Raw genomic sequence first — 55,410 nt, 5'->3', positions numbered from 1 at the left:
TCCCGCTATTCCAGAAAAATATTACTGGGGGATATGTTTCTGGAATAGCGGGAAAATTTTCTGGAATAAAGGATAATGATTTCGGAATAGAGGCGTATCTGCCACACATCCAGGATACAGAGAACTAAAAACAATCCCTGTTGACTCGTGATAACGCCGATGTAACTCCCGCATTGTCAAAACATTACAGAGTTTACTATCTTTATAAGCCTTACCAGACTTAAACTTTTTGCCATTAATCATAGAAATAGGAGCTTTGAAACCTGCTTCAAAACCCTGAAGATTTCCCAAATCTGGAGGTGCTGGAATTGGAATCTTTCCTCCCAACTCTTTCGGGTTAGCTGTTACAGTTCCCAAAATCACCAATCTTTTATCCGCAGCAGGAGACTGTTTCAAATCCTCTAACATAATGTTACATAGGAGAAAATGTCCCAGATGATTTGTCGCCACACTCAATTCATACCCATCTGGACTACGCATCGGTTCTTTTAATAGAGGCAAATATACCGCAGCGTTGCAAACCAAAGCTTCTAGAGACCTACCGCTTTCTCTGAAAGTATTAACAAACCGTCGTACACTATCTAGACTAGCCAAATCTAGGTGCATCACAGTGTAGCTATCTTTTGCCATTCCTACTTCTTGGGCAACTTTTTCTGCTTTCGAGAGGTCTCGACAAGCCATCACTACATACCATTGACCTGTTTTTGCTAAAGCTTTGGCAGCGTGTAAACCCACCCCTGACGATGCACCTGTGATTATTACTGTTGATTTATGATTTTGTTCCATTCTCAATGAGATTTTGTAAAATTCAATTGACTAATCTCATGATTTTACAACAGTCTTGACCAAATCAAAAGTCTAGTGTGAATTACTATACCGTTTCACGGAAGTCAAAAGTCAAAAGTCAAAAGTCAAAAGCAGGATTTTATAGAGCTACAAGACTTTGACTATACAGTAATTTCAGGAAATTATTTCACATTTAAAGTTGGAAACTATTTGTGACATCTTTGAAATAGAATAAATTAGACATCTCCTCCAAAACAGGGAACAGGGAACAGGGAACAGGGAACAGGGAACAGGGAACAGGGAACAGGGAACAGGGAACAGGGAACAGGGAACAGGGAACAGGGAACAGGGAACAGGGAACAGGGAACAGGGAACCCACCCCTCGCCCCTCCCCCTCCCAGGAGGGGAGTAATTGATAATTTCTGGATAATAATTGATTTTATTTTTGATTTTTACCAGATGTCTATTTATTTTACAGAATTACCCAAATAAACCCAGTTGCTACTAGGAGAAATTGTGGTTTTAACGATAGATATTTAGGAAAAAATTGAGTTTCTAGGTTCCTGTAAGTAAGTCATATAAAATCAATTCTTAAAAAAATAAAAAGATGTAATTTTAAATACAAATTATCAAATCTAGACTCTGATTATAGCATTAATAGGAATAATTCTCTGATTGTAAACTTTAATCACAAGACTAAAGTGTTTTTACCCTACTGATGATAGTTTTAAGAATGTAAATTAACTGACATAGGATCAAGTTATGGCAATCTTTAAAGATGACCATGAGCACGGACACCAACATATCTACGGTGGTGTCGGACCAGACGCTAGTAAGTGGTTCGGCGAAGGTTTTGAGAGCCAGAAAATTAAGGAAGGAACCTATATCATAAAATTCGAGTGTCCTTTTGATGGTATTCCAGCACCAGTTTGTACTATTACTGGAAATGAGTGGAACGGAATGCTACGCAAAGAGCCATTTTTAGCCAGAGCAACGTATTTCCCTTGCCCCTACTAGCTTTGAAGGCATTTTCGCTATAAAAAATATCAAAGTACTGTTAGTAGAGAAGGGATCTGAATTCAGTGGTCGCTCTAGGTTTCTCCACCAATCTCTGAAATACGTTTGTCTTATACTGTATTATTGCGACATACGCATTAGTAGAAAAGGAATATGTTAACTAGGAGGTTTATAGAACCCTGATGGTATCTTGACCTTGATGACAATTTTGAGCCATGGAGTCTTCGTGGGATAGAGGCAAGAGGAGAAACTGGTATTAGACAGAAAAACGTTGCGTAAGTCCTGAGAATATTGTCAACTACGCAAATTATTCAGTATTCTAAATAAACTACTCTAACTAATAAAATAACAATGACCAAAAAAGAGGGTCAATAGCCTCCCCTTTCAAGGGGATGAAAAAAGTAAACTTCAGTATTTTCTTGCCTCCGACTGAGGCCAGAGGTACTGATAACTGATAACTGATATAGCACTACAAGAATTGGTTAGGACATTTTTCAATCCGAAAATCCTTTTACAGTTTGCTATTCCCTGTTCCCTGTTCCCTATTCCCTAGCGCGTAGCGCTATAACTGATAACTGAAATGACCACACCTTCCTCTGTTACCGTTACCGTTCCCGCAACTACTGCAAATATCGGCCCTGGTTTTGACTGCATCGGTGCTGCTCTCTCCTTATATAACCGCTTAAAATTTTCTATTGCGGATAGCGCAACAGAACTCAAAATTTCTGTCACTGGCAAAGAAGCTGCACGAGTAAGCACAGATAATACCAATCTCGCCTATCAAGCATTCGTCAAATTATATGAACATCTCGACCAAATACCGCCATCTGTAGAAATAGAAATCGACTTAGGCGTACCCTTAGCTAGAGGTTTAGGAAGTTCAGCTACTGCAATAGTCGGAGGTTTACTCGGAGCAAATCAACTGGCGGGACATCCTTTGAATCAAACAGAAATAATGAATTTAGCGATCGCTATTGAAGGACACCCAGATAATGTTGTACCTGCCTTACTCGGCGGCTGTTGTTTAACAGCTTCCACCCCTACTGGTTGGGAAATATGTGATATTCCTTGGCATTCTGATATTGTGCCAGTAGTTGCAATTCCAGATTTTGAACTTTCAACAGCAGAAGCGCGACGAGTTTTACCAACAGAGTACAGTCGCGCCGATGCAATATTCAATGCTGCCCATTTAGGCATTTTGTTAAGAGGTTTAGAAACTGGTAATGGAGATTGGTTAAAAGCTGGAATGCAAGATAAAATTCACCAACCCTACCGTAAGTCTCTAATCAAAGGATATGAAAAAGTCAGATTAGCTGCTTTAGATGCTGGTGCTGATGAAATGGTAATTAGTGGTGCCGGACCGACTTTATTAGCACTGACAAATTCACTCACAACATCAGCAGTAGTAACAGCAATGGCAGATACTTGGAAAAATCAAGGAGTAGTTACAGAAGTAAAAGCTTTAGATATTGATACTACAGGAGCAATTTGTAATTAGCTTGGTGATTTGATAGAAGGCGATCGCTACCTTGGTATAATTGGCAAACAAACACCAATGCTTGTCCAAATTTTCCATAAATTTAGCGATCGTCATAATTTTTTCCTTCTAGATTAAATATACATATAGCACTTTCGGTGCAGACTGGTATGCAAACGTGCAGGTAATATCATCTCCGGATAATTAGACTTGTCGCTTTATAACTTAAAAAATCCTCAAAAACTTTGTTCTGTCAGGATTGTAGCTATTGGCAGCTAAAAAGTTTTGGAATTATTGCTCTGTCTAGGTTGGAGCGATTTTTTCCATCTATTTAGCCACAACTCTATTAGTTATGAAAAAAAACTATCCTTTCAGTTGCTATCGCAAATCTTTTTTTTCTCTCTAAGACCTACAGACGTTCCATGCAACGTCCCTACTACTCCCTACTCCCTACTCACTTATTTATCAGTATTCAACCGGAGGTGATATCACCAAATAAATCATTTTTTGTACCTTTTTCCCAAAAAGCTCTTCCCTGTTCTACCAAGCGTGAAAAAAGAATGTTACGAATAATTAGAAGAGTTAAAATACTTGACATCAGATGTTACAAGTGACTAAAAAGACATCCTAAGAAATGAGACTTAATATATTAATTCTGTACGTCGCCCTAACGACGGAGACCCTAACTGAGTTCCGAGTTCTGACTCCTAAGTACTCACATAATTATTTGTAGCAAACATTTGTCATGCTTGGTATTCCCTGTTCCCTACTTCAGGCCAAAATTTATATCTTTTTCACCAGAGGTCTATTTATCAGTATTCAACCGGACATAATATAACAGGGAACAGAGAAAGACTGTTAAACTATCAGCTCTATTCAATGAGTCAATATTTATATACCCAATTTCAATGCTAAACAGCTTATGCTAAATGTTAATATTAAACATTATTTTTCCTCAGCAGTAATTATTTAACTTTCAAAGTGCGTAAACGATTGATCGCTGCTGCCAACTCAAAACGTCGGAAGATAGCTAAATCTGCTTGTGGAAAAGGAAGCAAAACATCCAAACCTTTAGATTCAATATCTACCATAATAGCATCAACAACTTCTGACAATGTTCGATCACTATCCATGTATTGTTTTTTAGCATAAACCATAGCTGCACCAATCGCCGTTAGTTGGTCTTTACTCACTAACTGTTCAACACTAGAGAGATCAACATCCTCGCTACCAAATACAACCTCATCAACGTCTCGTACTTTTAAACGCACATCTCGTCGTCCCCGACTGGGATCTAAACTTTCTGATAGTGGTATCCGCGCTCGAATTTCGCCAAACTCTTCACCACCTTCAGGAGTACGACCAGTAACATACTTTTCGGCGATCTCTTTAGCTTTTTCTGTAACTTCCCTTGCTTTAAAGTTTTCCATAGCAATGATTTTATCTGCCACTTCAAAATAATCACCACTACCACCCATAACCAAAATTGTTGATACTTGATAGTCATTATATAACTGTCTTACCTTATCAATAAAAGGAGAGATCGGTTCATTATCTTTCGCAATAAGTTCTTGCATCCGGCGATCGCGAATCATAAAATTAGTTGCTGCCGTATCCTCATCTACTAACAATATAGGCGAAGTTGTAGCAATTTCTTCAGGTGGATCTTTTTTAACACCTATCTCCAAAACTTCCATAATATTTGCAGCTTGAGAGGTACTACCACTAGCATTTTCAGTAGTAAATTCAGTAGTAGAACGACCTTGAGGCAATTGATTAATAAACGGCGAAATATCTACACCTGCAACACTACGACCATCCTCTGCCCTAATTTTCACCGCTGCTGGATCTGTCACCACAAATTCACGTCCATCACCAGGAATATGGTTATAAACCCCTAATTCAATCGCTTTAAGGAGAGTAGACTTACCATGATAACCGCCACCCACAATTAAAGTCACACCTTTAGAAATTCCCATGCCAGAAATTTTACCTTGATTCGGACATTCAAGCTCTACCTCCAAAGATGCAGGAGACTGAAATGGTACTACATTCTCAGATGACAAAGGACGACTGTCAACCCCGCTACGACGTGGTAAAATTGCACCATTAGCAACAAAAGCAACCAAATTTTTTTCCACCAACTGCTTCCGTAAAGAATCTGTATCTTCTACAGTTTCTACATGACGGCGACAAGCATCAGCATCTAATTGTTCATATTTGAGACTCCGATGAACAATATAAGGCATATCATCACACAACATTTCTGCGGCCTGTCTGCCTAGAATACGACGACCATTTGCCGGTAATCCAACTATTAACCGTACTTCAACACCTTTTTGAGGATTGTTTTTTAATTTTATCGGTTTTCCTCTTTGTAAAGCGGGGTTTGAGCCAGGAGAAACAACTTTAGGAGCTGGAGGATCTATATTAGCCAAATATACCGATGTTCGTTCCAGCACTTCCTGTCCCATTTTCGTAATTGCCACCATCCCACTTTTGCCAGTGCCACGGCGTCCACTGACCTCATAAGCCATTCTGTCAAATTTACGAGTCAGGAAATCTCGTAGGGCAACTTCTCGAATTGGACTTTTATAAAGTTCTGGAGGAAAAGCAGCAACTGTATAAGGCACCTGTACCCGAAGTTTACTAGGAGCGCCAAAGGGGTCTCCCTGAATATAATCAATGATTAGGGTAAAGTCAGGAAATTCGTAACTACCTTGAATGTCTCTGTAGGCTTTGTAGTTACAGTTGTCTAGGTCTAAAAGTTTCTGCCTCAGAGTTTGTTGATTAGTCATTTTTCAGGTATCAGGTGTCATTTCAGTTATCAGTTATCAGTTATCAGTTCCTCTGGCTGTGAGCTTCCGCATTCCGCAGGAAAGTCAAAGGCTTGAAATACTGAAGTTTATTTTGTTTATTCCCCTTCAAGGGACAGGAGACCTTATTTTTTGGTCACTATTAAGATTTTGTATTTGACGATTGATCTTTTATAGTCAGTGCCTGTAAGAATACAGAGTATTTTATAGATTAGAACATATATTTAATCAGTAACCAAAAACCTTACAGTAAAATTTGTAATTATGGTCTAATGATAACCATTATTTTCCAAAATGTATAAGTTAATCCAAACCTCTAATTATACTCTTGCTCAAGTATAATATCAAGCCTAAAAATCAGAAAAAAAAGATAAGAAATATTTTACTACTGAGTATAATAGGAAAATTTCGTTGGATTTAGTTATACTGAAAGTCAGATAAAAAATTGGGTATCAGACAAACAACCAGTCCAAATATCTAAATTAACAGCAAAAAAGATAGAGCAATTCATTGGTCAAGTTTTAGGCGATCGCTATCGTATCCAATCTGTACTTGGCGGTCAAACTGGTCGTAGAACTTTTCTTGCTAATGACTTACAAACAAATTTGTTGGTTGTTGTGAAGTTGTTGCTATTCAGTCCTGACTTCACTTGGGAACAACTGAAACTGTTTGAGCGGGAAGCTGAGGTGCTGAAATTTATCGAACATCCAGCTATTCCTCAATACCTGGATTACTTTGATGTAGAGATGGGGTTAGGAAAAGGTTTTGCCTTAGTTCAAACTTATATTGAGGCTAAATCTTTTATCTCGATTTTATTTGGAACAATTAGATTTCGTATTACTCAATCAAAGATTTCTCACTCTTTGGAAATATTCGGGTTGAGGTGGTGGCAATTAACTGCACCTCGACAAAAGATTACACAAATTGAAATTACCCCCTCATATATAATACAAAGAGAGCGAAGGAGGTACTCTTGCAGTACCTCCTAAAATTAACATTTGGGTAGGAACGAAGAAATTCACAGTAGGTGATAATTTAAGATGGAATAATAATTTCGACTTGACTCCCCCTGAGCGTGATTGCCTTGCTCAGGAGTTAAGCTCCTGGCTAAATTTACCGATTAGCAGGAATTTTTAATAAAAAATTTTGACTCGCCAAAAGGTTAAAATTCAGGAAGGAAAAATCACTAAGTCTTGGGAAAAGATGAAGAATGCTTAGAGGTTGTACTCCCATCACAATGAAATTAAGTTGGAAGTAGTCAAGTATCCTAACTAACAACTCCCTACTCCCTACTTCCTGTTAATTTCTAGAATACCTTTGTCACCATCAAGATTGGCCTCAACTCCCACAGGTAAAGCAGCATTAGGACCATCGTGGCCAAAAGGAAGTTCGGAAACAATGGGAATGTTTAGATCGGACAGGCGATCGCGCAATACGTCTTCAACAGTAAACTCTGTATTATTCATAAGGCCAGGGGAACATTGACTAAACCGCCCCAGAGCAATACCATTTACCTGCTGTAAAACCCCAGCCATCCGCCAGTGGGTCAACATTCGGTCAATACGGTAAGGAACTTCATTTGTATCTTCTAAGGCTAAAATTGTCCCAGTCAAATCTGGTTGATACTTAGTGCCTAATAAATGACCAGCTACAGTCAAATTTGCAGGCATTAAATATCCCTTTGCCTGGCCTCCACCCCAACCATTGCCCTTTAAAGGTTCTAGGGAACGACCCTCTACCAAGTCAAATAGTCGTTGAATTGACCACTCTGGTTCTGCAGCTAAAGTAGTTAATAATGGACCATGAACACAGGAAAAATTGCTAATTTTACTAAAAGTCCACAACAGGGCAGTAATATCAGAAAAACCAATCAACCATTTAGGAGCAGGCAATGAAAAATCATTGAGGTTTGGCCAGTTTTCGAGTAAGCGAGTCGTACCATAACCACCCCTAGAGCAGAGAAGACCACGATAATTTTCATTACTCATCGCTGCTATTAATTGAGTGAGGCGACTTTCGTCTGTACCTGCTAAATAACCCCATTTCTCATCATAACCAGGAGTTAATTCTACTTGGTAGTCATGCGATCGCCAAATTTCCACTCCCTTTTCAAAAGCATCTAATTCTCGCAGACAACCGCTTGGTGAAATAACTTGTAGTAAGTCACCAGGTTTTAACCAATTTTGATTTAGCATATTATTATTGTAGAAGGAAAAAGGAAGAAGTTTGATTATTTATCTTCCGTTATTTGAACTATAGCAACCGTCAGGTTGATTAGGATAATTAGTGGGAGCATCTTGCTCGCGTTATGAATCATATCATGTCCCCTAGTGTCGTTTTTGTAAAAGTTAGCGTGAATATCTACAGCATATTTAAGTTTTTTCAGGCTTTTAAGCCTTCTTCCCTCTTACTTCTTCCTTACCCTTACCAAAGTTATGTTATAATTTTATCCATTCTTTCAACAGTAATGGTATTGATTGAACTAGGGACAAATCATCTAATGATATCAGCTACGATCGCCTCCGCTCCAATGAAAAGAAAGCGGTCGTTTTGCTGGCGCACAACTCCGTTAACGCTGCGCGATATGTTTGCGGAGTATGACCTAGGAAAAAGCGGAGCTTCCCGTAGGGTGGGATGGCGATCTTCGGAGCGGGTCTGCAAGAACGGGTCTCCTCGCCATATCCAATCGACCAAGAGAGAGGATGTATTTCGGTTTCTTTCCCATCTCCCCATCTCCCCATCTCCCCATCTCCCCATCTCCCCATCTTCCCATCTCCCTCTATCATTACGGCGACACCACTACCTAACTTGATTCACAACTAAAATATTACGATTTCGGTCACCTACTCGTTTATACATAAACTTATCAACACTGTCTTTTGCTAAATATATTCCTAATCCACCTATAGGGCGTTTATCTAAGGTTTGTTGTAAAGTTTCTTCTGTTACCATTTCTGCTTGAGTAGGGTCATAAGGTATGGCTGTATCTTCAATATAAACAGTTAAATTGTGCTCATTTATTTCTGCTTGTACAGAAATATCTCCTGCTAAACCAGCTTTATCATAGCCATGAGTAATAATATTTGTTGCTATTTCATCTACTGCTAAACGTAATTTATATGATGCTTTTTTTTCTAAACCAGCTTCTTTTCCTGCCGACATAATATACTGACCAATTTTTCCTAAAGAGTCTAGGTTAGCTGACACTATTAAAGGTTTCATAATGCTCCTTTTTTTTTAGTTTTTTTTAGTAATAATTTTCATCTTTTGTGTGGCGGGTTTAATACCCCATCGTCACCCGCAGTCCTTAAAATTGTTTTGGGTTTGAATCCCACCATGCAATTCTCCCTTCTACCTCCCCCCTTTGAAAGGGGGGAAGGGGGGGATACCTTCTGCCTTATGCCTTCTTCAATAATTTCGACGCACCGCTAATATTGTAATATCATCAAATTGTGGCGCATCATCCATATAATTAAATAAATTATCTTTAATGCGTTCCATCAATTCTGAGGCAGAATTAGCAGATTTTTCTACTATTTCTTTTAGCTTATTATCTGTAAATAACTTTCCATCAGGAGATTTTGCCTCAGTTACTCCATCAGTATAACCTATTAATATATCTCCCCTTTCTAAATGAACCTGCTGAATTCCAAACTGCATATTTGGCATCATTCCTACCGCAGGACCAGTAGAATTTAATAGTTGTTTTATTATACCATCTTGATTAACAATAAATAGCGGTTCATGTCCTCCATTAATATAGCTGAGTATACCCGTTTTCGGATCTAGCACCCCAAAAAATAATGTGGCAAACATACTCATTTGCCAATGTTTTTCTGCAACATAGTTGTTTGTAAGACGAACAGCTTGAAGAGCATTCTGGTGAGCTAAGTTAGTTGCATTTGACTCACCTATCCAATCAGAATTTTTAGGTTTATGTGCTTGAAGTATAGGAGCTGCTGTTCCTCGGAATTGAATTTCCCCAGAAAAAATACGAATTAAGCTGCGGAATAGAGCCATAAATAATGCTGCCCCTACTCCTTTATCACAAACATCTGCAATTACTAATCCTATTTGATTGTTATCAAATGTGAAAGCATCGTAAAAGTCTCCTGCCACTTGCTTTGCTGGATGAAAACAAGCAACTATTTCCCAATCATCCAACTTAGGAAGATCGTAGGGAAGAAAGTCTATTTGAATCTGTCTACCCTTTTCCAATTCATTGTCTAGAGCTTTAGAATAAGTATCGAGTTGCCCATAAAGTCTGGCATTTTCTAATACTAATCCGATGTGTTCCGCTATAGCTTGCATTGACTCTGCCATTCTCAAAGTAAAATGATTTGTTTGAGAATGCAGCAAGGTAATGATACCAAGCAACTCTTTTTTTCCATTGATAATTGGAACACCCAATGCTGAACGAACTATATAAGGTTGATCGGGTAAAGTCAACCAGCGGTCGTCTTGTTCGGTATCTGTAATTAGTCCTAGCTCAAGGTTGCGACTTACCCAACCTGCTAACCCTTTATCTAAAACATTACCAATTAATTTAGCACGTTGTTCTGGAGTTACTTCCGCGCGAGTCAGAATAGCATCTATAATTTTTCCAGATGCGGGATCTAGTAAAAATAAACTTCCTTTCTCCGCATTACAGGATACATCAGCACAAACATCTAAAGTTTTTTGTAAAGCTCCTCTAATAATTCCTCCTGGTGAGCAATGACAACCTCTTGTGACTTCTATCAGTATTTTTTGAGCGAGTCGGAAAGCCACCATTTCATCTTGGAGTTTAGTCATCTCCTGACGTAGTGAGTCTATTTCTGCTCTCAAGTTTTCTTCTGTAGATACCATTGTTTCTAATACTCTTAGCCTTATTTTTAGGTAGTCCTGCATAGTAATTGTATACAGGAAAAAGGAATATATGGTATGGGAGCAAGATGCTCCCACTGCTATGCAGCGTCCCTTTGGCTCTGACTAAAATGGTGAAAAGTCAACTTAATCTCATAAATTCAAAGCCTCCATCCCCGTGTCTCCGTGTCTCCTGTGTCTCCGTGTCTCCGTGTCCCCGTGTCTATCGAGAATGAAACAGCCCTGGGGGGTAGGGGGGATGTCTTCAGCATAGCTGCCTTGTTCCATCTACGGGGGAACGGTTGTTCGCCCCCACTACTGACTATTTCTTCAATGCATAAATTTTATTTAAATATTCTCTATCTTAGCTGCATCATATTCATCCAGTAAATAAATACTTTGATCGAAACCTGTTTTCTTGATGGTATCCAGCACCATTTCTTGAACACCTACCATATAAATATCAACACCTGTGCCCATTTTTTGTTTAGAGAAAATCAATACCCGGAGACCCGCACTTGCCATATACTCTAGGTCATTCATCATCAAAACAAGTCTTTTCGGACTTTCGGCTGCTGCTTCCTCTACTTTTTCCTTAAAAGCTGGAGCAGTAGACCCATCTAGCTCTCCAGATAAAGTTATTTTAGCGATGCCGTTTGTTGTTTCTAGATTTGCTGTAAAAGCCATAATTTTCCCTTATTTATTAATTTCGTCGTAATTTATACTACTGAGCGATATTTTTGGTTTTTCTATCATATCATTAGCGAGGGAACAGGGAACAGGGAACAGGGAACAGGGAACAGGGAACAGGGAACAGGGAACAGGGAACAGGGAACAGGGAACAGGGAACAGGGAACAGGGAACAGGGAGAAATAAAAGGGAAGCAACTTTTGTAGTAAGACAATTAATAGAGTTTTAATCGTAAACTAAAAGCAATAGCTGATAGCTGACGGCTGTTTGCGCAGCATTCCGGAGGAAATGCTTACCTACTTTGAGGGAGAGAGGTTGTTAGATATTTACCGAATCATTAATAATTAATAATTAATAATTAAATAATTCTGGTTTAAAACCTCCCCTTGAAAGGGGGAAAAAAGAAATAATATTTCCTTATATTCAATTCCGTAATAGTTTTAACCAGAGGTAATTATCAATTATCCATTAATTAAAAAATATGGTTCTAACTTTCCTCTCTAAATCTTTAGAAAAAATTACTACTTAGAGCTTGCAAACTTCCTTATATTTTTTGACTAATTCAATGCCTGCTCTACTCATTTTTTCTCCTTCATCTTCTAATTTTTCTAGAGAAGTAAACCCAAAACGTTGAGCATCCCGTAAAGTTCTAGAAACTACCAAAAGACGACCGCAAAATACAAGTGCCCAACCAAATCCTTCATGGTTTATACTAATAACTACTTGCATGATTTGATTGGTTTCTAATTCAATGCAAGTTGCTATTGCATTATAGAATAACTTAATCCGAGCTAAAGTCATCGGATTAACTTCTTCTTCTGTGGAAATTTGGCGTTTTTCTTGCTTACTAACAATATAAGGCTTGATAATTAATTCAGGAGACCAAGACTTATAAACTCCATAAGAGTCTTGAGCTTGAACTGCTCTAATTAATTCCCTAATAAAAGGAGCGGAATAAATGTCGGTTGTTGTTGTTGTTGTTTCTGTTTGAACAGTCATAATTTTACACCTCTTCAAGTACAGCTTCTAAGTCAGATTCGGAAGTTTTTTGTAAAGCTTTTCTGAGCCAGGGGGGAGGGCTACCTTTTAATGTTTCTACTAATCTGTCCAGAAGATCGGTAATTTTGTCTTCTGGAGATTTTGATTTCATTGGGGTCACTTTTTTGTTGATTAAACGACCTGCTGCTGGACCACCAATTTCTAGTACATAAACTATTGTGCAGTCGAGCAAAGCTTCAACTTTGGCATGAAGTTTTTCTAGTTTATCTTGTTTGGGGGCATCTTGATTGAGATTACCACCAAAAACAAGTGGCTCTAGAGTTTCGTATCCTTTGTCATCAACTTCATATAAAGCCATTTGTTTGGCAGAGCCAAAGTGACCATCTATATGAATAAAATCACTGGTTGCAAATGCAACTTTCATTGTTGTTTTCCTCCTGGTTTTAATGTACCGAATAACTAATAGTTAAAAACCATTAGTTATTGATAACAAACTTGTCTTTTAATCGCAGACAAAAATAAACTCTAAAATGAGGGCGGATTCGATTTTGTAGCGGATTTGTATTTAGTTTAACTATTAATTAAACCCGCCTCTGATTACCAAATATTTGTTTATTTATATCTGACTATTTATTAGATCGCAGATTGTAGTTAACAGAAGTGTATCTAACACCTACAACCTACCACCTTCATCGTGACAATAATGAATAATCATTGGTGTGAATTTTTGATTCTTCTTGCTCTAAGAAAATATTACCAATGTCGAATAATAAATTCATTGTACCACGATAACCAACATTACAACGTTGACCATTGCCGAGGCGATCGTGAATTGGCATACCCATGCGATATAGAGCAAGACCTAATTTCTCAGATATTAGTTTACCATGAGAATTAGTAATCAATAAATCTGAACCTGTGGCTACTTCCTCCAAGTCTCCCAAGTCGCCAATAATTACATTTTCTGTAGGCAATTTTTCCAATAAAGGCGATCGCGTAGTTGTCACAGCAGCTTTAATATCTGCTCCCATTTCTCGTAAAAACCAACTGGTTGCCCAAAGTAAATCTGGTTCCAGGGCAATAGATACTTGCTTATGCCCAAAATAGAAGTGGGTATCCAACATCGCATCCTGTAACTGCCGACGTTGGCGTTGGTATTTTGCAGGCACTTCACAACCTTTATCTAAGTGGGGGTCAGTACGAGAAACAATTAGCTGAGACAATTTTAGCAAGAAACTATCCACCGCACCCAAACCAGTCAACCGAGGAAATACTTGATATTGAGTGCCAAATTTTTCCTGCAAAATATTAGCTGCATTCCGCAGACTTTCCCCAATAACCAGAGTAAAACTTGACTGACTCAGGTTACGAAGTTCTTCTATGGTCGTTCCACCAGAACTTGTCGCGCTATAACTATCATCAACCAAATGTCCATCCAGAGACTGAGATAAGTCAGGTACAACTATTGGTATTAAGCCAAAAGATTCCACAATATCTCGAACTTCCTGCACATCTCCAGGAGCAAGACAACTACCTGCTAAAATTGTTACGAAAGGCTTTTTAGTTTCAGTAGGAATAGATTCGCCATAATCATAAGCTACTATACGTTCGACAGTAGCAGCAAAACCATCCTGAGCGGAACCCTTATAATCTGGACTAGAAACATTTAATATTGGCAATTCATCTAACTCAGGATGCTCTTCCCTAAACTTCTTGAGAATACCCTGTACATCATCGCCCCTGGTTTCAGTTAAACCAGTACTCAACAAACCAATAACTTCTGGTTTTGACTTCTCAACTTGGGTGAGAATAGCTGTATCGATGTTATCCTCTCCTCCCAAAATAGTCGTCACCTCACTCATGGCAGTAGTAGAAAGAGGAATAGCTTCGTGGAAGTGATTCACCAACAATACCTTGGCAAAAGCAGTACAACCTTGAGTCCCATGAAACAGTGGCATCATACCTTTAATTCCTAAGTAAGCTAAGGAAGCACCTAGAGGTTGACTCAATTTCAGAGGATTTGTGGATAAGGACTTTTTGGGAAAACTAACTGTTGCAGGTGGAATATTCGTCAGACTTGGTAAAGTTTCTACTGCTAAAACATCTTCTATCTGACATTCTTCTAACCAAGGTACAGGTTGTCGCACTTGTTCCCAAACTGGACTATGGAGTGCTTCATCTAATTCCTTTGCCATTTCGATGGTGCCATGATATCCAGCGTAGGGATGATGGCGTTCTTGGTTAATGTGCAAAAACGGAATTCTAGCTTTGAGGGCGGTATATTGGTTACGACCACCTGCGATGAGCATATCAGCTTTTGTGTCAGCAATGACTTTCAGCAGAATTTCGGCATTGCCCTTTTCTAGCAAAATACCATCTTTGCCGAGCAATTGTTTGATTTTTGCTTTGTCTTCTTCGGTACTTTTCTTAGTGCTGGTAGCGACCACATCCATACCTAAATCTTGAGCCGCCGAAATAATAGACCAGCTTTTCACCCCACCTGTGTAGAGTACAACTCTTTTACCTTTGAGACGTTGGCGATAAGGTTCTAATATTTCTTGGAGAATAGCTGTTTCTTCGGCAATGAGTTTTTCTGTACGCTCTTGCAGGTCAGCATCTCCAATTTTGGCAGCAATATTTCTGAGGCAGTTGTTAATATCGGCAACACCATAAAAAGATTCTTCAATATAAGGAATGCCGTATTTCTCCTCCATTTTCCGTGCCATATTGATCATAGCTTTGGAGCAGATCATCACGTTGAGTTTGGCACGGTGGGCGTAACAAATTTCTTTGTAGGTAGCATCTCCTGTAATTTTTGACAATACCCTAATGCCAAGTTTTTCAAACAGGGGTAACATTGCCCACATTTCACCCGCAATATTATATTCGCCGATGAGGTTAATATCGTAGGGTGTGGTAAATTCTGGTTCGGAAGTACCAACTACATGGTCTAATAATGCTTCCGCACTAACCCGGTTACCTAAATTTTTACTACCAATGAAACCAGGAGAGTTCACAGGAATGACCGGAAGTTCTAATTTTTTGGTGGCGACTTTACAAACCGTTTCTAGGTCATCTCCTATTAAAGAAGTAACGCAAGTAGCGTAGACAAATACCGCTGGAGGTTGATAACGTTTCTTTAATTCAGCGATCGCCTTAAGTAATTTTTTCTCACCACCCATGATAATGTCATTTTCGCTCATGTCCGTTGTGAAACCCATTTTGTAGAGATGGGAATCAGAGGAAAGACTACCACGAGTTCCCCAGGAGTTACCAGAACAACCTAAAGGTCCATGAACTAAATGAGCTGCATCTGTAATAGGTACAAGGGCGATACTCGCTCCATCAAAAGCGCAACCTCCCTGAGCTGCTCCTGGTGTTGCTTGTTGTTGACAGCCTTTTTGTTTTTTATCTCCGTTTTTGTGTTTGTGGTTGTGTTCGCAACCTGGCTCATTCATCAGTTCGGCAACCTTGCCTGGGGTCATCATAGCCATGTTATTAAGTCTCTATTTTTATGTACTACTTTGGGGCGGGGATATAGTATTTAATATTATAATTACAAATTTTTATTATTAGTTTTGTATAGAAATTATCATTTTGTAGGTTGGGTTGAGGAACGAAACCCAACAGAGCGAGAATGACAAATTTTTATTATTAGTCCGGTAGGGTGTGTTAGCGTTTGCGTAGCATTCCGCAGGAAAGCGTAACGCACCGAAATATTTGTTGGGATGGCGGTGGGTTACACTTCATTAACGCACCCTACAAGATGGCTGCTTAAGAATAACAAATTTTTATTATTGATGATTTTTTATAGTGAGTATATAAAGATAATGTTCTTGACCTCTCCCTGGGCTTTAGCCACAGGGATTCTAAGCTGTTGCTACGTGGCAGGATAAATCCGTGCCACTCCGCTTTTTAGCTTTGGTTTCCCAGATGCGAAATCTGGTAGCGAGGGTCAAAACTCGCCTACAGACCTTGGCTAGATTTACACCTAACTGTGTCTCTACTTTGCGAAGTATATTCGCAGCACCATTCAAATCAGCATTAACCAACAAACCTTTGTTAGTGCGGTACATCCCGCGTTTAACTCGTTTCCCCGATGGTTTCCACCCTTCAGGTTTTTCACCGAAAGTAGGTAGTTGATCGCCATCAAGAAAACTGGCTTTACTCGTATATGATTCCTCGCTTTCAACAAATTTAATGCTGTGTTCTGAACACATTTGTTTTACTCGTTCTTTGAGTTTAGCTGTGGGAATCTGCACAAATGATTGGGTTACTTTGCCTAAATTTACCTCTTGCCGTTGTCCTTGGTTCCATCCAAAAACTACCATACCAATTTGGTGTTCAATACAGTGGTTAACAACCAAACAAGCAGCTTTGTTAACTGCATCTCTCATCTGACGGTTACGTTTTTCTGTGATGTGGGCTAATTGGTGATCCCAATAACCCTGGGGCTTACCCTCTTTAAGGGTGGAAACTCGTTTGTTATACCACTGGTTAAAGCTTTTAAGCTTGCGCCCATCAACAATGAAACTAGTCCCAACATTAGAAACGCAACTTAACCAGTTGCTGATACCGGGGTCGATTCCCAAAACATTTTTAGGCTTTAATTCATATTGAACTACAATTTCTTTCTTGTATACAAACTCAACATAAAAACATCGATTACGTGGCAGTATCCGCAGTTCTTTAATGTCTACAAATTGTAGATTAGATGGCATAGGTATCAAAAAACTGTCTAATTTAAACCATCTTTTTACAGTTGTTCCAAGAGGGATTCTGATGTGTTCCCCAACAAGTCTTAAAGCCTGTTTAGGATAAGTTATCATCGCTAAACCATCTTTTTTACGGTAGCTAGGAACTCTCGGCTTAAAATGCAAATTACCCTTTTTGTATTTTTTGTCTAGCTCCTTAAATGATTTAAAAGACTCAGCAACAGACCTAAGTATTTGCTGTGCTGCCTGTGAGTGCAAAACTTGATAGTGTTTATTTGATTTGTATTCTTTTTCTAAATCATACTTACCAATTATTTTCTGGGCTTGGAAAAACAATTGACGGCCATAATAAATACCACAATTGGTTAGCTTGTGGGATTCAGAACAAATAAACTCCAGAATTGATTTTAAGTCTTCATCAGGGTTAATTAGATTTTGTTGACATCCATACAAATAAATCACCTCCTTAATATTATTAATTATCTCCTAAGTTTATATTTATAATGTTAAGATTATGTGGATACTGCGCCCCGGAATCCCGCCGTGTCTCGTTTCATCCCCTGCGAGGATACGACAGGGGCTTTCACGTTCCCGTTAAGTTTCCGGTAAGTGTCGAGCTTGTTGTTGGGTTGCGCTGGCGCTTAACCCAACCTACTAATCTTAAAGAATGACAAATTTTTGTTTTTATTTTGTTTGTATAAAAATAGGAGCAGATCGCTCTTAAATTTCCATCAGTCATTGCCCAATATTTGCACTCATAATTTTGGCAATTTGCTTGAGAATACTTAAAACATCATATAACTGATTTCTGCGAGGTAGTAGCAGATAAAAAACATTAGACATCATATTGGGGAACACCTGCCGTCAACATTTTAACAAACATAAATTCATCCCCACTACTAATCATACCATAGACAGGACGTTCGGGATTGGGATTTGCCATCATATAAGTCATTAGTTGAGGTAAAGCTACTGAAAAACCAATAGTAGATTTAGATTCAACCAGGAGAACCCAAAGTTGTTGTGCAATAACTAAAGTATCCACTCTAACTGCGTAAAATTTCATCCTTGTCTTCTACTTCTACTTCAATACTTGCTTCAGTAGTAAGATAGAAAGGTTCATCATATAAACCTGCCAAAGCAAGTAAAGGTCCAATTAGTAATTGATTAATCACACCTTCTGTGAGAGGGCTTCGTTTTCTATGACGTAAAAATCGTCCTTGAATTTGGTCTAGCTTCTCCTTTTCTTCAGCAGTTACTTCAGGTAAGTCTTGTTGCCATTCCTGAAAGAAAAGGTCATTATCTGTAGGAGATAACTTAAACCTTTGCTCAAGGTCATCTAGAGTAGTAATAGTTTTGGAGATGGGGTAAGTTTGAATCATATAGCAATAGGGAATAGATAGTAGTTCCACCCTAACTTCTCCCTGAAAACCTGTCAAACCAGAATAGGGGCAAACTGCCATTTGCCCCTAGAAAAACTATATGGTTAATATGAATTAACGAATCAAGTCAAAAGATGTATCGTTAACACCTAATTCCATGCTACCACGGTCTAACTCATCGAGGATAGTATTAACGATCCAGTTGAGTAGATTGAATGCTCCCTTATATCCTAAGATAGAATAACGGTGCTGGTGGTGGCGATCGAAGATAGGATAACCAATACGTACTAATGGAGTACCAGTATCACGTTGGAGGAACTTACCATAAGAGTTACCAATCAACAAATCAACTGGCTCAGTATCCAACAATGAACGTAGGTGCCATAAGTCCTTACCGATCCAAACTGTAGCTTCTTGACCGTTAGGATCGTTAGCTAACAATTCCTTAGCTTCTTCTTCAAAACCATTAACGTTACCGTTAGTAACAACAACGTGAACTGGCTGCATACCTAACTCTAGAGTGAAGTTCAACAAGCCCAATACATGGTCAGGATCGCCATAGATAGCAATACGCTTACCGTGTAACCAAGCTTGAGAGTCAGTGATAGCATCAACTGCACGACCGCGCTCAATTTCTAGCTCTTCAGGAATAGCCTTACCAGTCAATTCAGACAATGCCATTAAGAACTCATCAGTACCACGGATACCGATAGGACGATAAGTAGCTGTAGTTTGACCACCTTTTTCTGCTAGGTACTCTAGAGTCTTAGGAGTAGAATATTTCTGGAAGGAGATAGTAGCTTTAGCGTTGATTGAATCAGCACCTTCTTCCAGAGTTGTACCACCATTGTACATCTTGAATTCGCCTAAGTTAGGAGAATCAAAGCTCTCAGCGTTATCAGCTAAAACAGTGTAAGGAACATCCATTGTAGATAGAATGCTCTTCAAATCCCGGATGTTACCAATGTAAGGGTCGAAACCAGGGATGAAGTTGATTTTACCGTTATCTGTTTCTGCTTTCTTACCTTCAGTTAGAGCTACCAAAATACCCTTAAGCATATTGTCATAGCCTGTGATGTGAGAACCAACAAAGCTAGGAGTATGAGCAAAAGGAACTGGGAAATCTTCAGGTACTGCACCTTGATTCTTGGAGGTAGTGATGAATGAACCTAAGTCATCTCCAATTACCTCTGCCATACAAGTTGTGCAAAGAGCAATCATTTTTGGCTTGTACAAAGCATAAGAGTTTGCCAAACCATCAGTCATGTTCTTGAGACCACCAAATACCGCAGCATCTTCAGTCATAGAAGAGGAAACTGCTTGGAATGGCTCTTTGTAGTTACGAGTTAAGTGAGAACGGAAGTAAGCAACACAACCTTGAGAACCATGTACAAAAGGTAGAGTTCCTTCAAAACCTGCTGCTGCAAAGATTGCACCTAAAGGCTGACAAGCTTTGGCAGGGTTGATAGTTAGAGCTTCGCGAGCAAAGTTCTTTTCACGATATTCCCAAGTCTTTGTCCACTCACGAACTTTTTCTACTTCTTCCTTGGAAGGACCACCTTCAAATTCTTTCTTCCGCTCGAACATTTCTTGGTATTCTGGTTCTTGGAAGAGTTGAAAGTGATCTTTGATTTTGTCTACATTCTGACTCATGGTGTTTATTCCTCTATGGATATTAGGGATTTACAATTCTTGGAAGGAAGAGGGAAAAAGGAAACGAATTACAACTTTTAATCCCTCAATTCCTCAAATGTTGTTTCTATATTGGGGCAGCCGTAGAGATGGCATGACCCCATTACCTAGCTAAATTTATCTTCAAAGCCAAAGCCAAAATACAAACTTCTGACTTCTGACTTCAAACTTCTGACTTCTATTAGCTAGCTTGCTTCCAAGGAGCCTTGATTAGGTTCCAAGTTGGGCTGTTGAGAGCTAGATCCATGTCACGAGCAAAGATAGCGAATCCATCATAACCGTGATAAGGACCAGAATAATCCCAGGAGTGCATTTGACGGAATGGCATACCCATTTTCTGGAATACATACTTCTCTTTAATACCAGAAGCAATTAAGTCTGGCTTTAATTTCTTAGCGAATTCCTCGAACTCATATCCACTAACGTCATCGTAGATTAGAGTACCTTCTTGAGCATACTCAGCAGTACGCTTGTAGTCATCACCGTGACCGAACTCATAACCAGTACCGATAACTTCCATTCCTAAATCGTCGAAAGCAGGAATAACGTGACGTGGACGTAGACCACCAACCATCATCATTACTTTCTTGCCTTCTAAACGAGGACGATACTTAGCAATTATTGCATCAGCTTGTTCTTGGTAGCGAGCAATTACTTTCTCTGTGTTTTCTTTGATTGTATCGTCGAAGTAAGAAGCAATCTTACGTAGAGACTTAGCAATTTGAGTAGGACCGAAGAAGTTGAACTCAGTCCAAGGTATACCATACTCCTCTTCCATGTAACGGCAGATGTAGTTCATGGAGCGGTAGCAGTGAATTAGGTTGAGATTCACTCTAGGAGCCATGAATACTTCGTTAAAAGTACCGTCACCTGTTGCTTGGCTAACTACTCTTAAGCCGATTTCATCTAATAATAGACGAGAACTCCAACCATCACCACCAATGTTGTAATCAGCGATTAAGGATACGTCATAAGGAGTAGTTTCAAAGCCGATCTCTTCGTTAGTGATCTTTGCAGATGGCTCGTATACCCAGTCACGCACTGTGTCGTTAGCGATGTGGTGACCTAATGACTGAGAAACTCCACGGAAGCCTTCGCAACGTACTGGAACAACTGGCTTATTGATTTCTTTAGCAGCTTTTCTAGCTACTGCTTCGATGTCATCACCAATTAGACCTACTGGGCACTCAGATTCAATTGTGATACCAGCATTTAGAGGGAATAAGTCTTCGATTTCATTCATGATTTTGGCGAGCTTTTTGTCTCCACCAAAAACGATGTCTCTTTCTTGGAAATCGGAAGTGAATTGCATTGTACCGAAGGTATCAACACCAGTTACACCGTTGTAGTAGTTACGACGACCTGCCCAGGAGTAGTAACCGCAACCAACAGGACCGTGACTGATGTGAACCATATCCTTAACAGGACCCCAAACAACCCCTTTTGCTCCAGCAAAAGCACAACCACGGGTTGTCATTACACCAGGAACTGATTTCACATTAGACTTAACGCCACAGTCAGATCCTTCTTCTAAAACATTAAGGTGCTTTTTCCGTCTTTTAGCAGCTTTCTCAGGATAAGCTTCTAAGACTTCTTGAATTAACTGTTTGTTCTGTTCGACTTTTTCAGATGTCATGTTACATATCTCCTTTCGGATATTTGATTTAGTGTTTGAGTTTTGTATTAGCGGGGGCAGGTGCTTTTCTACTGTCTGCAAAACCTGCCCCTACATACAAATTAATTAATACAAGACTCACTACTACTTGTGTCTTGAGATGGGGTGCGCTCTGCACACCCCCACTTTTGTGTTAGAAGATTTTCAGCTTACTTAAGCTTTCTTTTCTGCTAAAGCTGCATCTTGTGCTGCAATTTGCTTCTGACGATCGTCTTCGTCACCTAATAGACCGAACTCAATTAACAACTCTTCTAATTCATCCATTTCTAGAGGAGTAGGAATAGTTAGTTTTTCGTTGCTGATGATCTTCTCAGCTAATGTATTGTACTCTTGAGCTTGGTTATCCTCTGGAGAATACTGTTCAACAGTCATACGACGGATTTCAGCGCGTTGTACAACGTTGTCGCGAGGTACGAAGTGAATCATTTGAGTGTTCAAACGAGCTGCTAAGTTCTCGATTAACTCAACTTCACGGTCAACCTTACGGCTGTTGCAGATTAAACCACCTAAACGTACACCACCAGCATGAGCATACTTAAGAACACCACGAGCGATGTTGTTAGCAGCATACATCGCCATCATTTCACCGGAACATACGATGTAGATTTCTTGAGCTTTGTTTTCACGGATAGGCATTGCAAATCCACCGCAAACAACGTCACCTAGTACGTCATAACTTACGAAATCTAGGTCTTGATAAGCACCTTCTTCCTCTAGGAAGTTGATAGCAGTGATAATACCACGACCTGCGCAACCTACACCAGGCTCAGGACCACCAGACTCAACGCAACGGATTCCAGCAAAACCATCTTTCAATACTTCATCTAGTTCTACGTCTTCAACTGCACCGCGCTCTGCAGCAACGTGAAGTACAGTAGTTTGAGCTTTAGCGTTTAAGATCAAACGAGTTGAATCAGCTTTAGGGTCACAACCTACGATCATGATTCTCTGACCGTGACGGTTAGCCATTGCAGCTAGAGTGTTCTGAGAAGTAGTGGATTTACCGATACCGCCTTTTCCGTAAAATGCAATCTGACGCATGATAGATTTCTCCGTTTTGTTAGTATGTTTGTTTGACTTGATTTTGAATGAATGTGATTTTGATTCTGTAAAAGTTTCCTTAGAGTTTGTGTTTGATATATAGCTGCTGTTTTCTAGGGCTTTTGGTTTTACAGATCGCATTCATATATTAATTTTGTTCGTTTAAGAACAGTGTGTATTTAGCAGCAACATTGAGTGCCCGGAGGCGCTCGCCCTAAAGCTTGAGCAGGTATAACCTGCGTATATATAGTTGTCATTAATGCACCTGTTGTTATTTGTCGTTTATCGCTGTAGTTAGCATAAATTTAAGTTTTACTAATCATCAGTTAACAATTAATTTCTTTCAAAGATAACTGATGTTTTAAACTGCTTCTTCTACTACAATGCTTTCGCTTACTCGTTCTTTTAATGTAGCTTCAATCGCTCCTTTCAATGTCGCCATTGCACTACTGCAAGAACCACAGGCTCCTTTTAGTGTTACTAGCACGCGATCGCCATCTACATCAAACAGTTCAACATCTCCTCCATCTTCCGCGAGAACAGGTCTCACTTCTTGTTCTAATACTTGTTGAATCAATGTAATTTTTTGTAGATTTGTTAGTTTGCTGGCAGGTTTTGTAGTTGTAGGAATGTGTTGTGCTGTAGGTTCTGGCGTTTCGTAAACCGATGCGATTAGATCGTCAATATCTGCCAGACAAGAACCACAACCACCACCTGCCTTCACATAGTTTGTTACTTCTTCCGCTGTTTCGAGCTTGTTTTCCCGAATTACTCGCTTAATCTTGTTTTCGGTAATTGCAAAACAGCTACAAACTAATGCTCCTTCGTGGTCTTCTTCGTGAACTTCTACTTCAATACCTTTATATTTAAAAATTGCTGCTTCTAATGCTTCCTCTCCCATGACTGAACAGTGCATTTTTTCTTCTGGCAGCCCTCCCAGGTATCCCGCGATATCCTGGTTTTTAATATTCATGGCTTCGTCTATAGTTTTGCCTTTTAGCATTGCTGTCAGAGCAGAAGATGAAGCGATTGCACTAGCACAGCCAAAGGTTTGAAATTTTGCATCTAAGATTTCGCCGGAGGCTTCATTTACTTTGAGGTGTAGGCTGAGAGCATCTCCACACGCTATACTTCCTACCTCACCGCTAACTACCTTTTCCCCTTCTTTCTCGTCTGTAATGGTTCCTTGATTTTGGGGGTTATAGAACAAGTCCATTACTTTGTCAGTATATTCCCACATAGCCCTTATTGTTTAGAACACCCTAATTTTTACTGATGAAAGTTGCGCTTTTTCTTGAATATTACTACTCAGTTTGTAGAGTAATAATTTATTATTTTAGGAGGTGGGTTAAACTTGTATATTATTAGTATTTCACATTTTTTATATTCAAGCAACCCTTTTTTCCTTAAATTTATTTTTTCAAGTAATTAGCGTTTAAAGTTACTTATTACCCCTAGAAGTTATATTACTTATACTCTAGGTTAAGGAATCTTTTTTCTGTTAATTCTGCTACAATTTTGCGAGTTATTAGCGTGAGATACACCCCTCTTTAAGCTATATAATGATTGTTGCGGAATCAACTGAGTTTTTCTGTTATTTTTGCTACAAAAATGTAGCGTAAACAAAAGTGTAGCAATCTTTAAAACATTGTAAATTTTAGGATTGTACAGTTGCTTCTTGTCGTTCTTGCAACCAATTAGCTTGGTCGTTCTTAAAGGGTGATAAAGCCCGTAAACGCTCCACAATAGTAGGCATCACTGCTAACACTTCCTCAACCTCTTGGCGAGTTGTATAACGTGATAAAGAGAAACGAATTGAGCCATGCAAAATTGTGTATGGCAGACCCATTGCCCGCAAAACATGAGACGGTTCCAGAGACCCAGAAGTACAAGCAGATCCAGAAGAAGCACAGATACCATAATGGTTCAAATGTAGCAATATTGCTTCTCCCTCAATAAACTTGAAGCCAATATTAGTAGTATTAGGCAACCTTTGAGTAGGATGACCATTAACAGCACAATCAGAAATAGCAGCAAGAATACCGTTCTCCAAATAATCGCGCAGTTCCCGTTCCCGGTCGATATGTGCTAAATGCTCCTGTGCCAATTCACAAGCTTTACCCAGAGCAATAATACCAGGCACATTTTCCGTACCAGCACGGCGACCGCGTTCCTGATGTCCGCCAATTAATAACGGACGGAACCGAGTACCACGACGTACATATAAAGCGGCAATACCCTTAGGTGCGTGCAATTTGTGACCAGAGATAGCCAGCATATCTATAGTGCTATTCTTCATATCCAGGGGAATTTTCCCTGCTACTTGCACCGCATCAACATGAAATAGCGCACCATATTCCTTAGCTATCTGCCCTATTTTCTCTATGGGGAAAATCACGCCTGTTTCATTATTGGCGTACATAACGGAGACTAAGGCGGTATTACCTGTAATAGCAGCTTCCAGCTCAAGTAAATCTATCATTCCTTGGCTATCTACTGACAGATAAGTAACGGTATAACCCTGCTTTTCCAAATGCTTGCAGAGATTCAAAACTGCTGGGTGTTCTACCTGAGTAGTAATAATATGCCGTTTATTTGGTTGGGCAGTGAGAGCAGCTCGAATTGCAGCATTATCACCCTCAGTACCACAACTGGTAAAGATAATTTCTGTATCCTGGGCACCTAATAAAGCTGCAACTTGCGATCGCGCGTTTCTCACAGCCTTACCAACTTGTCCGCCAAAAGTGTGCATACTAGAGGGGTTACCATAAAACTGACTCAGGTAAGGCAGCATTTCCGCTAGCACTGCATCATCTACTTTGGTGGTAGCATTATTATCGAGATAAATGGTTTGTTGCATAGCTGACTAAATACTTGAGGTGAAAGGAAGAAGGAAGAGGGAAGAAGGAAGAAGGAAACATCTTCCATTGCTTGAGTTTTAAGCTTTTGAAAGGAAGAGGGAAGAAGGAAGAAGGAAGAAGGAATAAAGAAACATCTTCCATTGAGGGAAGAAGAAAGAAGGAAGAAGGAAACATCTTCCATTGCTTGAGTTTTACAGCGTATTTCATATTAGTAAGGTACACCAGTCACGGGCAAGATATCCGCACTACGAAAACTTTACCATTCTTATCTGTACTTCATTTACCTGCTGTAAGCTAATGTCAAATAATTGCCTGAAACTTCTGACTTCTAACTTCAGTTAACCTATGCAGGTTGTATTAGTTTTATGAATTGCTTGTAGAAATCTAAAGCAACTGTTTCAATTACATCGTAGCTCTCTACTACATCTATTCCTGCGTCGAGTACCTTTTCCTTAGGACTCTCACCAATTTTAGAAACCAGCACAGCTTTACAATCAGAAATTGCCTTAATGATATTCTCCAAACTGCCTTCTTCACCATAACCACCTAAGCAATAGTGGTCAACTTTGCGGTGAGCAATAAATCTAGCTTTCACACCATCAACTTCATAAATCATAAACTCTTTAGCATGACCGAAGTGTTGATTAACTAATCCGTTACCCTTACTTGCTACTGCTAACAGTATAGGAGGACCAGCTTGAGCAACTGCTTCTTTTACAAGAGTTTCTGCTTTAGCTGTTGCTAATTTATTACGGAAACCTTCAATACCAGCATGGAATTCTTTGCGCTTTTCCAAGTCATATTCTGGAGTCATCTCCATGATTGCTTCTTTTGTGAATTCCTTACTGCGGTCTTCACCTAACAAACCAACTGCATCTGCACGACATTGACGACAGTGACGCATCATTTTCATGCCACCTACATCACATTTGTCTTGCAATGTTTTCAATTCTTCAGTGGTAGGGCCACGCTGACCATTTAAGCCAAAGTAAGTACCGTGTTCTGGTGAAGAAATCAGAGGCATAATATTGTGAATGAATGCACCCTTAGAACGAACAATTTTATTTACTTCTTCTAAATGCTCATCATTGATGCCAGGAATCATTACTGAGTTAACTTTGCAGAGAATATCAGCTTCTCTGAGTAAGTCTAAGGATTCCATTTGCCTTTGATGCAGAATTTTTACCCCTTCAATTCCTCTATAGCGTTTCCGGCGATAATGAACCCAAGGATAAATCTTTACCCCGATTTCAGGGTCAACCATATTAATCGTTAAAGTAACGTGGTCAATGTTGAGTGCTTTGAGTCGATCAATATAATCGGGTAAAGCTAGACCATTGGTTGACAAGCAAAGCTTGATATCTGGTGCTTTCTCAGCTACAAGCTCAAATGTGCGGAATGTTTTCTCTGGGTTCGCTAATGGGTCTCCTGGTCCGGCAATTCCCATAACAGTCATTTGGGGAATTTTGCCTGCAATTACTAGAGCTTTATGAGCTGCTTCTTCAGGAGTTAGCAGTTCACTAACTACACCGGGACGACTTTCGTTGGCGCAGTCGTATTTACGGTTACAGAAATTACATTGAATATTGCAAGCTGGTGCAACTGGAGCGTGCATCCTCGCATAATGGTGATGCGCTTCTTGACTGTAGCAAGGATGGTTAGCAACGCGCTCTTGAATACTGGCGGGAAGTTGCTGTTCGGTAGTAGTTCCGCAACCCTTTGACACGCAGCCTCCGGATTTCTTTTCCGTGCTTTTCGTGGTTTTTGCGAAGCTGTCTACTGTTGGTTGGGAAGATAGTTCTGTTGGCTGTAACATCTAAGTTTCCACTATTGTTGGGTAGCTGTCGCCGTGAGTGACGGATTACTCGCGTCGATACACTTTTCCTGAAACGATTATTTTTCGTATGCAGTTTAGGTGTCCGGCGTTATAGTTTTTATATCAGTGGCCTTTAAACAGTTACTTTCAAAAACCCCCATTAGTATTGATTACGATCATTAGTTTTGTACTCAGATTTGTATCATCTAATAATTCAAATCAAATCGAGGTATCTAATTTTTTTATTGGGGTATAGGTACTTGTATTTTTTAAGTGGGGTACAAGTATTTATGGGGTAATGGTACGGAGTTTTATGTACTCGTTATCAAACCTATATATATCAATAATTTAACTGCTTTTTTAACCCTAATTTTTGCCTCAATACTCCTGTACTCATACACCCCTTATTCAACCTAACCTTTTATTACTGTATACAATGTATCAATTTTTGGCAAGTAGGCTAGATTTATCTTAATTTTTCTTTAAAGTTTGATAATCATTTTTCCAGCTACACAGAGAGAAGGCAGAAATAAAAGGAGCAAAGTTATCAAGAATAAGGCTTTTCATCACTAATTATCTAGGTTTAATATAGTCGCACTTTAGAGTAATCTACATTAACAAAATCCTGAGAAATATAACCAATTTCCTTAACAATTTTATGTGGCCAAAAACTAAATGCAACTTTTTCGCTTCTGTAATAAATTTAGCAGTTTTTCAGAATTAATGTAATTAATTTTCAATATTTCTTTCTGAGAAATATTTTCAATTTNTCCTACTTCTAAATTGATTCGTTGCTCTAAATTTTCTACGATCATTAGTTCCCCTTTCTTATTAACTGTTTCTTCTTCACCAACAACTTCTTCTGTAATATATACATCTAAAACTCGTCCTTGCCATAGACCACTGTATGGGTATCGTCTACATTCCATATTGCGAAGACTAGCTAATAAAACAGGTCCCCAAAACCAATAAAGACCTGCTGTGATACCAATTAGTAAAAATAAAGGGTCTCCATCGTTATGAGCAAATACGTTAATTAAAACAATGGTCAAAACTGCAACAGCAGAAATTAAAGCTCGTTTCAACACATCAGAGAATTTTCCCCAATAATATTTATATTGGTCGCTCGTAGCTACAGTTGGAATTAGTTGCTCAAATGTTTTACGAGTTAGAGGAACTAGCATTTATAGATTTTAAAGTTTAGATGAATTGATTTAATTTTAGACTACGGTACATCAATGAATTAAATATAATTTAGATGAGTAATATTATTACACTTAATCTGGCAAATTTTTTATACTATTTAGTTACCATTAGTTTCCTTTATCTTTTCTCTTATGGATTTAATACCCACGTAAGTCAACTGCGGTATCTACAAGTTTTTTGGGGTTCGATCAAGCAGCGACATTTTAGACCAAATCTCAAACAGTTTGCTATGTATCTTTTTAATGGGGAGATGGTAATTAAACATAGCATTACTATTCAGAAATTGTATTAGTATCTCCATCCACCTTTCCAGTCCTTTAGTTTTTTCGGTGGTAGTGCATTGTAATAGTGGTCTATTGTAATTTTTTTGGTTAAGGACAACAGTAGTGGGAGCAAGATACTCCCATAAAGGACCGTTGTTAATCCCCATCTAACATTACGCGAGCAGGACTACAGTCTTTCCTTCTTCCTTCTTCATTCTTCCTTCTTCAATGTTGTAATTCATGGTAAGGTGATAATTAGTTATATTCCGTTTCCTAAGCTGATTTTTTAATGCAAAAATTCATTTCGCCAATTCTCAGTAGTATAATTCTGGCATTGTGGGTGAGTGGTATTGCAATCTTCTCAGTCCAGAATTCTGCCCCAATATCTTTGAAATTTATTGTTTTCCGGTCTATCGAGATACCTATCGGAGTAATTTTGGCATTTAGCGTGAGTATAGGAGTTATCGTTAGTTCTATTCTCCTACCACCTCTGATTGGTATTGGACAGATGAAAGAGCATCAAGAAGATTTTTGATTTGATTCTGGAAAATAAATTGTGCCTATTCTTATTCTTAGATTTTAATTTAAAGAATTTAGTCAAGAATTTCCTGACCTCAGTAGTTACTATAACTTGTATACTTGACCATCAATCAGTAGTCGAGTAATTCCTTTTGCTTGTAAATATACTGAAGTTTTTTGCAACATTCTACCATCAGGCACTTTTAGCACTCTTTGGTTGCGGGTAGAAAATCTATGAGCTACTCGGTGATTGTCAAAAACTGGTAAAGTCCTCTCTTGAGAATCTTCTATAGGTATTTGTCCTAGCTCGCAAAAGGCCATCAAAGGTTTAGTAACTAACTCTGTAAATTTATCTACTACTAGATAACAAATTTTTGGCAGAACAGATTCTGTGAGAGGATATACTCTAATTTCAGAATAACTAGAATTCTGAATAGATAAGTTATAAGGGGTTTCTACATCCTCTTCTTCGTCAAGCTTATCTTCATCGTCAAATTCTTGAGCAAAATCTTCTAAATCATCATCCTCAAAATCATCTAAATTTTGGGTTTGCTCTAGTAAATCTGCTGCTAAAATCTCTTCTATTTCTTCTTTTGGCAGATCGTAATTATTATCAAGGCGATCGCTTGATTTTTGCTTTTCTTGAGAAGTTAAAGATAATTTAGGAGCTTCTGTTTGCCGATCTATCTCTGAATTATTAGATGAAGAAGACCGTCGTCGTCTTTTTTTGACTACTTCACCTAATTCATCTTCCCCATCATCTAATACTTCTCCATCTAAGTCTTCCTTGACTTTTAACTCATCCAGATCATCTGCTGTATCCTGGTCAATATTATTTTTTTGGGAACGAGATGGACGTTTTTGCTTCTGGTGAACTAGCTCTTTATATTCATCTTCTGGTATGTTACTTTGCAGTATACGTCTAATAGTAGAACTACTTACTCCGTAACGGTCTGCTAGAGTAATAGTATTATCTTCTGTAGTTTGATACAGCTCAACAATTTCTAATTTTTCTGAATCTGAAAGTTTTGTAGGTGTCATACCACCTTCCCCAAAAAATACTTAGTTTATTGATTGTGCCATACCATTGAAGCTATTTGAGAATGATAGCTAAATATGTATAACTCTACTTAAAATACTAAAGCTTTAATTACATAACCATCTGATGCTTTAGGCTTTTTTCATCTGGCTCTAACCATGACTATATATAATTGAAAAAAGCAAAACTTATTTATTATGATATTATATTATACGTTTAGGAATACTATTAATTATTTTATAAGCCCGTGACGAGGATTGAACTCGTGACCTCACCCTTACCAAGGGTGTGCTCTACCACTGAGCCACACGGGCGTCTTTCTTTCAATCCTTCCTATTTGTGAGTGGGCCGAGCTGGATTTGAACCAGCGTAGGCATAGCCAGCGGATTTACAGTCCGCCCCCATTAACCACTCGGGCATCGACCCTTACGACTCACATTTATATATACTAACACAAAAAAAATTAATTGCAATAGTTTTTGGAAAAAATTTTATTAGACATCTCTAGAAAAGAGGGAACAGGCAACAGGCAACAGGGAGAAATAGTAGTTGTACCAATTCAAAAAAATAATGTTACAAATAATAAGTGTGATAGTGCATACTTTGTAGCAGATGTGCCTTTGACAAAAAAGAGGATTTTAGACTTAAAAATGGTATTAAAGCCATTTATTATGACTCCCGATTCTGAGTCCTAACTCCGGGTAAAAAGCTCAGTCATTTGTAGCAAACATTTATAAAATTGATATTAGTGGGACTTAGACAAAACAGAGCGATGGAATAGACTCAAATATATACAGGCAGACGGTTTGATCTAAAAAAGGCATAAATACTTAAATATCAAGGGTATTAGTCATTTTTAGGAGATTGAAGTTATTCTCTTTTTTGGACTAACTTTTCCTAGTGGACCGACATGCCTAAAAATGTAGGTTGGGTTGTAGCTTGCTTCCGCTAACGTCCCGCAACCCAACCTATATTTATTGCACCATTTTAGATGTGTCAGTGTACTAGATCATGCTACGAAAGTAGACACTTTTTTTCTTGTTTCCTCCTGCCAAACTTAAGCTATTAATTCTCCAGTCTCTTGCAATGAATGTAGTCGTCTATAAATACCTTTTTGAGCTAATAATTCTTCGTGACTACCAACTTCGACAATTTTACCTTGGTCAAGAACTACGATTTTATCCGCCTCCCTAACTGTACTTAATCTATGGGCAATAATAATTGTAGTGCGAGTACCAAAAATATTACGCATTGCTAACTGAATCGATCGCTCACTTTCATAGTCCAAACTGGAAGTTGCCTCATCAAAAATTAGCACATCTGGGTCTACTAATAATGCCCTAGCAATTCCTATACGTTGTCGTTGACCACCAGATAATCGCATTCCTCTTTCACCAACAACTGTATAGTAACCTTGAGGCATTTGTTCAATAAATTCATCAGCTTTAGCAATTTTACAAGCATCTTTAACTTGGGCAAAAGTTGCTTGAGGATTACCGTAAGTCAAGTTACTTAATAGAGTGCCATTGAATATATCTACTTCTTGATGAACAATTGCTAATCTACGTCGATAACCTGTAATATCCAGAGTATTAATATCTTCTCCATCAATTAAAATTTTGCCTTTATTTGCTTGAAAATATCTGAATATTAATTTGACTAAAGTAGATTTTCCTGAGCCAGATTTTCCAATTAAAGCTACTGTTTGGCAAGGTGTAATTAAGAGATTTATATCCTGTAAAACAAGTTGGTTTGGGTTGTAACTAAAACTTAAATTAGATAACTCAACTTTTCCTGTAAATTTATAGGCATTAATCTGTGAGTAGCTGGTTATTTTTCCTGATAAATTAGCAGCATCAGAACCTATAGGTAACTTCATAAATTCATGGAAACGAATCATTGAAGCATAGCGACGGACAAATTCTTCAGTTAGCTGACTAATAGGAGTTATCTCTGCATAAGCCATACTTGCTAGTGTATATACAGTCACGAAATATCCTAGAGAAATTTCGCCAGACAATGTTGCTGATAATGTTAAACCTAGAATGAAGAAAAGGCAAAATTGAACAACTGTTGTCTGATACATAGATAGCCAAACATAGCCTCGATGAATTCGATAGATAATAAATTTGAGAGCGCGGTTAATTCGGGTAGTTTGTTTGCGCAGTTCTTGAGTTTCTGTGGCAAATGCTTTGACTGTTTTAATATTGGTAATAATTTCTGAGTTGCGACTTTCTGTGTTTTCTTCATACTTATCAAAAGTTACTTCTGTTTTGGCAAGATTTTGAAGAGTTTTGATAGTAAAGCTGAGGATAAAGATAAAAGAAATTAAGAATAGAATAGCAATCTGCCATTCTATTAAACAGATGACGATAAAAATTCCAACTACACGCACTAATTTGGGTATTAATACACCAGCAATTTCAGGATAAGTCCAAGTGTGGTTTAAGACTCCTTTAGAAATACGGTTAGCTATCCGTCCTGGGTTATTTTCATCATAAAATTCTATAGGTAGGGTGAGGATTTTTTTGACGGCGTTTTGGAAATGGTCTCGACGTGCTTTTAGAGGAACTACCCAGTGATACCAGTGTCCTAACCAAGCCATAGTTGGACCTTTGGTGATGCTGACTAAAAATATTAGTCCTAATGTCACTGATAGGGATAATAGTTGATTAGTTGGTAGTCCAGTTACATTGGAGACTGCTCCAATCAAGTTTTCCATTGGCCAGTCTGTAGAGCGGTCTGAAAGTATGTTCAAAGTCTGACCGATGGCATAAGGAACTATTAAATCAATTAGTTCGAGAGTGCTAGATGCTCCGATACCTAAGATGGAAAGTGGTAGATATGCCTGGTAGTATTTAATGATGTCCCGAAAAGTTGCCATAATTCTACTATCAAATATTTTAGAGGCACAGCTATGGCGCTACGCAAGTCAGAAGTCAGCAGGGGCGAATGGCCATTTGCCCCTACAAAAGTTAGAAGTAATCCCTGACTAACTTTGAGTATTTATAAATTTCCTAACCTATTTGCGTAGTGCTATATCAATTATATTACATACATATTACTCAGTGTAATATAAAATCAAGAATTTACTATTTTTAGATTTTGGATAATAAAAGTAGATGGTAATAGTAAAGCAGTTGCGATCGCGACAGTAAGTTTATATAGCAATATGATTTGAGTTGTGAGATATTGGAAACTTTTAGGGAACAGGCAACAGGGAACAGGCAACATATAAGAAGAAAAAAACGTATCATATGAATATCATAATTGCTATATTCTATATTTTTAAGGAATAACTCAATTCTCACAACTGATTCCTGATTGCTATAGTAGAAGGTAGTCAAGAAAAGGTTAATTATCTAAGTTGAAATTTTTGTAATATTTAGTTTTTTGATAAGGAGTAAGGAAGAAGTAGAATGAAGTAAGAAAAGAGCAATAATATAGAGAAACTATCATCACAATTTTCTATTATTTGTAGCCAAAATTTATCGCGTATTCTGGTATGACCGAATAATTAATAATTAAATAATTAAATAATTAAATAATTCAGGTTGAAAGTCTCCCCTTTCAAAGGGAAAAAATAAATTCTTTCCTTATTGGTCAATCCTCTCCCTAAAAGGGAGAGGTAATTATCAATTATCAATTATCCATTAATGAAAGAACCCTTAGATATCTTTGCAAAGGTAAGGGTTTTTGGCAAAGGAGTCAAGAGTTAGGAGTTCGAGAAATAGAATAGGGGAAAAAGGTAGAAAATTGCCCCCATATTCACCGAAAAATTTGGGTTTGAAGCCTCTTATCAACGATAAATATTTCCGATACTCCCTATTTATAAGTCAATACAGTTGTAAGCATTTCCTGCGGAATGCTGCACAAACAGCAGTCAGCTATCAGGTATCAGCTTTATTATCTTTAAAGGAGAAAAAAATTTTCCTTTGAGTCAATCCTATCCGCTTTCAAGGAGAAGTAATTATTAATTATTAATTCTTAATTGTTGAATCCTACCTCCTGGATCATTCCCATTTCTCCCCTCCTGGGAGGGGTTAGGGGTGGGTTGTCTCCTACGCCTACTAAAAGACTTTTTCAGCAAACTTTTTATGTAACAAATTGACGTGGGGAATCTGAATTTAAACTTTAATAAATAATTAGGACTTGCTGATTAAATATCAAAGGATTGATAGATAAAGTTTTTAACTGTTTTAGGCTGAAAAAAAGTGCCAGCTTTTCGGTTGATCAAGCTCAAAAAGTTAGCATTTTGTGCAAGAGTTGGGCAGAAAAATATAGGGACAATTCTTACTACTACCTACTCTATAATTCCTATTTATCCTGACTCCTAACCTCAATCATAATACTTTTTCAGCAAATCCTAATTATTCATTATTTGGTAATCTTTTTCCCTATCTAATACTCTCAACCTGTAACACAGTGTAGTTAATTTCTAATTTTTAAGAATATAAATTTCTGGTTTTCTGTTTCCTCTTAAGTCGATAAAACTTGAGTCAAAATTTTTTTGTGTTCTTCAACAATATTTTCAGGAACATAATCGAAAATTTGAATTTTTTCTCCTTCTTGATTTTCGGTCGGGAGCGGAGAATTAGGAGTACATAAAAATACTAATCCTACAGACCAACCAAAACCACGTTGTTTTTCTTCACTCGGATATTCTAAATATCCTAATAACTGTTGTTTTGTAACTGTAATACTCAACTCTTCTACGGCAATTCTTTGAATAGCATCTTCAATATATTCTTGATAAAAAACCGTACCTCCAGGAATATGCCACAGATTATTCCATGCAGCATCTTTTCTAAGAGTTAATGCCACACCTAAATCAGTTTTCACAACTACTTCTACAACTAATCTAGGAACTTGAGAATATAGCAGTTTAAACTCTTCTGGAGAAAAAGGTTTCTTGCGACTCATTTGATTTTATTCCTCTGAATTATACAATTTGAATAAATATAGCACTACGCAAATAGGGCGCGGATATTCTTCTACTTACTATTCCCTACCCCCTTTTATACCAATTTGAAATAAAAAATACTATACTTAAGTAACACTTCAATTATTAATTAATTAACATATAGCAATTCTCATATTGGTGAGGTACAAAATTCGTTTGTTTTAGAGAGTAGGGAGTAGGGAGTAGGGAGTAGTAATTCGAGAAACAGGGGATAGAAAAAAAGAAAAACAACTGTATCTCACTAATTTGAAAAACGCTATATACTGAATAAACTTTTAGTAATTATTAACCAGTTATTGTTAATTACTCTTGTATTTACCGAATAATTAAGATTAAAAGCCTCTCCTTTAAAGGAGAAAAAAGAAAAAAAATTCCTTCAGCGTCAATCCTCTTCTTTTTAAGGAGAGGTAATTATTAATTATTAATTGTTGAATTCTCCTCTACTCCCCCGCTGAATAATTTGAGCGATCGCCTTTTCTAGTAAATAAATTATTGAGGACTTTTCATTTCAGTCAATAGCAGTTTATTTACTCCCACTAATTTGAGTTAAGATTATTTCAAGTCGGCTTTGTATTTGTTTAAGTTGCTGTTGTTTAGTGGATATAAATACTTTTTCAACTTGTAGTTGTGACTGAGTTTCTTTGTGAGCTTTATCTTGTTGTTCCAGGATATTTTCGTAAAGCAAGATTGCCTGTTCAATTACCGTACTTACAGATTTAAACTGAGTATAGAAAACTTCAGCAATATTGTCACAAACCTTATCAAGTATTTCTTCAGAAGACTCCTGAAACTTTTGAAAACCCACATTATAAACTTGTTGTTTAATTTTCATATCTGCTTTTTCTTCATCACCACCAATACCAAAAAATGAGCTAATCAAAGCCACTGCTCCCCCAGCTATAATAATAGGCAAAATTCCCAATCCTGTAAACATAAATAATGCACCTGCCGTGAGACTACCTAATTGTAATCCTTCCCATAAAGCACCTCCATTATCATCATACTCTTCTAACTTAATTACAGAATTTATATCTAATCCATCTACTTTAATATTTTTAATTGCCAAATTAAATTGCTCATTCAAATTAGAATTTATTTGCTCATCAACCTCTTGTAAATTCATTCTAACAACCTCTAATTTTTGACAAACTTCTTTACTTAAAATCTGTAAATTATTCACCACAATTTTCTTGACTTCTGTATTACCCCAATTTTCTAATTCTGTAGAAAGAGAACTTGTAAATCCTTCAGCATAATCTTTGATAACTTTTTCCTTATCCCAAAGAGGTGAATGTTCTGAATCCCATTCATTAATTTTTTCAGATAAGTGATCGCTCAATCCTTCTGTCCATTGAACCCATGCTTCAGCCACTTTTTTAATACTCTTATCTTTCAGTTTTTCAGTAGTTGATAAAATTTTCACATCCCCTTCACTAGCTTCCCCTATTTTTTCCAATATTTTCTGTTTTGCCTCTTCCGGCAAATACACCTGACCATCTAAAATTTTTTCTGCTTGTTCTAATCCTTTTATTGACTCAGAAATTAAACTATTCATCTTAGTTACAAACTGCTGAAATTCCACAACACCTCGCTCAATAGTCAGAAACTTTTCTATGGACTTTGTAAAATTATTAAAAGAGGTTAAATATTCATTTTCTTCACTCTCTAAAATTGCATCTAAAGCAGCTTGAGCAGAAATAAAATGTAAATGACTATCAGTAGAAATAATCGGTTTTTCACCAAATACAAAATTTTCTAATCGTTGCCTAATTTGCTGACGGCTTTTTTCACTCCTGACCAAATCTAGAAAATTCACCAACACAAATAAATTATCTGCAGGTAAATTAATTTGATTCCCATTTAACTGCAACTTTATACTTTGAATTAACTCTTGTTCCCCTTGAGTTAATGGTCGAGAAGCATTAGTTAAGAAAATCACTGCATCAGTATCTTCTAATAGTTTTTGAGTAATAGCTGTACGGTTAGGATTTTCATTTAAACCAGGAGAATCAATAATTTCTACCCCACTTTTACATAACTCTAAATCTGGATGTTCAAAAAATATTGATTCTATCTCTGAGTGTGCTAATTCTTGACTCATATCTCCTAAAGCTGCTGATTCTGAAATAGTAGATTTTTCCTGATATTCTGCTAAAGAAATTTCTATCTCATTACCATTTTTATCACGACAAATTACCCGCTTTTGTTCGCCATATTTTAAAACTGTAACTGTGCCACTGCAAGGAATTTCTCTGACTGGTTGAATTTCTTCTCCTAACAAAGCATTTAATAAGGTTGATTTACCTTGACTAAATTCTCCAACCACTGCAACTCGGAATTTTTGGGATTGTAATTTTTTTAATATTTTATTTACTTCAGATATTAAAGTATTGGGCAGTAAATCTCTCTCAGTTGATACTGTAACTATTTGATAAATTTCGGAGCAAAGATTATGCAATTGTTGTTTATATTTTTGAAACTCTTTTAATCTTTGATAAACAACAGTTTGTTGAGGCTGATTTTTTTTGTTTTGATTTTGATTGTAGTTGGGTAAGAGTGAATTTAGCATTTCACTAGCAGCTTTGACAAAAATATTATCTAACTGATGGAAACGTGCTGGATTGAGTAAATATGCCACTTCCTCCATTGCCTTATGGGCGAAATTTTCTTGATGAGTAAATCCTGCTTCTAATACCTGCAAATGTTTGGTTTTAATGCCTAACTTACGACTAATAATTTCCAAATATTTTTTTTCTCGTACATCAATATTTCCATCAGCAGCAGACATCTCATAACCAAAGCAAATTAATAACAATTTTTCTGGAGGAGACAGAGGATAAGTTAATGTCAAAATCGCCTCAATTTTTTTGTAAAGATGTTGCTTTGATACTCCTTTAATCATTAACTTAGTTAATTCCAAGATATTTCCTTTCGGCGGGATAAATTTATGGAGGGTAATTTTTAATCTTGCTCTTTCTTCCTCTGCTACTTTCCCATCTGCATAAATAACACCTATCAATATGATGACTAAATTTGCCAGAAACAATACTGGTGGATTAATATCTCTTTTGCTTAGTTTATTGCCAGTAATAATAGATAGTAACTTTACTGATTCGGTGCTAATTTTTGCAGTATCCATAGGTATATATATTTAATATTTTATTGAGATATTATTATTATACCTGAATCAAAGTTATTAGTGAGTAAAGATATTCGATTGGACTTTGGACAAAAAGTAACTAACAGTTAGCGTAATAATTACGCTAATCAAACAGGATAATACCGCTCTATCTCCAGTGAATTTAATCACTGAAAAAAGGCAATAATTAAGAGTTGTCGCCAGAAATCACTTTTTTTTAGTGGTCACTTTTTGGGGCTGGCCTCTCCGATGCGATCGCACCTCTGAGTATTCTATCTCAGGAAGAGGGCATTGCTCCTACTGGTCACTTATTTCTGCCATCCTGCACTAGTACAATATCAGACTTAGGCACCCCCGCTTCAATTAACTCCCTAGCTATTCCTACTTCAGTTCCATCTCGTTGAACCCAAATTTTCCCTCTTCCCTCTTCCTTCTTCCCTCTTCCTTACGAACTACAACCAATTACCAACAAGAATAAATGATGACCAATAATAGGGTTTATCGTAATCTGCATTTAATTCTATTTCTCCTTTGATAAATTTCATTTGAACTTGACGCAGTGCTTCCGCTTTTCTGAGTTGTGAACTACCAGACTGCAATAATTCTTGATAAAACTGTTTCATTAATTCTGCTGTAGAGCCATCATTAACGTTCCATAAACTCCCTAGAACACTACGAGCCCCTGCCCGAATAGAAACTCCAGCCAAACCCAATGCTGCTCGTGTATCTCCCAATGCCGTCTGACAAGCACTTAAAATTAATAATTCGATCGCTCGCTCTGACCTTGTCAAATTCCTAGTCTGAAGCAGTAGGTCTAAATCTCGAACATTAATACGTTCTTCCCAACCTAAAATGAAGGTATCATCTGGATTAGAACTAAACTGTCCGTGAGTTGCAATATGGATAATGTTAAAAGGTTCAGAATTAACCTGAGCTTGAATATTAGTTTTCGTGAATTTTTCATCTGCTAATTTTTCAGATTGTAGTACAGTTTTTTCAATAGCATCTAGTTCTTGTTGAATATAGGGTAGGGAACTAAAACCCTCCAATTCATAACTAGGTGCTTTCTGACTTGTTCCGGCAGTTAATACTCGTAGCTGCTCCTTTAATAAAGGTTTGGGATTGACTAATTGCAAACCCGGTACTACTGCAATTGCATATCTTTCCACGAGATAACGTTCGCGATCGCTATCATACAATACAGACATGGGAAAATTTCTGAGTAACCCATCCAAGACAAAAACTAGAGTTTTGATTTGACTGGTATCGTGTTCTAAATCTATTTCCAAATCTGCTTCAAAGGGTTTAATTAACCACTGATAAAGTTGATTAGATGGCAACTTAACTTTGCTGCTTCCTCTTATAGTTGTAATGTTTACTCTAAGATTAAATAAGGTTTCCTGAAATTGTGCTGCAAAGTTTTTATCGCTCACTGAAGCATAACGAAAGTTGTCAGTTCCAGGCAATTTGAGAATAACACTTAATTGATTATCTAACAATATTGGATAAATAACGGCTGCATTTTTATCAATTTCATCGATATTAATATCTTCAGCATTGACACAAGCATTTTGGAAAAAATTATCTAATTCTGCTAATTGTAGAGATTCAATTACCTTCTGAGCTGCTTTTATATTGGACAATTTTGGTTGAGTTGAACCAAGTTCAGGCTGAAGTAATAGTGCTACAAGTTTTCTGTATAAAGGTTCAATATTTGCCCGAAAATCAAACTGAATATCTCTATTTAAAGCTACCAAGTTGCGTCGTAAAATTTGCAGGGTATTAAAAGCAGATTTATAAGCTAAAAGTGCTTTTGAGGAATCTCCTTGTTGGAGAAAAATATCTCCCAATTGTTCTTGGAGTTGATAAGCAATATCTGAAGCAGAGATTTTTTGAGCGATCGCCAAGGCTTGATTTGTCAAATTAAGTGCATTTTCTAGTTTTCCCATGTTTTGATACAATTTTCCTTGAATTCCAATGGCATAAGCTTCTAAACGAGAATTATGAATAATTTTTGCTTGTTGAATTGCTTGGTCGAGGAATTGTTCATTAATAGTATTTGGTAGAGTTAATTCGGCAAAATTAGTCTGTAGTTGAACTAAAGTTGATTTGGCATTTATTTGCTCAAAATTCATCAAACTTTCTGCAAATTTAATCGTTGCTTGAATTGAATGAGGAGAGGGATTAATTTTATTTAAAATACCAATAATTTGAGGTAAAGTATCAATCTGAAATTGTACATGAGGTTGCAGCCAATCATCACCTGAACTCTTCTGCCATTGTCGGTTTAATTCAAGTAACAGACTAAGATGATTAATAGTTGCCTGAATTTTAATTAATTCTTCATCAGAAACAGTCACCGCTTTTTCATAATAAGATAAACCTTGGATAATTGCTTGTCTTTCTGCTTTTCCTCTCAGCCTAAAATTAGCAATGCCTTGAGCTTGAGAAAGAATTGTATTTCCTAAATTTAGCAATAATCGACCTTCAATATTTTGAGAATTTACCAATGGAAAACTAGCTTCTAAAACCTTTTGAGATAAAGCCAATTTACCCAGTACGCGCAATCCATTTCCCAAGCTTTGTAGACCTTGAAAATTTAGATTAGTATTTGATGTATTAAATCTTGACAAAACAGTTTGTAGCTCACTTTATGTCAAGCGTTCACACTGTAAATCATTGCCAAATGCTTGTAGCACTGTATCACAGGAACGTCTATAAAATCCCATACTTGTTAATGCTTGAGCTTGATTAACTTGACTTCTAATTTCACCAATACGATCCTTATTTTTCCGATAAATAACTTCTGCTTGTTGCCAAACTTCCAATGCAGCTTCCGCCCTTCCCTGCTGTAACAATTTGACTCCTTGCTGAATTAAACTAGAAGGAGAAGATTGTGCTAAAATGGGAGATAAAAAATTAATTCCCAGACTGAAACAAAAACCAAATAGAGCGATCGCTATCAACTTTAGTATCCCAATCTTTAGTCTATTTTTATTACTAATAAGTTTATAAATTTTTTTGAATAGATTCTGCATATTGATTAAATTTCCTCAAAAATAATCCTCACAGCATTTGTACGAGGCCAATAATGGCCACAATTATTACACTAATATTCTATTTGATGAAAAAATACCGACCACATTGCTGCGATCGGCTTCCTAAATTTATTCTTCTTCTGTTTTGTCGCTTACTAGAAGTTCTGCTTCTCCACTCAAAATCCTGACTACCTCTTCTTCTAAAGCACCCATCTTTCCCAAGACTTTTGACTTATATTCGTTATTTTCCTGAAGTCCTTGTACTAATCTGTCTCCATGAGCTTCTATATATTTAATATGTTCACGTTGCAACTCTTGAAGTTGTTCAAGAATTTTCCCAAGAGTTTCGCGTTCCCCCCCGGTGAAGACTCTTGCCTTACCCACTGTTCTATTAGTTCGCTCCGACTCAGGCCCAACGCTTTCGCCATCTGTCCTAACCTTGTTTTTGCCTTGGGAGTCAAGCTTATTTCCAAGCTTGTTTTCTTCTCGTCATAATTTGGATGTCTCGCCATTTGTTTTGTTAGCCATTTTATACGGATAGAAAAATTTTATCTGAACCACTTGACTTATTCTATCCGGATAGTTAAAATAATAAACAATACAATCAGGGTTAAATTTTTAGGAGGTGATGCCCAACGAAGCAGTTCAAACAGTTAAAACCTAAGACTTAACTGACATATTTATCCTCTTAAAAGAGGAAGCGTAACTACCCAAATTTTTCGGTCAAGTTGGGGGTTATATTGTCTGAGTTGAAAGATTTTGCCTTGGTGCTGACCTGTGGGGAGTTGGGCGTATTTGTCGTGTAAAATTTTTGGCTTGAAAAAATACCGACCACATTGCTGCGATCGGCTTCCTGAATTTATTATTCTTTTGTTGTTGATTCTTCTGGAAGCTTTTCGACCTGTTCCAATAGGCGACTGATTTCTTTTTCTAGTGCTGCTGACTTCTCTAAAAAACTAGCTTTCTTATTTTTATGATCTGCTAGTCTTTTTTCTAATCTTTCACCATCATCGTCCATATAACTCAAAGCTTCGTCTATTACTTCCCGGAACAGGCCAAGAATTCCCCCAATAATCCAACTGATTCCAGTTTGTCCCATGCTTTTATCCACTTCTCTAGTAGTTCTCCTTGACTGGTGTTCAAAGCTTCTGCTATCTGTTTCAACCTTTGCCGAGATTCTGGCGTTATCGTCAAGTTGATTCGTTCTTTTCTCACTCCGTGAATTGGATGTCTTGCCATGTCCTTCTAAAGTATCCATTGTTTCTGTATAGAAAGATTCTAACTAAACTCTTGACAACTATTGTATACAGAAGTTATTGTAATACTATATTCATACAGAAAAAATACCCAGGAGGTGACGCCCAACGAAGCAGTTCAAACAGTTAAAACCTAAGACTTAAGCTCGTTGATATAAATTAATGTTTCGGGTAGACCAGGTGAAGTTGGGGGTTATATTGTCTGAGTTGAAAGATTTTGCCTTGGTGTTGATCTGTGGCAAGTTGGGCGTATTGGTTGTGTAGAATTTGTGGCATGAAAAAATACCGACCACATTGCTGCGATCGGCTTTCTGAGTTTATTCTTCTTCCGTTGTTGATTCTTCTGGAAGCTTTTCGACCTGCTCCAATAGGCGAGCGATTTCTTTTTCCAGTGCTGCTGACTTCTCTAAAAAACTAGCTTTCTTATTTTTATGATCTGTTAGTCTTTTTTCTAATCTTTCGCCATGCTCGTCTATGTAACTCAAAGCTTCGTGCATTACTTCCCGAAACAGGCCAAGGATTCCCCCAATAATCCAACGGATTCCAGTTTGTCCCATGCCCCCGTCCACTTTTCCACTAGCTCGCTGCGACTGATATTCAACGCCTCCGCTATTTCGTCCATACGTTGCAAGGTCTCCGGAGTTAGTGATAGATTGGTTCGTTTTTTGGGACTTTTGTATTTCGGTTTTCCAGCCATCTATTATTCTTTTGTCCATTGTTTGTGTACAAGATAATTCTACTCAACCCTCTTGACATAATCTTATACACAATGTAATTATAATATCAAGTCATACACAAACAATGCTCAAGAGGTGATGCCCAACGGAGCAGTTCAAACAGTTAAAACCTAGTGCTTAAAAGACATCAGCATACTTATTCTTAGTGACTATCTATTGGATATCTTTCGGGGTGGGGTTAGATATCCCTGAAAAGAGGAGGTAATTGTTAATTATTAATTGTTGAATCCACCCCTTACTTACTAACCTAACTTTTTCTTACTTTCTTACTTATGATTGGAAACCTATACAACCACGGATTCGAGATACCTTTTAATGACCCAGAACTTCCCCAATGGGCAGATGGCCATCTAGATAAATTTTGCGATTTGTTTTGGAACGAAACCTGGAAAAATGGCGATGATGCGATCGCCTCTCTGGAAATAGATATGCTGGCCGACAGATACGCCTATATCAAAGAGGGCATGGCCTTGAGAGCTTTTCAGATTTACAAACTTTATCAAAATTTAGGGTATAAAACCTTCAAACAATATTGTGTTAAATGTTTGAAAAAATCGGTCTATTACGTCAAACGAGTCATTAAAGCTGCTCAAATATCTTGGTCATTGATGCTGGAAGGATTTACCGAGCTGCCAGACAACGTATCTCAAGCTACCAGATTAGCCACTTCTGTGAGTCAAGTCAGCGAGGAAACTGATGAAACTATGAGTTGTTGGCAAGAAGTGTTGGATAAAGCAAAGGATCAATCCAAACCCATTACAGCAAATTACATAGAAACTACTATTACTGGGGAAACAACACCTCTCTTAGCCACAGCAAAGCTACCCAGAGATGTCTGGGACAAATTAAGAGCTTTGGCCAAACAACAGGGAGTCAAGCCGGAAAAATTACTCGAAGAGATTGTGGGAAATTATTTGCACCCGAAACAAGAACCTGACCCAGAGACAGAAACAGTAGATGAGCCAGAATCTAAAAACAATGAAAAAGGTCTTACGTCAAAAACACCTGATATTAAAGCTTGGGAAAAAGATTTACAGGATTTAGTCCAGGAACGTTTTACTAATGAACCGAATTATCAGACAACCGCAGACAATTCCACATTTACTAGAACGAAAAAGCAGAAGAAGAAACAGAAAAATAAAACCCCTCCTCCTGAGTGGATTTGGCAATAATCTCCTTAGAGGTGGTAATGGCAATGATCGCCTTATAGGTGGTAATAACAATGATACCCTTCTGGGTGGTTTGGACGATGATGCCCTTCTGGGTGGATTTGGCAATGATCTCTTTGACGGTGGTAATGGCAATGATGCCCTTGGGGGTAATAATGGTTTTGATACCCTTATAGGTGGTAATGGTGATGATACCGTTAGAGGTAATGATGGCAATGATCTCCTTGTAGGTGGTAATGGCAATGATCTCTTTGACGGTGGTAATGGCAATGATAACCTTCAAGGTGGATTTGGCAATGATCTCCTTGTAGGTGGATTTGGCAATGATCTCCTTGTAGGTGGATTTGGCAATGATTTCCTTAGAGGTGGTAAGGGTGATGATAACCTTCAAGGTGGCGATGGCAATGATCGCCTTAGAGGTGGTAGGGGTAATGATACCCTTATAGGTGGTAAGGGCAGTGACCTTTTTCTACTTGCTAGTCGCTTTGGTGGTGATACCATTATGGATTTTCAACTAGGAGGCGATAAGATAGTATTATCTGATGATTTAGAATTTACTGATTTAACTTTTGTACTAAATGGTAGGAATACATTATTAACAGTTACTGCTAGTGGAGATCTACTAGCTACAGTTAATAATGTAATAAGCTTGAGTTCAGAAAATTTCTTGTAATTTGTCAAAAAATAGTTCAAACTTAAATTAATTTTCAGGGCGATTAAGCCCTTTGTTTTGCGCCAAAATCTCCAAAAAATTCTGGGCATCCTTATTTGACAGGGAGTTAAAAATTTTTGATAAAGATTTAGAATTTACCGAAAAATTGGGTTTAAAGCCTCCCCCTAAAAGGGGCGGAATTCTGTGCCGAATATGCCTGCTGCGGTGATGTTGATAGTGCCTCCGAAGGCGGCTTGAGCATTGGCGGAGATGTCGCTGTTTTCCAGTGCGACTAGGTTTTCGGTGTTGATATTGATGTTGCCTCCGGTGGCTTCTCCTGTGGCGTTAGTGCTGATGTTGCTGTTGTGGCGGAGAATAAAGTCTTTGTTGTTTTTGATGGTGATGCTGCCTTGACCTCCTGTGGTTTTGGCATTGAGACTAGCTTGGTTTTCTATGAGGATGTTGTTGCTGTTGATTTCTAGGTTGCCTGCTGGTTCTTGGGTTTGGGAGCTGACTGTGATTTCTGCTTCATCCCGAATATTGAAATTTTCGGCGTTGATAATTAACGTTCCTCCTGCTCCTGTTCCTTCATCTGTTGCTTCTGCGGTTAAGCCACTTAGCCATATACCATTGGGAGATTTTCCTATTATTTCTGTGTCTTTAGCAGAGATGGTTATATTGCCTGCATCTCCCCCACCTCTGCTGCGGGCGTTGATCTGCGCTCCATCTTGAAGTCGTAAATTTTCTGTATTGACTGTGATAGTTCCTCCATTTCCTACCGCTCCTTCTTGCACTGTAGCAATTAAACCACAATATCAAGAAAACCGGCCCAACCGTGAATCATCTGCCACAATATAGTCAAGGTAACTAACGAGCGAGTCTCTTACAGAGGAGCTTTCCTTGCGGAATGCTATCGCAAACGCTAACGCCCCCGTACAAACTTCAGAATTCCTGGCATTTTGCTGTTGACGACTCTCCAGACCCAAATTTGGTTTTTTTTGAGCCCATAAAAGTTTGTAGTTGATCTAGCGTGAGCTGTTTGAGGTATTTCATAGTTACGATCGGGAATCTGTGCTTGGTGCAAGTCGTACCCAGTTGAGCACTGTGTTATGGGAAATACCAGTCACTCTCTCAATGGCTCCCAATCCCATGCCAAATAGGGACATTTTCACACAAAGCTCTTTAAGATCAGAACTTATAACCCGCAGGACAGGGGCTTTCTCGCGCATTGACGGCCACAGTTACGGCACAGATAACTCTGTTTGCCCTGACGATGACCATTTTTCACTACTTTATGACTTTGACAATCAGGACAGTCCATCTGTCTAGAAAATTCTAGAATATCATTCTCTATTGTGCAACACCTATAATTGAGCATCGGGTCGAAAAATTATGCTGTTGGGGTAGATCAAAAATAGATTTGCATTTCCTAACACACCTAGAGTTCCTAGTACGTCGATCAATGGTGCGCTCAATGCAATGTTTTGAGCTATCGCTACATCTACAGAACTACCAAATTTTCTACTACACCAGATATAGCTGAAGTCAGAAGTCAGAAGTTAAATTCTCAGCACGGATGTAATTTGCTGGTTGTGGTAATAGCACTTAGCTTTTTTATAGGTATGGTTTTCTACCATCTCAATGAATTCATCCCATATATTTGTTGGTAGATTTGTTTTAATTGTACTCGTCGAAACTCCCTTATTAAGGCGAATCACTATCTGGATGTAATTCTTCAATACATTCTAACAAAAGGCGATCGCTCGATTAATTTATCAAACATAAGTATATGTCAAAGAGCTAAAAAAATGCTAACTTGATATCAAAATGCTAAATAATCAAGATTCTATAGTCATAAAAATGCGACAGAATAATATGTTTCAAAATAATTTGTTTTCTCAGTCAGACCAAATACCCCTCGATCTACTCGATCGCCTCATAACAGCAGGGAGTAAAATAGTATTTCGCACTACTATAGCGATCGCTCTATTCGGGACTTTAAGTTGTACCACCAATGTTCAACTAGATTCATCTACTGCTACTCAGACTCAGACTGCATCAGTTTCTAATAATCAAATTGAGTCTCCAGAAAATATCGCCACTAATTCAGGCTTCCAGAAAATCACCTTGGTAGAAGACCTAGAACATCCTTGGAGCCTGGCCTGGCTTCCTGATGGCACTATCCTAATTACTGAGCGACCAGGGAGATTGCGAATTGTGCGTGATGGAGTTCTAGATCCAACTCCAGTTACAGGACTTCCTGAAATATTTGCCTCTGGCCAAGGGGGATTAATGGATGTCTCAATTCACCCGCGCTTTACAGAAAATCGCTTGATTTATCTGACTTATTCCCACGGCGATCGCTCGGCAAACCGCACCCGCATAGCACGGGCGAGACTTGAGGAGAATACTCTGCGCGATCTGCAAGTAATCTTCGAGGTTTCCCAGACAAAAACTGGCGCGCAACACTTCGGGTCACGCATTATTTGGCTACCTGACGAAACTCTACTAATAACAATTGGTGACGGTGGCAACCCACCTATTGAATTCAATGGCGAATTTATCCGCCAACAAGCTCAAAACCGCCGTAGTCATCTGGGCAAAGTTTTACGGTTAAATGACGATGGTTCTGTACCCTCCGATAATCCTTTCGCAACTTCTACAGATGCCGAACCTGCCGTTTGGAGCTACGGACATCGTAATATTCAGGGAATCACCTTTGACCCCACAAGGAATAGAGTCTGGGCAACAGAACATGGTTCGCGAGGTGGCGACGAACTGAATCTTGTTGAGGCTGGAGAAAACTACGGTTGGCCGGCAGTCACCCACAGTCGAGAATATTCTGGAGGACTCATCTCTCCGGAAACATCTCGCCCTGGTCTGGTAGACCCTAAAGTGGTGTGGACTCCATCAATAGCCCCCTCTGGTTTAGCTTTCTACAGTGGCGATCGCTTTCCACAGTGGCAAGGTAATTTGTTTGCAGGTGGGTTAGTATCCCAAGATATCCGTCGCATTGAGGTAGATGAAGCGGGTAATGTTGTCACTCAGAAGTCTATTTCTATCGGTCAGAGAGTGCGGGATGTGCGACAAGGGCCTGATGGGCTACTGTATGTTCTCACCGATCGACCTAATGGACAATTAATTCGGCTTGAACCTGTTGGCGAGTAAGTTTGGGGTGTGGAGTAGCCGAGATTAAATAATCGGGCTTACTCACGCATATAAAATTATAGGCGTTGCTGAATGGTAATAATTTTTAGATTAAGTATCAATGCAAAACATAAATTTTTCAATTTTACCTTTAGCTACTTACCATTACATTTCAGCAACGCAAAATTATACACCATTTTTAGTGGTTAACAGCCGTTAAACCCTACTATAAGTGATGGTTATGCGATTGATTGGTTTTTCCTTTTCCTAGGTCATACTGCGCAAACATCCCGACGCTCCCTATCCAACAAGTGGATCGCAAATGCCCTAGTGTATATTCTCTTGACTGATTTATGGTATGGTGTTAGCATATTTAATATGGCAAGCGCAATATTACGTAACGTGTATACAAACGCGATTGTATTCCCTTCGCCGACTAGGATTGGCGCAATAGCGCGTAATTCTGCCGTTTTCCTGAGTTTATGTATAGTTCAAAGACTAAAAACGTCAAGAGGTAACCCGCATGACCCAACAAGCTACCAAGCTCGTCATCGTCACGGAAAAGTTGTTGCTGAAAAAGATCGCCAAGATCATCGACGAAGCCGGGGCTACCGGTTATACGGTGGTAGACGCTGGCGGTAAAGGCAGTCGTAACGTGCGATCGTCCGGAGGACCAACCGTTTCCGAAACCTACTCGAATATAAAGATCGAGGTGCTCACCCCCAATCGGGATATGGCGGTGAAGATTTCGGATGAAGTCGCAGGGCAGTTTTTCGACGATTATTCGGGCATCGCCTATATCTGTAGTGTGATGGAGGTACTGCACGCACACAAATTCTGACTCAAAACCCAGTTGATCAAACCAAAAAACCGGGGCATAGCCTCGGCTTTTTCATGCCTGTAGAACGTTGATGCTGGTGAAAAAATCACTACCAATACCTACTAGGTCACGCGGCTGTTGAATGGAGAAGACACAGACCTTGACCAAGAAATTGTGGTCTAAAGCCTCCCTGCTCTTTCAAGGGAATAAAAAGTGGTCGATCGCGACAGCGGAACGGAGTTCTTTCTTCGTAGCTTCCCATAGGGTGGAATGGCGAGGAAACCTGCACCATATCTAATCGACCAAGAAAAAAGAGAATTCTGTATTTTCGTAGCCTCTTTATTGCAGAGGTACTGATGACTGAAATTATATAGCTGTAACGTTGGTTGCCGCGCCAAGAGAACGCTGGCATAACCCAACCCGTCTGCGATCAGTTGCCCATCAGTGCCTGGGCAAGCCCGATGAAGAGCGGTATTCCCAAGGCAAGAGCAACCGGCGTACCTACGGCTGTGGACGAGCCGATGTAGGCGGAGGGATTAGCCGACGGGATACCGGCTCGTAAAGTAGGCGGCCCTGAGATGTCTGAACTGGAGGCAGCGATGACGGCCATGATCACCACACCGCCAAAACTGAATCCCGTGATGTAGTGGGCAATCATGCCAAGACCGAAGGCTATGAACCCATGCAGCAGCGGCCCCACAAAGGCATATATGGCATACCACTGACCCACCTTGCGCAGCTCGCCAATCCTTGCCGTGGCTTCCATACCCATTACCAGCATCAGAATTGAAAGCAGGCCACGGAAGAGGGGATTGAAGAAGCTATCATAGACACTTTCCGGCCTGGTTAGTATGCCTAGAGCGAGGCCTAGCAGCAGTGCTGATAGAGCAGAGCCTTGGAGGCTTTCCTGCACGATAGGCCATATCTCGACCCGCTTGTCTGCAGTATTGCGCTTGGGATACCCGCGTGCGGTAATGCCCTGCTTGCTTTGATACTCCTGCTTGCTGAGATCCTCGTATGCGGCATCGCGCTGCTTGCTGATATAAATGCTGGCCAAGACGATCGCAGTCACGAGGGCTGGGATGTCCATGAAGGGATAGAGTGCGGCAGCCCAGGGCTCATAAAAGATATCTTCCGTTTCCAGTATCGTCAGGCCGGCAGCGAGGGTAGAGCCACTCACGGCACCGAACAAGCCTGCAGTAGCAATGGCATCCACGGTTTTGACCTTCGGCAGTTTGGCCAATGTGTAGCGTCCGATGAACACGATCAGGATTCCCACTATCATGGCGAACACTGCGGGCAACAGCATCTCCAGGAGATTGGCATTGCGGATCGCAATGCCACCGCTCAGGCCGACTTTTAGGAGCAGCATGAAAACGATGAACTTATAGATAGGATCTGGAATTTGCAGTCGGCTATTGACTGCTGCAACAACCATACCACCAATTAGAAATCCGAGTGTCGGGGACTGCAATTTCCCCAGGAAGAGCGTCAAGAAATCGGAGAAAAAATTCATGTTGTAATTCCTTATTAATTAGATATTAGAGGTCACCATGGCCTCAAACTTAAAATATGTCAAGATTTGCGCTGGCTAGCACAAATTGGAAATTCAATGTCAAATGTGAATCATCAGGTTTTCGACAACCAATTTGGGGAAGAACTAGCTAAAGTTTCATCAAGGGCAATTTCTAATATTTTAAAACATTTTTTCTGCTTTCAATGCTTGAGACTAGCAAAATAATTTTTAATAAGTAATCACTGCGATTACTGTAATATATACGTTTTCAGTGGTTTAGTTATAATCACAAAATTCTTGACTTTGCAGAGATTAGTCAAAGAAGGAAGGCAGGAAGCAGGAGGCAGAAGCGGTGCAACCCCGCATAGCCACTAGGCGCAAGGGAATGCGCATCAAGAGAGGAAAGAAAAGGTTAGAAGGGAAAAGGTTTTTTATCACTGATTACCCGGACATGATATTACCTAAATTTTGTATTGCGGGTATTTAAAGAGAGATAATATTTAGAGACTGTTTGTAAAGTTTTGTGATATACAATGATTGACCTTGAAACTCTAACAACTTGAGTTACTTATCCTAAATTTATAGGATAAGATACCCAGTTTACGGGGGTAAAACACTTCACAATTTTTTACAAACAACCTCTGAGTTTGAATATTAACTGATTTTCCTTGAATTAATTTGTTGGTTACTGATTTTGACCAATTTGCAGATTGTCAAAACTGGATGGAGTTTGGTTCTTTACCTTGGAATTTGCAGAATTGATATTAACATCAGAAGTAACCAAGGCAACAGCATTGACTAATGCCTGTTTGCGATCCACCAACATATTTTGTGAAGGTACAATCTCTAAAACTCCCAGTTTTTCTAAACGTCGTTTGACGCTGCCTGTAGCACCAACTAGGAATACATGACGACCTGTATCAACAGTTTCCTGAATTGCATTTTCTATTGCTAGAGCAGAAGTCACACCCATGTGAGGTACTTCACTCAAATCTACAATCAACACTTCATAGTTGTTCAGAAGTGTATGTTGGCGAGAGATAGCTTTGGAGACACCGAAAATCATCGGACCACTTAAGTGGAATAATAAAATTCGACCCTCAGCACGGTCTAGTAATTCTTTCTCATCATTGTCTAAGATGATTGCATCATCAGCATCAGTGATGGCTTTCACATCCTCAGATTTAATTTGAGTCAAGCGGTCTATGGTGAGAACATTAGCAACAAACACTCCAATACCTACAGCAGCGATCAGGTCTACGAAGACAGTCAGACCGATCACACCGTACATAATCATGGCAGATTTCCAAGAAATATTATGGGCACGCTTGAGGAAACCCCAGTCAATAATCTTAATACCAACCTGCAAAGCAATACCTGCCAAAACTGCCATAGGAATTTGTGCAGTTAAACTACCAGCTCCCAAAACCACAATCATTAAAATGAAAGCACGAGTAATACCGGATAGAGCAGAGCGAGCACCTGTATTAATATTAACTACAGTACCCATAGTTGCACCAGCACCAGGAAGACCACCAAACAATCCTGAAGCTAAGTTACCTAAACCTTGACCAATTAATTCTTTGTCGGAGTTGTGTTGAGTCCGAGTCAAACTATCAGCAACCACAGAAGTCAGCAGAGCATCAATACAGCCAAGCATTGCTAACACTGTCGCATCAGCTACCATTAACTGCAATTGATCGGGAGTAAAGTAAGGCAACTGTAAGCTAGGTAGACCAGTAGGAATTTCACCGATGCGACGAATACCAGCATCTGAGAAAAATAAAACAGAAATAACTGTTCCTACTACCAATGCTAATAATGGTGGTGGCACAAATTTCTTGACCTTAGCTGGTACCAAAAAGAGTATAGCTACTGTCAGAGCTGCTAAACCTGTCTCTATAGGATTAATACTTGTTAAAAGGTTAGGTATGTTCTGAATAGTCCCAACTACACCACCCTTGGGGCTAGCTTGTCCGAGAAATGGACCTATTTGCAGGATAATCAGGATTATACCGATGCCTGACATGAAACCAGAAATCACGTTGTAAGGCATCATGGTAATGTATTTACCAAACCGCAATAAACCAAAAATAATTTGGAGTACTCCTGCCATCATGACTACGGTGAAAGCCATTGCCAGACCATTTTCTGGGTTGGTGGTAGTTAAGTGAGCAATCACCGCAGTGGTTACCACGGTCATCGGTCCGGTAGGCTCAGAAATCAGGGTGGGAGTACCACCAAACAGTGCTGCAAACAAACCAACTAATACAGCACCATACAAACCCGCAGCAGGTGCTCCAGCATCGGCGGCACCCGAAGCGACACCAAAGGCGAGTGCCATAGGGAGGGCAATGACAGCAGCAGTCAAACCGCCGAACATATCGCCCTTGATATTCCTAAAATTTATTTTGTTGAAAACTTGTGTAGCAAAAGCCATAAAGATTGATAAGTTTTTCTTTTTTATTTAATTAAGTCAATGATACCTACATTAACCATTGACTATCGTCTATGTCAAGATTATTATTGAAATCAATTGGGAATGCAATACTTGATAGTTTGTAATTGCTTATACCAGTCTTAAGATTTTCTTTATTTTTCTTATCTTTTAGGAGGAAAAGTTCTTGATTCAGGCAACCTTACATCAGTTGAGAGTCTTTCAGACCGTGGCCCTTCACGGTAGTTTTACTAAGGCTGCTGAAGAGTTATTCATTACTCAACCCACTGTCTCTGCTCAGGTAAAGCAACTGGGCCAGGCAGTAGGTATACCTTTGTTTGAGCAAATTGGCAAGCAGCTTTATTTAACAGATGTTGGTAGAGAATTATTTGCCACTTGTCAGGAAGTATTTGAACAGCTCGCTCGCTTTGAAATGACGGTAGCTGATATTAAGGGGACAAAACAAGGGCAATTACGTTTGGCAGTAGTTACAACTGCTAAATATTTTGTACCCAGAATCTTGGGTTATTTCTGCCAAGAGTATCCAGGTGTAGATATTTCTCTGGAGGTGACAAACCACCAAAACATCACTAGACGAATGTTGGAAAACCAAGACGATCTATATATATGTAGTCAACCTCCTGAAGATATACCTCTATGTAGTGAAGCTTTGATGGATAATCCCCTGGTCTTAGTAGCGAACAAAAATCATCCTTTGGCAGGCCAGAGAAATATTCCGATTAAACGTCTCAATAATCAAGCCTTTATTATGCGAGAATCTGGTTCTGGTACTCGCCAGGCGGTGCAAAAATTATTTGCCAAGCACAAAATTTATGTGAAAGTGCGCCTAGAACTTGGTAGTAATGAGGCTATTAAACAAGCGATCGCTGGAGGGTTAGGAATTTCTATTTTGTCAAAGCATACTCTCTACTGCGAAAGTTCTGAGTGGGAACTCACTACCCTAGATGTTCAAAATTTTCCGATTAAGCGACAGTGGTATGTATCCTATCTAGCTGGCAAACAATTATCGGTAGTAGCTCAAACATTCTTGGAATATCTGCACGAACATACTCAGAAAATGGCTGTCACTTCTAGTCTTGTGAGTTAACAAATTTCCCACAAGTGCATACCTGATATATTTGTTGATTGCCGAAAGCTGCCTATATACTAAAACATTTCTGAGTACTGTACAAAAAATTTCAAGGGTACGAAAATTACTATAATTTCTACCAGATACTCTTATTGTTTTATTTACTATTCTGCTATTGTTAGCATAGCTTTAGTCATTGATAAATTCCTCGCAACAGCGATCGCTAAGTTTCTCTATCGCTATAGTTGGAATCAAGCTTTCACCATCTGGTCTTTGTCAATGCCTCAAGTAGCAGCAACTTTAGCGGCAGTATTAACAAGTTTTAGCGTGGAATTAATTTCTGAGTCAGTATTTAATGGCATTATTGTTTCAATGTTGGTAACATCTATCTTAGGACTTATGATAACTACTACAAAAGTATTTCTCTGTTTAAGGTTGATCATCAATCTATGTCAAACATCAACTCCTTCCTTGCTATAAATAATATCAGGACTTACGCACTGACAATAGATATGGGGTTTTGCTCAGTTACGCCACCGCTAACACACCCTACTGGACTGTTTCATCTAATTTGGTGCATTAGGGAGTAGGGGAGTAGGGGAGAAAG

Annotated in this window: 45 protein-coding genes, 2 tRNA genes and 4 pseudogenes; 11 read left to right on the top strand and 40 right to left on the bottom strand. The window is 38.6% G+C overall.

Going from position 1 to position 55,410, the window contains the following annotated elements; all coding sequences use genetic code 11:
• Positions 1 to 30: 30 nt before the first annotated feature.
• Positions 31 to 786: pseudogene (locus F6K13_RS00345) on the bottom strand (protochlorophyllide reductase); the annotation flags it as partial.
• A gap of 762 nt (positions 787 to 1,548) precedes the next feature.
• Here F6K13_RS00345 and F6K13_RS00340 point away from each other — a divergent pair.
• Positions 1,549 to 1,803: a hypothetical protein gene (locus F6K13_RS00340; protein ID WP_287286639.1), complete on the top strand. Its 255-nt coding sequence runs from the start codon at positions 1,549 to 1,551 to the stop codon at positions 1,801 to 1,803.
• Between the two features lie 580 nt (positions 1,804 to 2,383).
• Positions 2,384 to 3,301, top strand: a complete 918-nt coding sequence (gene thrB / locus F6K13_RS00335; protein ID WP_124155406.1) for a homoserine kinase — start codon at positions 2,384 to 2,386, stop codon at positions 3,299 to 3,301.
• A 451-nt stretch (positions 3,302 to 3,752) separates the two neighbouring features.
• Here the strand turns inward: thrB and F6K13_RS00330 are convergent, their stop codons facing one another.
• Together F6K13_RS00330 and F6K13_RS00325 are read right to left on the bottom strand one after the other, a co-directional pair.
• A complete protein-coding gene (locus tag F6K13_RS00330; protein WP_287286637.1) occupies positions 3,753 to 3,878 on the bottom strand; it encodes a hypothetical protein in 126 nt (41 codons plus the stop codon).
• A 367-nt stretch (positions 3,879 to 4,245) separates the two neighbouring features.
• The gene (locus F6K13_RS00325; protein ID WP_124146751.1) at positions 4,246 to 6,078 is read right to left on the bottom strand and encodes an ABC-ATPase domain-containing protein; all 1,833 of its coding nucleotides are present in this window, start codon (positions 6,076 to 6,078) and stop codon (positions 4,246 to 4,248) included.
• A 626-nt stretch (positions 6,079 to 6,704) separates the two neighbouring features.
• Between F6K13_RS00325 and F6K13_RS34810 the strand changes: the two genes are divergently transcribed.
• Complete coding sequence (locus tag F6K13_RS34810; protein ID WP_339379761.1) at positions 6,705 to 7,085, top strand: hypothetical protein; 381 nt, start codon at positions 6,705 to 6,707, stop codon at positions 7,083 to 7,085.
• 300 nt (positions 7,086 to 7,385) lie between these two features.
• On the opposite strand, the gene F6K13_RS00315 is transcribed toward F6K13_RS34810, so the two are convergent.
• From F6K13_RS00315 to F6K13_RS35725, 19 genes and pseudogenes are all read right to left on the bottom strand, one after another.
• Entirely contained in the window at positions 7,386 to 8,291 is a 906-nt protein-coding gene (locus F6K13_RS00315; protein ID WP_124146752.1) for an LD-carboxypeptidase, read from the bottom strand.
• A 315-nt stretch (positions 8,292 to 8,606) separates the two neighbouring features.
• Positions 8,607 to 8,882: a hypothetical protein gene (locus tag F6K13_RS00310; protein ID WP_287286635.1), complete on the bottom strand. Its 276-nt coding sequence runs from the start codon at positions 8,880 to 8,882 to the stop codon at positions 8,607 to 8,609.
• 13 nt (positions 8,883 to 8,895) lie between these two features.
• Entirely contained in the window at positions 8,896 to 9,318 is a 423-nt protein-coding gene (locus F6K13_RS00305; RefSeq protein WP_124146753.1) for an ATP-binding protein, read from the bottom strand.
• A gap of 186 nt (positions 9,319 to 9,504) precedes the next feature.
• Entirely contained in the window at positions 9,505 to 10,944 is a 1,440-nt protein-coding gene (locus tag F6K13_RS00300; protein WP_124146754.1) for a GAF domain-containing SpoIIE family protein phosphatase, read from the bottom strand.
• Positions 10,945 to 11,289: 345 nt separating this feature from the next.
• Positions 11,290 to 11,628 (bottom strand): anti-sigma factor antagonist, encoded by a 339-nt coding sequence (locus F6K13_RS00295; RefSeq protein ID WP_124146755.1) that lies wholly within the window; start codon positions 11,626 to 11,628, stop codon positions 11,290 to 11,292.
• Between the two features lie 528 nt (positions 11,629 to 12,156).
• Positions 12,157 to 12,630, bottom strand: a complete 474-nt coding sequence (locus F6K13_RS00290; protein WP_124146407.1) for a NifX-associated nitrogen fixation protein — start codon at positions 12,628 to 12,630, stop codon at positions 12,157 to 12,159.
• Positions 12,631 to 12,634: 4 nt separating this feature from the next.
• Entirely contained in the window at positions 12,635 to 13,054 is a 420-nt protein-coding gene (nifX, locus tag F6K13_RS00285) for a nitrogen fixation protein NifX (RefSeq protein WP_124146408.1), read from the bottom strand.
• A 265-nt stretch (positions 13,055 to 13,319) separates the two neighbouring features.
• Positions 13,320 to 16,124, bottom strand: coding sequence for a bifunctional nitrogenase iron-molybdenum cofactor biosynthesis protein NifEN (locus F6K13_RS00280; RefSeq protein ID WP_124146409.1), 2,805 nt, complete (start codon positions 16,122 to 16,124; stop codon positions 13,320 to 13,322).
• A 375-nt stretch (positions 16,125 to 16,499) separates the two neighbouring features.
• A complete protein-coding gene (locus tag F6K13_RS00275) occupies positions 16,500 to 17,798 on the bottom strand; it encodes an RNA-guided endonuclease TnpB family protein (protein WP_192901295.1) in 1,299 nt (432 codons plus the stop codon).
• Positions 17,799 to 18,180: 382 nt separating this feature from the next.
• On the bottom strand, positions 18,181 to 18,411 hold the full coding sequence (locus F6K13_RS00270; protein WP_205127671.1) for a hypothetical protein: 231 nt from the start codon (positions 18,409 to 18,411) through the stop codon (positions 18,181 to 18,183).
• Positions 18,392 to 18,808 carry a hypothetical protein gene (locus F6K13_RS00265; protein ID WP_287238977.1) on the bottom strand — a complete coding sequence of 139 codons (417 nt, stop codon included), beginning with the start codon at positions 18,806 to 18,808 and terminating at the stop codon, positions 18,392 to 18,394. The genes F6K13_RS00270 and F6K13_RS00265 overlap by 20 nt, the downstream gene beginning before the upstream one ends.
• A 33-nt stretch (positions 18,809 to 18,841) precedes the next feature.
• Positions 18,842 to 20,380 (bottom strand): nitrogenase molybdenum-iron protein subunit beta, encoded by a 1,539-nt coding sequence (nifK, locus tag F6K13_RS00260; protein ID WP_287238974.1) that lies wholly within the window; start codon positions 20,378 to 20,380, stop codon positions 18,842 to 18,844.
• A 220-nt stretch (positions 20,381 to 20,600) separates the two neighbouring features.
• Positions 20,601 to 22,055, bottom strand: a complete 1,455-nt coding sequence (gene nifD / locus F6K13_RS00255) for a nitrogenase molybdenum-iron protein alpha chain (protein ID WP_124154241.1) — start codon at positions 22,053 to 22,055, stop codon at positions 20,601 to 20,603.
• Positions 22,056 to 22,083: 28 nt separating this feature from the next.
• A complete protein-coding gene (locus F6K13_RS00250; RefSeq protein WP_287286634.1) occupies positions 22,084 to 22,212 on the bottom strand; it encodes a hypothetical protein in 129 nt (42 codons plus the stop codon).
• Between the two features lie 35 nt (positions 22,213 to 22,247).
• Complete coding sequence (gene nifH / locus F6K13_RS00245) at positions 22,248 to 23,135, bottom strand: nitrogenase iron protein (protein ID WP_124154243.1); 888 nt, start codon at positions 23,133 to 23,135, stop codon at positions 22,248 to 22,250.
• A 361-nt stretch (positions 23,136 to 23,496) separates the two neighbouring features.
• Complete coding sequence (nifU, locus tag F6K13_RS00240) at positions 23,497 to 24,375, bottom strand: Fe-S cluster assembly protein NifU (RefSeq protein WP_124154240.1); 879 nt, start codon at positions 24,373 to 24,375, stop codon at positions 23,497 to 23,499.
• Between the two features lie 417 nt (positions 24,376 to 24,792).
• Positions 24,793 to 25,995 carry a cysteine desulfurase NifS gene (nifS, locus tag F6K13_RS00235; protein ID WP_124154239.1) on the bottom strand — a complete coding sequence of 401 codons (1,203 nt, stop codon included), beginning with the start codon at positions 25,993 to 25,995 and terminating at the stop codon, positions 24,793 to 24,795.
• Positions 25,996 to 26,339: 344 nt separating this feature from the next.
• A complete protein-coding gene (gene nifB, locus F6K13_RS00230; protein ID WP_338043125.1) occupies positions 26,340 to 27,722 on the bottom strand; it encodes a nitrogenase cofactor biosynthesis protein NifB in 1,383 nt (460 codons plus the stop codon).
• Between the two features lie 860 nt (positions 27,723 to 28,582).
• A pseudogene (locus F6K13_RS35725) lies at positions 28,583 to 28,996 on the bottom strand (phosphate ABC transporter permease); the annotation flags it as partial.
• A 574-nt stretch (positions 28,997 to 29,570) separates the two neighbouring features.
• Between F6K13_RS35725 and F6K13_RS00220 the strand changes: the two are divergent.
• Complete coding sequence (locus F6K13_RS00220) at positions 29,571 to 29,816, top strand: lipopolysaccharide assembly protein LapA domain-containing protein (protein ID WP_124144914.1); 246 nt, start codon at positions 29,571 to 29,573, stop codon at positions 29,814 to 29,816.
• A gap of 89 nt (positions 29,817 to 29,905) precedes the next feature.
• On the opposite strand, the gene F6K13_RS00215 is transcribed toward F6K13_RS00220, so the two are convergent.
• The 3 genes from F6K13_RS00215 to F6K13_RS00205 all read right to left on the bottom strand — a co-directional run bounded on the left by F6K13_RS00215 (position 29,906) and on the right by F6K13_RS00205 (position 31,265).
• Positions 29,906 to 30,841, bottom strand: coding sequence for a hypothetical protein (locus F6K13_RS00215; protein WP_124144913.1), 936 nt, complete (start codon positions 30,839 to 30,841; stop codon positions 29,906 to 29,908).
• A 240-nt stretch (positions 30,842 to 31,081) separates the two neighbouring features.
• Positions 31,082 to 31,153, bottom strand: a tRNA-Thr gene (locus F6K13_RS00210).
• A 30-nt stretch (positions 31,154 to 31,183) separates the two neighbouring features.
• Positions 31,184 to 31,265 (bottom strand) — tRNA-Tyr (locus tag F6K13_RS00205).
• A gap of 53 nt (positions 31,266 to 31,318) precedes the next feature.
• On the opposite strand from F6K13_RS00205, the gene F6K13_RS00200 reads away from it, so the two are divergent.
• On the top strand, positions 31,319 to 31,534 hold the full coding sequence (locus F6K13_RS00200) for a hypothetical protein (protein ID WP_124144912.1): 216 nt from the start codon (positions 31,319 to 31,321) through the stop codon (positions 31,532 to 31,534).
• A 362-nt stretch (positions 31,535 to 31,896) separates the two neighbouring features.
• Here F6K13_RS00200 and F6K13_RS00195 read toward each other — a convergent pair whose 3' ends face one another.
• The 11 genes and pseudogenes from F6K13_RS00195 to F6K13_RS34795 all read right to left on the bottom strand — a co-directional run bounded on the left by F6K13_RS00195 (position 31,897) and on the right by F6K13_RS34795 (position 43,857).
• Complete coding sequence (locus F6K13_RS00195) at positions 31,897 to 33,723, bottom strand: ABC transporter ATP-binding protein (protein WP_124144911.1); 1,827 nt, start codon at positions 33,721 to 33,723, stop codon at positions 31,897 to 31,899.
• A 1,595-nt stretch (positions 33,724 to 35,318) separates the two neighbouring features.
• Positions 35,319 to 35,762: an NUDIX hydrolase gene (locus F6K13_RS00190; protein WP_124144910.1), complete on the bottom strand. Its 444-nt coding sequence runs from the start codon at positions 35,760 to 35,762 to the stop codon at positions 35,319 to 35,321.
• A 563-nt stretch (positions 35,763 to 36,325) separates the two neighbouring features.
• Positions 36,326 to 38,941 (bottom strand): dynamin family protein, encoded by a 2,616-nt coding sequence (locus tag F6K13_RS00185; protein ID WP_124144909.1) that lies wholly within the window; start codon positions 38,939 to 38,941, stop codon positions 36,326 to 36,328.
• Positions 38,942 to 39,245: 304 nt separating this feature from the next.
• A pseudogene (locus F6K13_RS00180) lies at positions 39,246 to 39,359 on the bottom strand (element excision factor XisI family protein); the annotation flags it as partial.
• Positions 39,360 to 39,393: 34 nt separating this feature from the next.
• A complete protein-coding gene (locus tag F6K13_RS00175; protein ID WP_287286632.1) occupies positions 39,394 to 41,574 on the bottom strand; it encodes a CHAT domain-containing protein in 2,181 nt (726 codons plus the stop codon).
• An 18-nt stretch (positions 41,575 to 41,592) separates the two neighbouring features.
• Positions 41,593 to 41,979, bottom strand: coding sequence for a hypothetical protein (locus F6K13_RS00170; RefSeq protein WP_287286631.1), 387 nt, complete (start codon positions 41,977 to 41,979; stop codon positions 41,593 to 41,595).
• A gap of 129 nt (positions 41,980 to 42,108) precedes the next feature.
• Positions 42,109 to 42,363, bottom strand: a complete 255-nt coding sequence (locus tag F6K13_RS00165; RefSeq protein ID WP_192901027.1) for a hypothetical protein — start codon at positions 42,361 to 42,363, stop codon at positions 42,109 to 42,111.
• Positions 42,264 to 42,491, bottom strand: a complete 228-nt coding sequence (locus F6K13_RS34805; protein ID WP_124142920.1) for a ribbon-helix-helix domain-containing protein — start codon at positions 42,489 to 42,491, stop codon at positions 42,264 to 42,266. Before F6K13_RS34805 ends, F6K13_RS00165 begins: the two co-directional genes overlap by 100 nt.
• A 350-nt stretch (positions 42,492 to 42,841) precedes the next feature.
• Positions 42,842 to 43,237 (bottom strand): hypothetical protein, encoded by a 396-nt coding sequence (locus F6K13_RS00160; RefSeq protein WP_124142921.1) that lies wholly within the window; start codon positions 43,235 to 43,237, stop codon positions 42,842 to 42,844.
• A gap of 315 nt (positions 43,238 to 43,552) precedes the next feature.
• Entirely contained in the window at positions 43,553 to 43,792 is a 240-nt protein-coding gene (locus F6K13_RS34800) for a hypothetical protein (RefSeq protein WP_353735624.1), read from the bottom strand.
• Positions 43,732 to 43,857 carry a hypothetical protein gene (locus F6K13_RS34795; protein ID WP_353735625.1) on the bottom strand — a complete coding sequence of 42 codons (126 nt, stop codon included), beginning with the start codon at positions 43,855 to 43,857 and terminating at the stop codon, positions 43,732 to 43,734. Before F6K13_RS34795 ends, F6K13_RS34800 begins: the two co-directional genes overlap by 61 nt.
• Before the next feature lie 387 nt (positions 43,858 to 44,244).
• Between F6K13_RS34795 and F6K13_RS00150 the strand changes: the two genes are divergently transcribed.
• Positions 44,245 to 45,144: a hypothetical protein gene (locus F6K13_RS00150; RefSeq protein ID WP_124142924.1), complete on the top strand. Its 900-nt coding sequence runs from the start codon at positions 44,245 to 44,247 to the stop codon at positions 45,142 to 45,144.
• Positions 45,035 to 45,814: a calcium-binding protein gene (locus tag F6K13_RS00145; protein ID WP_287286629.1), complete on the top strand. Its 780-nt coding sequence runs from the start codon at positions 45,035 to 45,037 to the stop codon at positions 45,812 to 45,814. Before F6K13_RS00150 ends, F6K13_RS00145 begins: the two co-directional genes overlap by 110 nt.
• 164 nt (positions 45,815 to 45,978) lie before the next feature.
• Here the strand turns inward: F6K13_RS00145 and F6K13_RS00140 are convergent, their stop codons facing one another.
• Together F6K13_RS00140 and F6K13_RS00135 are read right to left on the bottom strand one after the other, a co-directional pair.
• Positions 45,979 to 46,587: an S-layer family protein gene (locus F6K13_RS00140; RefSeq protein ID WP_124142926.1), complete on the bottom strand. Its 609-nt coding sequence runs from the start codon at positions 46,585 to 46,587 to the stop codon at positions 45,979 to 45,981.
• A 17-nt stretch (positions 46,588 to 46,604) separates the two neighbouring features.
• Positions 46,605 to 47,114, bottom strand: a pseudogene (locus F6K13_RS00135) (IS1 family transposase); the annotation flags it as partial.
• Between the two features lie 506 nt (positions 47,115 to 47,620).
• Here F6K13_RS00135 and F6K13_RS00130 point away from each other — a divergent pair.
• Together F6K13_RS00130 and F6K13_RS00125 are read left to right on the top strand one after the other, a co-directional pair.
• Positions 47,621 to 48,961: a PQQ-dependent sugar dehydrogenase gene (locus F6K13_RS00130; RefSeq protein WP_240041630.1), complete on the top strand. Its 1,341-nt coding sequence runs from the start codon at positions 47,621 to 47,623 to the stop codon at positions 48,959 to 48,961.
• A gap of 502 nt (positions 48,962 to 49,463) precedes the next feature.
• A complete protein-coding gene (locus tag F6K13_RS00125; RefSeq protein ID WP_124155152.1) occupies positions 49,464 to 49,781 on the top strand; it encodes a P-II family nitrogen regulator in 318 nt (105 codons plus the stop codon).
• Between the two features lie 409 nt (positions 49,782 to 50,190).
• Here F6K13_RS00125 and F6K13_RS00120 read toward each other — a convergent pair whose 3' ends face one another.
• Positions 50,191 to 51,276: a sodium-dependent bicarbonate transport family permease gene (locus F6K13_RS00120; RefSeq protein WP_124155151.1), complete on the bottom strand. Its 1,086-nt coding sequence runs from the start codon at positions 51,274 to 51,276 to the stop codon at positions 50,191 to 50,193.
• A 685-nt stretch (positions 51,277 to 51,961) separates the two neighbouring features.
• The gene (locus F6K13_RS00115) at positions 51,962 to 53,716 is read right to left on the bottom strand and encodes a SulP family inorganic anion transporter (RefSeq protein ID WP_124155150.1); all 1,755 of its coding nucleotides are present in this window, start codon (positions 53,714 to 53,716) and stop codon (positions 51,962 to 51,964) included.
• Positions 53,717 to 53,900: 184 nt separating this feature from the next.
• Between F6K13_RS00115 and F6K13_RS00110 the strand changes: the two genes are divergently transcribed.
• Positions 53,901 to 54,821 carry a LysR family transcriptional regulator gene (locus F6K13_RS00110; protein WP_124142930.1) on the top strand — a complete coding sequence of 307 codons (921 nt, stop codon included), beginning with the start codon at positions 53,901 to 53,903 and terminating at the stop codon, positions 54,819 to 54,821.
• Positions 54,822 to 55,082: 261 nt separating this feature from the next.
• The gene (locus F6K13_RS00105; RefSeq protein ID WP_124142931.1) at positions 55,083 to 55,283 is read left to right on the top strand and encodes a hypothetical protein; all 201 of its coding nucleotides are present in this window, start codon (positions 55,083 to 55,085) and stop codon (positions 55,281 to 55,283) included.
• Positions 55,284 to 55,410 lie beyond the last annotated feature (127 nt).

The sequence above is a fragment of the Okeania sp. SIO2B9 genome (genome assembly GCF_010672505.1).
Taxonomy (GTDB): Bacteria; Cyanobacteriota; Cyanobacteriia; order Cyanobacteriales; family Microcoleaceae; genus Okeania; species Okeania hirsuta.
Note: the sequence above shows the minus strand (reverse complement) of the source record. Positions and strands in the feature narration are given on the sequence as shown.

Excerpts from the sequence above, each read along its gene's own strand:
- F6K13_RS00340 (WP_287286639.1), top strand. The coding sequence starts at position 1,549 with ATGGCAATCTTTAAAGATGACCATGAGCACGGACACCAACATATCTAC.
- thrB (WP_124155406.1), top strand. The coding sequence starts at position 2,384 with ATGACCACACCTTCCTCTGTTACCGTTACCGTTCCCGCAACTACTGCA.
- F6K13_RS00330 (WP_287286637.1), bottom strand. The coding sequence starts at position 3,878 with ATGTCAAGTATTTTAACTCTTCTAATTATTCGTAACATTCTTTTTTCA.
- F6K13_RS00325 (WP_124146751.1), bottom strand. The coding sequence starts at position 6,078 with ATGACTAATCAACAAACTCTGAGGCAGAAACTTTTAGACCTAGACAAC.
- F6K13_RS00315 (WP_124146752.1), bottom strand. The coding sequence starts at position 8,291 with ATGCTAAATCAAAATTGGTTAAAACCTGGTGACTTACTACAAGTTATT.
- F6K13_RS00310 (WP_287286635.1), bottom strand. The coding sequence starts at position 8,882 with ATGATAGAGGGAGATGGGAAGATGGGGAGATGGGGAGATGGGGAGATG.
- F6K13_RS00305 (WP_124146753.1), bottom strand. The coding sequence starts at position 9,318 with ATGAAACCTTTAATAGTGTCAGCTAACCTAGACTCTTTAGGAAAAATT.
- F6K13_RS00300 (WP_124146754.1), bottom strand. The coding sequence starts at position 10,944 with ATGGTATCTACAGAAGAAAACTTGAGAGCAGAAATAGACTCACTACGT.
- F6K13_RS00295 (WP_124146755.1), bottom strand. The coding sequence starts at position 11,628 with ATGGCTTTTACAGCAAATCTAGAAACAACAAACGGCATCGCTAAAATA.
- F6K13_RS00290 (WP_124146407.1), bottom strand. The coding sequence starts at position 12,630 with ATGACTGTTCAAACAGAAACAACAACAACAACAACCGACATTTATTCC.
- nifX (WP_124146408.1), bottom strand. The coding sequence starts at position 13,054 with ATGAAAGTTGCATTTGCAACCAGTGATTTTATTCATATAGATGGTCAC.
- F6K13_RS00280 (WP_124146409.1), bottom strand. The coding sequence starts at position 16,124 with ATGGCTATGATGACCCCAGGCAAGGTTGCCGAACTGATGAATGAGCCA.
- F6K13_RS00270 (WP_205127671.1), bottom strand. The coding sequence starts at position 18,411 with ATGAAATTTTACGCAGTTAGAGTGGATACTTTAGTTATTGCACAACAA.
- F6K13_RS00265 (WP_287238977.1), bottom strand. The coding sequence starts at position 18,808 with ATGGCAGTTTGCCCCTATTCTGGTTTGACAGGTTTTCAGGGAGAAGTT.
- nifK (WP_287238974.1), bottom strand. The coding sequence starts at position 20,380 with ATGAGTCAGAATGTAGACAAAATCAAAGATCACTTTCAACTCTTCCAA.
- nifD (WP_124154241.1), bottom strand. The coding sequence starts at position 22,055 with ATGACATCTGAAAAAGTCGAACAGAACAAACAGTTAATTCAAGAAGTC.
- nifH (WP_124154243.1), bottom strand. The coding sequence starts at position 23,135 with ATGCGTCAGATTGCATTTTACGGAAAAGGCGGTATCGGTAAATCCACT.
- nifU (WP_124154240.1), bottom strand. The coding sequence starts at position 24,375 with ATGTGGGAATATACTGACAAAGTAATGGACTTGTTCTATAACCCCCAA.
- nifS (WP_124154239.1), bottom strand. The coding sequence starts at position 25,995 with ATGCAACAAACCATTTATCTCGATAATAATGCTACCACCAAAGTAGAT.
- F6K13_RS00220 (WP_124144914.1), top strand. The coding sequence starts at position 29,571 with ATGCAAAAATTCATTTCGCCAATTCTCAGTAGTATAATTCTGGCATTG.
- F6K13_RS00215 (WP_124144913.1), bottom strand. The coding sequence starts at position 30,841 with ATGACACCTACAAAACTTTCAGATTCAGAAAAATTAGAAATTGTTGAG.
- F6K13_RS00195 (WP_124144911.1), bottom strand. The coding sequence starts at position 33,723 with ATGGCAACTTTTCGGGACATCATTAAATACTACCAGGCATATCTACCA.
- F6K13_RS00190 (WP_124144910.1), bottom strand. The coding sequence starts at position 35,762 with ATGAGTCGCAAGAAACCTTTTTCTCCAGAAGAGTTTAAACTGCTATAT.
- F6K13_RS00185 (WP_124144909.1), bottom strand. The coding sequence starts at position 38,941 with ATGGATACTGCAAAAATTAGCACCGAATCAGTAAAGTTACTATCTATT.
- F6K13_RS00170 (WP_287286631.1), bottom strand. The coding sequence starts at position 41,979 with ATGCAGAATCTATTCAAAAAAATTTATAAACTTATTAGTAATAAAAAT.
- F6K13_RS34805 (WP_124142920.1), bottom strand. The coding sequence starts at position 42,491 with ATGGCGAGACATCCAAATTATGACGAGAAGAAAACAAGCTTGGAAATA.
- F6K13_RS00160 (WP_124142921.1), bottom strand. The coding sequence starts at position 43,237 with ATGGATACTTTAGAAGGACATGGCAAGACATCCAATTCACGGAGTGAG.
- F6K13_RS34800 (WP_353735624.1), bottom strand. The coding sequence starts at position 43,792 with ATGGGACAAACTGGAATCCGTTGGATTATTGGGGGAATCCTTGGCCTG.
- F6K13_RS34795 (WP_353735625.1), bottom strand. The coding sequence starts at position 43,857 with ATGGACGAAATAGCGGAGGCGTTGAATATCAGTCGCAGCGAGCTAGTG.
- F6K13_RS00150 (WP_124142924.1), top strand. The coding sequence starts at position 44,245 with ATGATTGGAAACCTATACAACCACGGATTCGAGATACCTTTTAATGAC.
- F6K13_RS00145 (WP_287286629.1), top strand. The coding sequence starts at position 45,035 with ATGAACCGAATTATCAGACAACCGCAGACAATTCCACATTTACTAGAA.
- F6K13_RS00130 (WP_240041630.1), top strand. The coding sequence starts at position 47,621 with ATGCTAAATAATCAAGATTCTATAGTCATAAAAATGCGACAGAATAAT.
- F6K13_RS00125 (WP_124155152.1), top strand. The coding sequence starts at position 49,464 with ATGACCCAACAAGCTACCAAGCTCGTCATCGTCACGGAAAAGTTGTTG.
- F6K13_RS00120 (WP_124155151.1), bottom strand. The coding sequence starts at position 51,276 with ATGAATTTTTTCTCCGATTTCTTGACGCTCTTCCTGGGGAAATTGCAG.
- F6K13_RS00115 (WP_124155150.1), bottom strand. The coding sequence starts at position 53,716 with ATGGCTTTTGCTACACAAGTTTTCAACAAAATAAATTTTAGGAATATC.
- F6K13_RS00105 (WP_124142931.1), top strand. The coding sequence starts at position 55,083 with ATGCCTCAAGTAGCAGCAACTTTAGCGGCAGTATTAACAAGTTTTAGC.